This is a genomic window from Colwellia hornerae (genome assembly GCF_007954355.1).
Classification (GTDB): Bacteria; Pseudomonadota; Gammaproteobacteria; order Enterobacterales; family Alteromonadaceae; genus Colwellia_A; species Colwellia_A hornerae.
Genome location: NZ_VOLR01000028.1, coordinates 1 through 49430, shown reverse-complemented (window position 1 = coordinate 49430; position 49430 = coordinate 1). Strand labels below are relative to the sequence as shown.

Below are 49430 nucleotides of genomic sequence, written 5' to 3'. Positions count from 1 at the left end.
TAAAACGTTAAGTTAACTGTTTAGCTCTTATACAGAGTAGTTAACTTATCAAAACGTCCGTTTGGGTTACCCCTTGGAACTGGAGCGCATTCTAGACATTTCTCGCTGGGCGTCAACCCTTTTTTGTCATATTTTTGAAATAAACGTTTGTTCGCTCAATTAACGTACAGGCCGCATTTTTATTGAGGTTTATTCGAACAAATCTCACATTTATTAACCATCTAACTATAATTTACTAACATGGTATTCTTGTAGGTATTTATATTTATACTCTATATAACTGATATTTTTTCATCCTTTAGACGTTATTTGCTAAGATTAACGTACCAGTTCACAACTTAATCGCCATTATGAATAAAACTAAATTCCGTAGCTATAATAAAATCACGCCAAAATTGGGCAAAAAAGTCTATGTTGATGAGTCTTCTATACTTGTTGGAGATATATCTATCGGGGACGATGTCAGTATATGGCCTTTGGTAGCGGCCAGAGGTGATGTTAATACTATTAGCATTGGCAATAGAACCAATGTCCAAGATGGTACGGTATTACATGTAACCCGTAAAAGCGCTGGTAACCCAACCGGTAATCCTCTCATTATAGGTGAAGATGTTACCGTTGGTCACAAGTGCATGCTGCATGGTTGCACGTTAGGAGATCGTATACTTGTTGGTATGGGGGCGATCATTATGGATGGTGCTGTTATTGAGAATGACGTTTTCATTGGCGCAGGTTCTTTGGTGCCTCCCCATAAGACGTTAGAGAGTGGTTACTTATATGTGGGTAACCCGATAAAACAAGTAAGATTGCTAAAAGAAAGTGAGCAAGCATTTCTTAGCCAATCCGCAATTAATTATGTTGAGCTTAAGAATGAGTATCTTGCTCAACAATAATTACTTAACCCACTACTTATAGTCTAGCTCTATTCGACTTTCAGGGAGTGGCTCATTAACGTCGAGCCATTCCTCAACGATTACTTCTAAATCAAATTTCAATGCATCACTTAGTACATTATGCTGTTCACACTTAATAAGAATATCAATACGTTCACCTGAGAGTAAGCCCGAAAAGACCCAGCCCTTTTGGTTTTTGTCATAAGTAATGTCGTCGTTGAAGATTATTTGCTGGTTCATCTTTAATCCTCTTGTCTTAGCCTATTTAATACCTGTGCTGTTACAGGGAAAACATTTCGCCAAATCCTAAAGCTTTCAGCGGCTTGTTCTACCAACATACCTAAGCCATCAATGACCTTAGTTGCTCCATTTATTTTTGCCCAAGCTAAAAAGGGGCTAAGTTCTTTGCCGTAAACCATATCATAACAGTCCGTATTAGCGACAAGCGCTGTTGATATCGGTGGAATTTTACCTGTTAAGCTGGCCGATGTTGCATTAATAATAAGGTCAAATTTTTCTTCTCCCAGATCATCAAATCCGGCCGCCGTTAGTTTATTGTTATTAAACTTTTTAATTAACTGTTCCGCTTTACTGACCGTTCTATTGGCGATAATGATTTTCTGTGGTGCTTGGGCTAATAAAGGTAAAATGACGCCTTTAGCAGCACCACCCGCGCCAAGTAATAAAATACGACTATTTTTTAATAATATTTTATGATTAAGAAGGTCTTGTACAAGCCCTTCCCCATCGGTGTTATCGCCTAATATTTCTCCATCAACAAAGGTTAAGGTATTTACAGCGCCAGCAAGTTGAGCTCGCTCGGTTAGTTGATCACATAACGCCATCGCTTGCTCTTTAAAGGGAGCTGTAATGTTGGCACCTTTAGCGCCACTTTGCATAAAAGTAATTATCGTTTGTTCAAATAAGTCTAGGGCCACATATTCACTTTGGTAGTTAAGTTGCTGCTGAGTTTGCTGAGCAAAAGATTGATGAATAATGGGCGAACGTGATTGTTTGATGGGGTTACCAAAGACGCGATATTGATCCATAGAAGGCACTGAGTAATTAATTATACTTAAGATTATCGTAATAAAGCCATGATGAATATAAAAAAAGCAGTAACCTTTATATAAAAAGTTACTGCCTTATAAGCGTATGATTAAGTGTTAGCGCTATTAATAACGCTAAAACTTATAACCTAACATGATTGAATAAACCATAGGATCAATCTCTACTGACGCAGACCCTTTAATGTTACCAATTTTGAAACTAGCATCGGTATTAATATCAATATAACGAGCGGAAGCATTTACATGCCACTGATCATTTATTAAGTAGTCGGCGCCGACTTGAAATGAGAAACCTAATGAACCATCTAACTCTAAATCATTAAAACCTAAAGATTCAGGTGTACTTTTAAAGCCTTCATCAAAAAATATGGTGTAATTAATACCAATGCCAACGTAAGGTTTTACGTTAGCGGCATTATTAAAATAATAAAGTGCACTAATTGTTGGTGGTAACTGTGTTACTTCGGCTAGTGTTGCACCGTCAACGTTTGCACCAAACAGCCCAGCAGAAATACGCTGTTGATCATCGATGATGACATCATGGGTAAATGGTGTTGCAGCTAAAACTTCTACCGCCCAGTTGTTATCATAGAAATAAACAAAATTTAAGCCTAGTTGAGTATTGTCTTCAACAGAAAGAGATAACGGCGTGTTACCTCCTAATGCTGCAACATAAACACCTGACTTACCGCTATCAGGGCTAACCATAGTGGCACCACCACGGAAAACGAAATCTCCTGCTTTATAATCTTCAGCGAAGGCAGTTAAAGAAAGAGAAGCTAAGACAGCTAAAGTAAGTAAACGTTTTTTCATGTGAAAAGTCCCTATTTATTTTATGGGTATTTGATGGTGCGGATTTTATAGAAACTTAAAAATAAAAACATGACCTAGCGCAATAAAATTGTCTTGTTTTACTTTTATTTGAACCTTATAGAAATAAAGGGTAATTGATATTAAATGACCGTGGGATTTGTAAGCTTTGCAGATGTAATATGAAACACTTAGCGTAATTTATATAAAAAACGAGAAGCTTAACGCTTCTCGTTTAATCGGTAATTAATAAAATCTAGCAGACTTATTATAATTATAGGCGATAAGGGTTATTGAGCTAACCAGTCTTGTGGCACTAAGTACTGTGCCAGTTCTGCTTCTTGACTTGTTGGGTCGGGTTGATAATTATATTCCCAACGAGCGAGTGGTGGCATCGACATTAATATTGATTCTGTGCGGCCACCTGACTGTAAACCAAATAAAGTTCCACGGTCAAAGACCAAATTAAACTCAACATAGCGGCCACGACGGTATAATTGAAATTGACGTTGTTGCTCAGAAAATTCAATATGCTTTCTTTTTTCGATAATGGGAACATAAGCGTCAACAAAGCCTTGCCCAACAGCTTTAATGTAATTTAAACAGGTGTCAAAATCCCATTGATTCAAATCATCAAAGAATAAACCACCAACACCACGCGTTTCATCGCGATGCTTTAAATAAAAATATTCGTCACACCATTGCTTATGTTCGTCATAAACATTTTCACCAAAAGGCTGACAAAGGGATTTAGCGGTTTGGTGCCAATGAACAACATCTTCTTTTATCGGGTAGAAAGGGGTTAAATCAAAACCACCACCAAACCACCAAACAGGCTCTTCACCCTCTTTTTCAGCGATAAAAAATCGTACATTAGCGTGTGACGTTGGAATATAAGGATTTTTAGGGTGAATAACTAATGAAACACCACAAGCTCGCCAAGTTCTTCCCGCTAATTCAGGACGATGGGCACTTGCTGATGGAGGTAGTTTATCACCCGAGACTTCTGAAAAATTAACACCACCTTGTTCGATGACAGTCCCGTCGGTTAATACTCGAGTACGGCCACCACCCCCTTCAGCGCGTATCCAGTTATCTTCAACAAACTGCCCGCTACCATCGGCAGCTTCTAATGCTGAACAAATATTGTCTTGCAGTGATTTTAAAAATTCAATGACTGTTGCTATGCTTACTTTGCTCATGTGCGAATTGTCTCTCCGGTCAGTGCATCAATTATCTTTGACGGTTGAGTATACCCTAAAGTATTGCCTTTTATGATGAAATCGATTTCAGCTGACAATGTTTCTTCAACTTCTTGCCAAGTTCTTGCTGGTTGCTCTCCCGATAGGTTGGCACTGGTAGAAACAATTGCTTTATTTAACTTATTGCATAGCGCTACTACATCAGGTTGGCTGGTCAATCGAACAGCTATTGTGGAAAATTTCCCGGTAAGTAGCCGATGAGTATTACTGTTTTTTGGCAGTAACTGAGTAATACCGTCAGGCCAGCGAGAAAGTATACTAAAGCGTTTATCTTGCGGTATTTTACTGTCATCAATATAAGGCAGTAATTGAGAGTAGTTAGCTGCTAGCAAGATAAGGCCCTTTTCTGGAGAGCGGTTTTTAATGCTGAGTAACTTTTCAATAGCGAGTAAATTATCGGGATCGCAACCTAGGCCAAAAACAGCTTCGGTTGGATAAGCAATAATACCACCTTGGCTGTAAGCCTCTACGGCAGAAGTCATCATAAATAATAATGGAAAATAAAAGGATTATTTTCTGATTATACGGCGTTTATCTAGCAGATAAAATAAGTGTTTAATTTCAGATAAAAATAATTTTATCGCCAAAATTAAACACTTGATAGTTATCAGAGACTTTTGACTTTTTCACGTAAAATAAATTTTTGTACTTTACCTGTCGAAGTTTTTGGTAAATCACTAAACACGATTTTCTTAGGGGCTTTAAATGTAGCCATATGTTCTCGACAAAAACTAATGATATCTTGCTCTGTAGCGCTTCGGCCTCGCTTTAATGAAACAAAGGCACAGGGTGTTTCACCCCATTTTTCATCACTTTTAGCAACAACAGCTGCCTCTAAAATATCAGGGTGTTGATATAAAATACTTTCGATTTCTACTGAAGATATATTTTCTCCACCTGAAATAATAATATCTTTAGAACGATCTCTTATTTCAATATAACCATCGGGATGCTTAACGGCTAAATCACCAGAATGAAACCAACCATGTTTAAATGCTTCATTGGTCGCTTTCTCATTTTTTAAATAACCTTTCATCATGCTATTACCACGAAACATAATTTCACCAACCGTTTCAGCATTACAAGGTACCGGTTGCATCGTGTCGGGGTCTAATACATCGACTTCTTCTTGCGTAGGGTAGCGCACACCTTGACGCGCTTTTAACGCCGCTCGTTCATCGTCACTTTTATCATTCCATTCATCTTTCCACTCACTTACCACACAAGGTCCATAAACCTCGGTTAGACCATAACCTTGAGTGATATCAAATCCCATTGCTTCCATTCCTTTAATGACAGAAGGTGGTGGTGGTGCACCCGCGGTCATAATATTTATGCCACGCGGTACTTTTGCCAATAGCGCTTGATCTGCATTTAAAATCATATTTAAGACAATTGGCGCGCCACAAAAATGGCTGACCTTATGTTCAATTAAACTTTCAATGATTGCGCTAACTTCTACCTGCCTTAAGCAAACTTGTGTTCCACCCACAGCAACAACAGTCCATGGAAAACACCAACCATTACAATGGAACATTGGCAGTGTCCACAGGTACACAGAGTTATTACCTAATGGCCAGATCATGTTGTTACCCAGCGAGTTTAAATAAGCGCCACGATGTGAATAGACCACACCTTTTGGGTTACCCGTTGTCCCTGAGGTATAATTTAACGCCAGTGCTTGCCATTCATCATCAATTAAACTTCCTGTGAAATTTTCATTACCTTCAACAAGTAAGTCTTGATACTCAACACAACCTAAACGCTCACCACCTTCACTCATTACATCATCGATATCAATAATCAGCGGTTGACGTGAACATAAGGTTAGTGCTTTTTTTACCACAGATGAAAAAGCTGTGTCGGTTAAGAGTACGTCACATTCGCCATGGTCGAAAAGAAAAGCAATACTCTCAGCGTCTAAACGAATATTTATAGAATGTAATACTGCCCCCGTTAACGGCACACCATAATGGGCATCTAAAAAGGCAGGGATATTAGCCGCCATTATTGCCACAGTATTACCGGGCTTAACACCGCGTTGCATTAATGCTGAGGCTAGGCGTCTGACATTATTACGGTATTCGCGATAAGTAATTTTTTGTTTACCATGAATTATGGCAACGCGTTCAGGATGAACATCGGCGGTTCGGTTTAAAAAGTTAATCGGTGTTAAAGGCTGGCTATTGGCTGCAACTTTTTCTAAGCCTTGGTCATAAATATTATTCATCGACTTTCCTCATCATATTACGGTGCTGGTAGCTATTTAGTGCTACTTAATTTTTGCACTCACTGGGGATAGTTTACGCCTATTATTGTGTATAAAAATTATCCTTTGGTCTAATGGCGTAATTTGACTATTAACATTCGTCGCAGTACATAACTAGACGAGTCTTGTAAGGATTATGGTATTTATTCGCAGGAAGTCTTTATATTTTAACTAAACAAAACATAAGGGTAAATGTTGGCAATAAAAAAACCAGCAAATAGCTGGTTTTTCAAGTAACGGATAAAGACTCAGTTAAGTTAACTTTGCTTGCATCGCTTCATCTTTCGCAAGTAAAGCAATAACATTAGCTGCACGTTCTGCTTTTACTTTTTCAGCAATAGATTGATCAGCAACACCTAATATCTGTGCAGCTAAATAACCGGCATTTTTAGCGCCAGCTTTACCAATAGCAACAGTTGCAACCGGTATTCCACCTGGCATCATAACGGTAGAAAGTAAGGCATCATGACCTTGTAGTGGTCCGTTATCAATTGGAACACCAATAACTGGACGAGTGGTCATACCTGCAACAGCGCCGGCTAAATGTGCCGCTAAACCCGCAGCACAGATAAATACTTTACAACCACGTTCTTCAGCGTCCTTTACATAAGCTTTAGCAGCATCAGGCGTTCTGTGTGCTGAACGAACACGTACTTCGTGTTCAATACCGAATGTTTTTAAAACGCTGATAGTCGCTTGCATAACAGGTAGGTCAGAATCTGAACCCATTAAAATTGCAACAAAAGTTGATGACATTTGTCTCTCCAGAAGTTTAGTTAAATAATTGCACTTATTATATCTCTTTACGCTTATAGGTGCATTTCTTTTCTGGACATATTATGACATTACCGCTGGCCATTTTGCGCTTCACTAATATCGGCCATTGGCATTGAGGGCATTTTTCAGCAACGGGCGGGTAATTAAGGACATACTTGCATTTAGGATATTGCTCGCAAGAATAAAAAGTTTTTCCATAGCGATTGGTGCGCTCAGTTAATTCTGCTTGCTTACCCTTTTTCTGACACTGCGGGCAAGCTACACCAACGTCTTCTTGGCCACTAGTATCTTCAATGTGATGACATTGAGGATAATTAGAACAACCGATAAACATTCCATATCGGCCTTGTTTAACCGCAAGTTCATGTTGACACTCTGGACATTCAGTGCCGGCTAAGACTTTATCTTCTAAACGTTCGTGTTCGACAACTGGACGGGTAAATTCGCAAGCAGGATATGAAGCACAGCCAAAAAACTTTCCTGACTTACTATTCTTTATAACAATTTCACTGCCACATTCTGGGCACACTTCATACGCTTTTTCTAAAGCATGTTCGTGCTGTGAAAATAAGGGTTTATCAGAATTAGGCATAATGCATTCACTAGAATATTGTTAACGTTATTATGCCACGATTAGCTAAACTTAAGCGAGTTATACGATTGACACTTAATGTAATGGGCCTTCTTGCTCATCAAAAATAAGATCTTCCATTTGTGAGTAAGCATTTTCTTTACCTGGCACATTAAATAGCACCATAAGTACCACCCACTTTAAATCATCAATCGAAAAGAACTTAGTGTCTAATTCCATTACGCGGTCAATAACCATTTCTCGTGTGGTAAAATCAAGGACATTAACTTGCTCTAAGAACAAGAGAAAACCTCGACACTCTACGTCAAGTAATTGCATTTCATCATCAACATAAACACGAACTGAACGACGCCCTACTCGCGTTAAATACGGATAAGCATCAGTGTCTTGCAATGCAGCTAGCTTTTCTAACCAACTTAACGCTTTATATATTTCGTCTTGATGAAAACCTGCTCGGGTAAGTTCATCCGTTAATGACTCATGATCCACCATAATTTCGGCTTCACTATGTATATAGTTTTCAAAAAGATACATCAGTATATCAAACATAATTAGCCCCTATTTTACTCTTAGGTAACCTCCTGGAACCGTAGCAACCAGACCTTTAAGCTCTAACATTGTTAACCGAGTTAGTACTACATCTATCGGTAGTCTACTTCGTGAAACCACCATATCTACGGGGGTGATTTCATAACCCACACTAGCTAACAATGAATCGTTAAACAAGTGTTGTTTTTGACTTTTTTCTAAGCTTTGTTCTTTCTCTTTGTTTATTGTTAAGTTTAGACCACTTTGTGGCAGCCGATCTATTTCATCTACTATATCGGCAATATTATCGACAAGTTTAGCACCTTGTTTAATGAGCCAATGACACCCTTTAGCTTGCGGATTATTAATAGTGCTTGGTATAGCAAACACGTCACGATTTTGTTCTATGGCGCAACGAGCGGTTACCAAGGAACCACTTTTAATGGTGGCTTCAACCACAAGCACACCGATACTTAAACCACTAATAAGTCTATTTCGCTTGGGAAAGTAACCGGGTTTAGGTGGCGTGTTAGGAGGGAATTCACTGATAATAGCACCATCATTGTCTAGAATATTTTTTGCGAGTAATCGATGCCTTGCTGGATACACTTGGTCTAAACCGGTTGCAACAACCGCAATGGTGTTACCTCCTACGGATAAAGTGCCCTGATGAGCAGAGCCATCTATACCTAGCGCTAAACCACTCGTGATCACTAATCCTGCATTTGCTAACTGCTGTGCAAATTTAAAGGCATTCTCTCGACCATTAATACTGGCATCTCGACTCCCCACCATCGCAATTTGCGCTCGGTTTAATAGGCTAATATTTCCTTGGGCAAATAAAATTAACGGCGGATCATAAATTTGCTTTAACTGTGCGGGGTAACGCGAATCAACAAAAGGAATAATACTACTAAGACATTGCTCAGTGGCAGCAATAATATCAGAGATTCTTTGCCAATCAGGAGTTCTGATCGCCGCTCTTTGTTTTTCAGTAAGGTTTAATGAAGACAGTTGTTGTGAGGAATGAAAGAGTTGTTCTACTCCAAAGAGTTCTACCAGTCTTAATTTTTTATGGATTGCTAGCCGTGGTATAAGCTTAAGCGCTAGCCAAAAGTGACTTGCGCTTTTATTTTTATGCTCATCGCCTTGTTGAGGAATATCAGCTGAACTATGCTTTACTGTCACTGTCTTCTCCTTAAGTACAGCGGTTTTTACTTGTTAATTAAGGTCAATTGCCTACCCGTTAATTTTCCATCGGTGAAGTAATAATATCTTGTAATCGAAGTGGTTTACTTGAACGCATAACGAGCGCTAAGCTAACTTGCTGATACACTTTAAAAACCATCATCTCGCCGACAACCTCTTCTGGCATTTTATAATCAGAATTGTCAACATTTGCCATACGATTCCAACGAGATGCGCCTTTGGTATACGTTGGACCATTACTTGTTTCAACAACACCTGGACTGATCCGTTTTACCGAGACAATATCTCCTTGTTCAACAGCATGCTCTGCACCGCGATTAATCATCACGACTTCGAGTTTTCCAAATTCGCTCAAACCACTCATACTGTTTATAATCAGTCCACGTAAAGATTTAGTCGCCGGCTTTAGGGTAAAAAATGATGGATATTGTTGATTTTCATTAACCGGCATAATGAAATCACCTGAACGAATTTCTTGTTTGACGCCATCGACATACAAGGTAGCGGGTACGTTATTGTCACTATCACCGCTACGTAAAACTTTACCCGTACCGACAACACCAATGTTGTAGCCTAGAAGCTCTTGCGTTTCAGGGTCATAAATCGGCTTTTCTTTTTGATATATGCCGTAACCTTTGCCCAACTCTAATTCGCCGTTTACATAGAGATTAAAGCCGTCAATACTTGAATTATAACCTTCATCACTGCCTAATATATAAGGGAGCTTTGCAATGTCATCTTCCGATAAAATTCGGCTGTACTTGATATAAGGCGCAATAACATCCAAGGATAAGCTTGAAATAGCAGATTGATCTTTTAATTGTACCCGAGCTCGAGGCGACCATTTAAGTTCAGGTTTGCCACGCACTAACATCGGTTGTCCTTGTTCGTCAAAAACTAAGCGAAGTTCGTCACCCGGATAAATTAAATGAGGGTTATTAATATCAGGATTCAGTCGCCACAACTTTGGCCATAGCCAAGGCTGCTTGAGGAAGATTGCTGAAATGTCCCACAAAGTGTCCCCCTTTTTAACAAAGTAAGATTTTGGAGCATTTTTATTTAATGTTAACTCATCAGCAGCAATCAATACTGAGAAAGACAAGCTGACGATTAACAATAAACTACGTATTAGCATGATAGTTCGCCTATTAAACAGATATATTAAGCTTTTAGCCTAAACCACTATTATTAATTATATTTAATAGCTAAAATTGAAACATAACACTCAATGCGATATTTCGCGAATTTTTTGAATATTTATGACTATTTTAAACGTACTTAGATTTCCTGACGAACGCTTGCGCACTAAAGCGGCACCTGTTGAAAACATTAACAGTGATGTACAACAAATAATTGATGACATGTTTGAGACCATGCGAGAAGAGAACGGTGTTGGTTTAGCTGCCACCCAGGTCAATGTCCATCAGCGTATTGTTGTGATTAATGTTTCTGAAGACGAAGACCAATCTTATGTCTTGATCAATCCAGAAATAATTAGCCATAGTGATACGACCGAAATTAATGAAGAAGGTTGTTTATCTGTGCCCGGTTGCTATGCAAAAGTTGACCGTTACACGGAAGTGACCGTGAAAGCGCTCGACCGAGACGGACAAGCCTTCACCTTAAACGCAACTGAGTTACTAGCAGTTTGTATTCAACATGAATTAGATCATCTAGATGGTAAGTTATTTGTTGATTATCTATCACCATTAAAACGCCAGCGTATAAAAGCAAAACTAGAAAAAGAAGCACGTTTAGCCAACAATTAATTATTGTTTTTATTAATATAATTCGGAATAAAACCTTGTCAAAAGCTCTTAAAATTATTTTTGCTGGCACGCCAGACTTTGCTGCACAACATCTGGCGGCGCTCATTAACTCTCATCATGAGGTGGTAGCGGTTTACTGCCCTCCCGATAAACGTGCTGGACGTGGTAAGAAGCTAACCGCTTGTGCTACCAAAGAACTCGCTTTAGCGCATGATATTGTTGTTGAACAACCGGTTAATTTTAAAGACGCTGGCGATCAAGAAAAGCTGGCCAACTATAATGCTGATATTATGGTGGTAGTCGCTTACGGTTTATTACTGCCAATGGTTATTTTAGAAGCACCACGTTTAGGCTGCGTAAATGTACATGGCTCAATATTACCGAAATGGCGTGGCGCTGCACCTATTCAACGTTCATTAGAAGCAGGTGATAAAGAAACGGGTGTGACCATTATGCAGATGGACAAAGGTTTAGACACCGGTGACATGATAGCTAAAGCAACCTGTGAAATTACTCAACAAGATACTAGTGCAACACTCTATGACAAATTAGCTCGTATTGGTCCGATTGCTTTACTGAGCACACTTGATTTAATGGCTGAAAATAAACATAACGCCGAACCTCAAGATAATAATTTAGCTAACTATGCCGCCAAACTTGATAAAGATGAAGCAGAATTAGATTGGCAATTATCCGCTGCAGAGCTTCATCGTAAGATTCGTGCTTATATGCCATGGCCAGTCGCACAATTTACCTTTACTGATGAAAAAAATACCGAACATCGTATTCGTGTTTGGCAGGCAAGCTTTACTGATGATGCTCATGGCTATCTTCCTGGGACAATAATATCGGCAAATAAAAATGGCGTTACTGTTGCTACAGCCTCTGGCTCACTATGCTTAGCGTCATTACAATTACCCGGTAAAAAGCCAATGCCAGCGCGTGATATTTTAAACGGAAAAGCACTATGGTTTGCTGAACATAGCAATATTAATAACTTAACTGCAAACAACTTGAGTGAACAATAATGGCGACTAATATTAGAGCTCTAGCGGCAAGGTGTTGTTTTGCTGTTGTCGATAAAGGCAGAAGTCTTAGCGATGAATTACCCAAAGCTCAAGCGAAAGTAGAAGGTAAAGATAAAGGCCTTTTACAGGAACTTTGTTACGGCGTTTTACGCTATCTACCTGCCCTTGAATATGACTTACGCCAGCTAATGGATAAACCATTAAAAGGTAAACAACGGGTTGGTCACTTTCTTATTCTAGTGGGTATATATCAAGTAAAACATACCCGTATTCCCGACCATGCCGCGGTGAGTGAAACGGTAGCGGCGACAAAACCTTTAAAGTGTGATTTTTTAAGAGGTTTAATTAATGGCGTCTTACGTAATATTCAGCGGAATCTAGCCAAAGAAGATGCTGCTGAAATTGCAGCAAAGTTACCTGATCCGATAAAATATTCACACCCTAGTTGGTTTATCAAAAAAGTTCAAAACGCTTATCCAGACCAATGGCAAGAAATTCTTAATGCTAATTTAGAGCGACCGCCGATGTGGTTAAGGGTCAATCAACGCCACCATAATGTCACTGAATATTTAGCCTTACTTGAGCAAGCAGAAATCCCTGTAGCGCTTGTTGACGATAAATCATCAGCGATTAAACTCGTTAATGCTGTTGATGTTAATAAGCTACCTGGTTTTATTGATGGTTGGATCTCAGTTCAAGATGGTGCGGCTCAACAAGCCGCGACATTACTCGATACACAAGCCGGCGATGTAGTACTTGATTGTTGTGCTGCGCCAGGGGGTAAAACTTGCCACATTCTAGAATTAACCCCTAACTTAGCTAAAATGACGGCCATTGATATTGAAGAAAGTCGTTTATTGAGAGTAGCAGAAAACTTATCGCGTCTTAACTTATCAGCCGAAGTGATTACTGCTGATGCTGCTTCAAAAGAATGGTGGGATGGACAACTTTTCGACCGTATTCTGCTGGATGCGCCCTGCTCGGCTACCGGAGTAATTCGTCGCCACCCCGATATAAAATGGTTGAGAAAAGCAGAAGATATTGAAAAGCTGGCAATATTACAGCAACAAATATTAAAAAACATTTGGTCTTTGCTTAAACCCGGCGGTACTTTACTTTACGCAACCTGTAGTATTTTACCTGAAGAAAATATTGAGCAAATCGAACAGTTCTTATCTGAGAATAACAATGCTAAATTAGTACCAATAACAAATGAGCAAACCGACATTGGCTGGCAAATTTTGCCAAATGAACAATCAATGGATGGTTTTTACTACGCTAAATTAGAAAAACAATAGGGTCTGTTGCTCTTTCAACTTAGCCGTTTAAAGACTAAAAATTAAAGTTAACTTATGAAAATAATAATAATTGGCGCAGGGCAAGTGGGCGGAACATTAGCTGAAAATCTTGTTGGTGAGCGTAACGATATTACGCTCATTGATACCAATGCAGAAACCTTGCATGAATTACAAGATAAAATGGACTTGCAAGTTGTTATTGGTAATGGCTGTCACCCCGATGTATTAAAGCAAGCGGGTGCAGAGGATGCCGAATTGGTTATCGCGGTAAGTAGCGATGACGCAACAAATATGCTCGCCTGCCAAATTTGTTATACATTATTTAACACCGCAAATAAAATAGCCCGAATTCGTTCATCACAAATATTACGCTATCAAAAAGAACTCTTTCAATCAAAAAACATCCCCGTAGATCATGTTATTGCCCCAGAACAATTAGTTACCCGTGATATTGCGCGTTTAATTGATTATCCAGGCGCACTACAAGTCTTAGAGTTTGCCCAAGGGAAAGTCAGTCTAGTCGCGGTAAAAGCTTATTATGGTGGTTTATTGGTTGGCCATGCCCTATCAACCTTGCGTGAACATATTCCCAATGTTGATACTCGAGTTGCCGCTATTTATCGTAACGGCAAACCTATTCGTCCGCTCGGTACTACCGTTATTGAAGCCGATGATGAAGTGTTTTTTATTGCCGCAACCATACATATTCGAGCGGTGATGAATGAATTGCAAAAACTCGAAGCGTCATACAAAAGAATTATGATTGCTGGCGGTGGTAATATAGGCGCCGGTTTAGCCAAGATATTAGAAAAAAACCATCAAGTTAAACTTATTGAACGTTCACCAAAGCGTGCGGAATATTTAGCATCAGAACTTAACGATACCTTAGTTTTTGTCGGTGATTCTTCCGACCAAGAACTGTTACTTGAAGAACATATTGACCAATTCGACGTCTTTATTGCGGTCACCAATGACGATGAAGCGAATATTATGTCGTCGTTGTTAGCAAAACGTTTAGGTGTGCGTAAAGCGATGGTACTTATACAGCGAAGTGCTTACATAGATTTAGTACACGGCAGTGAGATTGATATAGCCGTATCACCACAGCATGCTACTATTTCAGCGCTATTAACACATGTCCGCCGTGGTAGTATAGATAACGTATATAGCTTACGTGGCGGTGCTGCAGAAGCTATTGAGATTATTGCTAAAGGCGATGAAAAATCGTCGAAAGTCGTCGGCAAAACTATTCAAGCCATTAAACTCCCACCAGGCACAACCATTGGCGCCATTGTTAGGCAGGATGAAGTGTTAATTGCTCACTCTGACACAAAAATAATGTCAGAAGACCATGTTATTCTGTTCTTGGTCAATAAACGTTATATTTATGATGTAGAGAAACTATTCCATGTTGACGCGCTTAATTTTTATTAAGCTAAGGTTAGGGTCATAAAAACTAAAACCCCAGATTAATCTGGGGTTTTTATTGTCTATTATCGCCATAATACTTTACGACTAAGAGCGCCAAAAACCTGGGGTAAAGAGTACCAATAAAGTAAATATTTCTAAGCGACCAAAGAGCATAGCAACAATTAATACCCATTTACTGAAATCGGTGATCTCAGCAAAGTTTGCCGCTACAGCACCTAAGCCCGGGCCTAAGTTATTCAAACAAGCAGCTACCGCAGTAAAAGCCGTAATGTCGTCCATACCTGTGGCAAGCAGTAACAACATACAAATGATAAACACCGCGGCATAAGCAGAGAAAAAGCCCCAAATAGCCTCAACAACACGATCAGGTAAAGCTTTACGACCTAATTTTATCGTAAAAACAGCCTTGGGATGCACTAAACGGTTTAATTCTCGTAAACCTTGTAGGTATAGCAGTACCACTCTAACAACTTTCATGCCGCCACCAGTACTACCTGCACAACCACCGATAAAGCTGGCAAAGATTAAAAGTATCGGCAGTAACGTTGGCCAATCGGCAAAGCTAGTTGTCGCAAAGCCTGCGGTAGTGCTAATAGAGACTGATTGGAACAAGGCTTGATCGAAGGCTTCGAAACCATCTTCATAGGTGCCCGTTGCTAATAGCACAACTAAACAAATTAGCGTTAAAACAAACTGAATAGCAATAAAGACTTTAAACTCAGGATCAAAGAAATAATTTTTTAACGACCGGCTGTGCAGTACCGCAAAATGCAGCGCAAAATTCACTCCGGCGATGAGTAAGAAAAAGACACAAACAAAATTAATTGCGGGGCTATTAAAGTAACCCATACTGTCGGTATGCGTAGAGTAACCACCAATAGCAATCGTTGAGAATGCATGACAAATAGCATCAAAAGCAGACATACCTGCTCCCCAATAACTAATCGCACAGGCAATGGTTAAAAATAAATAAATATACCACAGATGTTTGGCTGTATCGGCAATACGAGGTGTCATCTTTGAATCTTTAACCGGCCCTGGTGTTTCAGCGCGATAAAGCTGCATACCACCAATACCTAACATAGGCAAAACCGCCACGGCTAATACTATAATTCCCATACCGCCAAGCCACTGTAATTGCTGGCGATACCAAAGCACAGCGTGCGGTAAACCATCAATCTCTTTTAGAATGGTAGCCCCGGTAGTTGTCAATCCAGAAAAGGATTCGAAAAAAGCATCGGCAATGGATAAATTGGGGTTATCTAAGAGCAGAAGCGGCACGGCAGAGAAACTCGCCAGTACCACCCAGAATAAAACGACAATTAAAAAGCCTTCACGTGCACGCAAGTCACTTTTTTCATTTTTAAAAGGATACCAAGCAAGTAAACCGGCAAATAAGCAAAACAGGAATGCCGTAAGAAAGGAAACACCACCACCATCACGATATAATAGTGCAATTAAAGCAGGCGGCAGCATGGTCACACTCAACAGAGCAACCAACAAGCCAAGAATTCGAATGATATTTTTTATTTGCACGAGTTAATTTTTATTATTCAGTAAAGTCATCGACCACATGTTTTTTGATGATAAAGCATAAAGATCAACACTGCGACTTTAAATCGCCTATTTCGTCTTTAATTTATTCAGCTGACACATTTATTATAAGAATCTCGCTCGATATCAACTATTTCAACACTGATTGAAACGGATTGAATGGCAAAACGATTAAGGTGTTCTAGCACTAATTGTGAAAGTTGTTGCCTTTGTTTTCCAGTTCGACCCGATAAAATTTTACAGCAGACATGAATAAATCGTTGCGGGTTATTGTGAACGCCATTTGGCGTTTGTGCGTAAAAATCGTTAAAAGCCATTGCTCTAATTTTAATGTCTGAAGGAGAAAATAGTGTCGACTCTGTTGCAGCAAGAAAAACCGCAGACATAAGCGCTTTAACTGTTAATGTTTCGTTCAATTCTTGTGAGTATTCGATAATACAATGCGGCATAATATTGTCCTTTTCGCTGGTTCTACAGTCTAATCCTTGTCTCTAAGGTTTAATAACCCTGAAGAGAGCGTTTGTAGTTGCTGTTTAACTTTTATTAATTGCGCTTCAGGTAAAGCAATAACTAACGCTATTTGAGCCGCAAAGTCTTGTTGAATAATTTCACCTTTCGCTTGTTCTACAAAATATAAGACATCGTTTATTTGTCCGTAATCACAAGTTAATTGCTGTTCTACCATAGGCACTTTAGTGGTGGTTGCTAATAGGAGTAGCGCTTGACGGACACTACCGCCATAAGCGCGTTGTAATCCACCAGTGCCTAGCTTAGTACCACCAAAATAACGGACAACGATTGCAGATAATTCACCAATGTCACTGCCTTGTAAAACAGATAGCATAGGTCTACCCGCAGTACCCGAGGGTTCGCCATCATCAGAAAAGCCATAACCTTGGCTATCTTCGGGTCGTCCGGTAAGAAAAGCATAACAATGGTGGCTTGCTTGAGGATGTAATTGCTGACATTTTTTTAACTGTTGTTTCGCTTCTTCATGACTAGAGCATGGCGAAATAAAGCAAATAAAACGACTACGGCTAACAATGGTTTCATCGACAACATTGTTAGCCGCTATTTGGTATGGTTTAGCCATAGTTTTAAGGTCTAGGGAATAATATCAGTTTTATTTTAACTCTAATTCACGGGTCATATTTTCGTTATGCAATTGATGAACAATAATATTATCTTCAATACGAATACCACCGAATGGACGCATAGCCTCTATTTTTTCCCAATTTATCATTTTGCCATTTTTTGAAGCTTTAAGATCGGCCAATAATGATTCAATAAAATATAAGCCAGGTTCAATAGTGAACACTTGATTACTTTCAATAATACGTGAGGTACGTAAAAAGGGATGTTGTTCTGGTGTATTAGCATGTGTACCACGTTCATCGGCCATAAAACCGCCCACATCATGCGTTTGTAAGCCTAAATGATGACCTAAACCATGTGGAAAGAAGGTTGAAATAATACCCGTTTCAACTGCGGTATCAACATCAACATTAATAAAGCCGAATTCGTGCAATACATTACCTATGTCACGATAGGTTTCAATATGTAAGTCCACATAACTTTTTCCGGGTTTTAAGCCATCAACAGCATTGAGCATCAATTTGTTCATGCGGGCAATCAATTCAGCAAACTTATCACGTTTAAATGAATAAGTACGTGTTATATCAGAGGCATAGCCATTAAAGCTTGCGCCAGCATCAATTAAAAAAGAACGATGTGCTTGTGGTACACCACGGTCTAAAGCGGTGTAATGTAAAATGGAGGTATTTGTATTCAGTGCAACAATATTGCCATAAGGTGTTTCGTCACCGGTATGATTGGTTGCTTTTAAATAAGCTTGCTGAATGTCAAATTCTGATGAGCCTTGCAGAAAAGCGCTTTTTGCCGCTTTATGACCAGTGACAGCGATCGCGTTAGATTTACGTAAACACTCTTGTTCATATTGCGTTTTATAAGCGCGATGATAATGGATGTAATTGAGTAAAGGTTCAGGGTTTATATTTTTAAATCCCAGTGCTTTTGCCACTTCGAAATGTTCGCCGATATAGGCAAAATCTGTTTTATCATAAGGTAGCAATTTCTCCACATCAGTGGCTTTAGTCAGCACTTTAATATCAAAAAAATCATTCCAATAGTTATCAACTAAAGGAGTAACTTTATGCCAAAAATCAACGGGTTGATAATAAATAAGTGTTGGTTTGTCTTCACCATTAACAATCAACCAGCAATTTGGGATATTCACCAATGGCAACCAAGCTTTAAAATGAGGATTAACTTTAAAGGGGTAACCATAATCATCAAGAAATACTTTAATTTCTTGGCCAGAATGAATCACCAAACCTTGTAGGTTCTCTCGTTTTAAAACAGACTTCGAGCGTTGCTGAAGTTCGCTTATATGAGCTGGGTAAAGTGTTGCTAATTTGATCATTGATGGCGCCTCTAAAAATTTTCCAATATCATATCACACTCTGCTAAATTATTAATTTACTGAGCAATACTCATGCTAAATATCTGATCAAATAGTGATGCTTCTTGCCCTACTTTTATTTGATATATTTCTTGATAGGCCATAACACTTTTCACATATTCACGTGTTTCTTTATAAGGAATAGTCTCAATCCAAATGTCGGCTGGCATAGGCTTTAATCCTTTTAACCAACTCCTAACCCGATACGGACCGGCATTATAAGCGGCTGTTGCTAGTACTTGATTACCATCATGTCGGTCAAGCAAACGTTTTAAATACTTTGTGCCTAGTTTTATATTATCTTTCGCATTCATCAAACGCTTGTTAGTCACTTTACGCTTTTGTAAATGTTTAGCCGTTGCAGGCATAACTTGCATTAACCCCTTTGCACCTGCAGGTGAGTTAGCGTCAGCCATAAATGAGCTCTCTCTGCGCGCTATCGCAAATGCCCAAGCAGGATTTATTTTGTATATTCCGGCTGAATGCGTTATTTCATCAGCAAAGGCTAATGGGAAGCGTAAATCAACATCATCTAAATAACCGACATTAGATAAGGTAAAAATAGCACGGTCAAACCATTGTGCTTCATAAGCAATTCTTGATGCTGCCAATTTTTCTCGATCGTTCAACTGTGACAACCAAAAGTTCCATTCACGTCGAGCTTGATGAAAACGTCCTATATGAAAAAACTCAAAAGCTCTTTTCGCCGCTGGGTTTTTCAACAAAGCGACCTTTTCAGCAAGGCTAATAGCTAATGGATTATTTTGTAAATTAACGCTTTGCTGAATAGCGCTTGCGGCAAGGAACCCATAGTAATGACGTTTATTTGCTAATTCACTTAACACCTCATGCCCTAGCGCTGTCTCTCCTGTTTCAAGTAAACTGCGACCGTACCAGTAGCGCCATTGGTTTTTCTTGTGTAATGTTTCAGGTAGTGCTTTTAAATCAGCTTTTATGGCTGGCCAATCTTGCTCTCTCAGTAAATCAGCCATTCTCCATTGTACAATATTTGTCGACTGTAGTTTTTCATCGACCTTTGCCAACCATAACGCTGAGCCTTTATGATTTTTACTGGCTAACGCGATAGCGAATTTTAAAACAATTTGCTGTTGTTGTGATTCTGAAAAAGGTAATACTTCTATAGCTTTACTATAAGTATTTAACGCTTTTTCAGGGTTACGCCAAATTAAACGTTTTAAACCATAGGCGGCAATAGCGGCTTCTTTAACAGATTTTTGTGGAAAACGTTTCATATTGCTAATGTAAGCAGGATCACGTCGAACTTTATGCCATAAGGTGCCTAGATACTGCTCTTTTTCTGGTAGAAGTTGGGTTAAATAAGGAATTAAGGTATGTTTGCCGCCATCTGCAGCCAATGCTATACGTTGCCATATACGTTCATCTGTTCTGTAACCTGCTTTTTGCCAAAGAGTAAAGAGTGGGTCACATACTTTCGGCTGAGACTTTCCCACCACCCATAGCTTGGTGATCTTAGGTAATATTTTTGATGCTGCCACGCCTGATTTTAATTGATAACGATAATACTGGCAGGTCAATTCAACATCTGAAGTTGGTTTAAAAAAATTTTGAAATAATAATGCGTTATCTCGTTTGGCTAAATAGCTTAGCCATTTTTTTCGCAGTGGCCAATCGAGTGGTGAACCTCGGTATTTCTCAAGAAACTGACTAATTTCTGCGGTATACGACATTTTCATACCATGCATTAATCGTTGTTGATCTAAGTAAGGTTGCAAAGGGTAATAATGTAATTGCTGATACAAGGTTTGATAATGTGAAGAATTAGGTTGCCAAACGTACTTTTCCGCTTCTTGAAATGCTTGACGAATACTGGTTTGATTTGCAGATGTTGTTGTACTGATTAAACTCGATAGGAAAAGTGAGAAAATTATCAACACTGAAAATATTAAACGAAACATGTTGTTACCTTACTTATAAGAGAAATTACTACTTTGGGAGGTTAATTGACCCGATCTAGCTGAGAATATTTTCTGTTTAAACCTGCAACTATAGCGTAATGACTGTAGTTATCAGCATACCCTTAATTTTTCACGCATCGACAAACAAAGCAAGTAAAATTAGCATGCTCTGCTTGTTGATATTAAGCATTGATAAATTGACGATTAACTTTACATTTACGTGATGTTGTCTTGGCTTTTGTAAATAAAATTTAGTCTTGATACCCTGCTTTGTTTTTTTTTGCTAACATTGCCTTATCGATTATCTCCTTTGTATATCACCATGAATAATAACCCTGAAGATGTTTTCAAAAATGCCGATCACTTACTAGATGCTATTGGATTACGTTGCCCAGAGCCGGTAATGATGGTTAGAAAGTCAATTCGAAAAATTTCAGTCCATGAGACTTTATTAATCACAGCAGACGATCCTTCAACAACACGAGATATTCCAAGCTTTTGTCGTTTTATGGATCACGAACTCATCGCCCAACAAACTAGCGAAAAACCTTTTCTCTATTTGATCAAAAAAGGGAAAGCTTAACACTTTCCCTTTTTAAATATTTAGCACTACTCACTAAGCGTCGTTACGACTAACACTTACCTATTGTAAAAGTGCAACATCAGCAATAGCAAAGAAACTATTTCTAATCTCATTTAACAGCGTTAAACGATTGGTTTTAATCGCTTCATCGTCGGCCATCACCATAACATTATCAAAAAAGTCATCTATCGGTGCTTTTAAACAAGCAAGCTCTGTTAATGCAGCTTGGTAATCTTTAGCTAACATCATCGGTGCTATGGTCGTTTTTACTTCGTTAAATGCTTTAGCTAACGCTTTTTCTTGCGTTTCAATGGCTAAGTCAGCTTTAAACGTTGGGTAAAGTTCACCGTTAAATTTTGCTAAAATATTACCAACACGTTTATTCGCGGCAGCTAATGTTGCTGCTTGTTCTAATGATTTAAAATGGCTTACCGCTTTAATACGCTTTTCAAAGTCTAAAGGTTCAGTAGGCGCATTGGCTAATACCGCTAAAATAACGTCAACTGATATACCTTGCTCTTGGTAATAGGCTCTGAATCTACCTAAAACAAAGTCAACAACTTGGCTATTAACGTTTTCATTTGCAAGTTTATCACCGTATAAATCAACACTTTCTTTTATTAAGTTATTGATATCTAATGGCAATTTCTTTTCTATAATAATTCGAATCAAACCAATTGCCGCACGACGCAAAGCAAATGGGTCTTTATCACCTTTAGGTGGTTGGTTAATGCCAAAGATACCCACTAAACTGTCAATTTTATCTGCAATAGCAACAGCACAACCAATATTACCTTCAGGTAAGGCATCACCCGCATAACGAGGACGATATTGATCTTCTAGCGCTTGAGCAACTTCAGGTGCTTCACCATCATTCTCAGCGTAATACTTTCCCATAGTACCTTGTACTTGAGGAAACTCTAAAACCATATCAGACATCAAATCAGTTTTACTGAGTAAACCGGCACGTTTTGCTTGCTCAGTGTTCTCACCTATTTGTCCAGCAATAACAGCGCTTAATGAAGCAATACGTTCAGACTTCTCTTTTAATGTCCCTAACTGTTTCTCAAATAATACCGATGATAAACTTTCTAAGCGTGACGCTAACGTTTTGCTCTTATCTGTTTTAAAGAAAAATTCTGCATCCGCTAAACGCGGACGAATAACTTTTTCATTACCTTTAATCACTTGAATAGGGTCTTTACTTTCAATGTTGGTCACGAAAATAAACTTATTCAATAACTGACCATTTTTATCATTTACCGGGAAGTATTTTTGATGATCTTTCATTGAATAAATAAGTGGTTCAGCAGGAACGTCTAAAAAGGCTTTATCAAAACTCCCGATTAATATCACGGGCCATTCAACTAAACCGGTAACTTCTTCTAATAGCTCGTCATCGATTAACGCAACACCGTCTAATTGCTCAGCGGCTTTATTAATTTCTGCCAAGATTAATGCTTGTCGCTGTTGGTAGTCAACTTGTACAAATGCGGCGGTTAACTTTTCTTCGTATTCATCGGCATGGGCTAAAGTAACGAGGCCCTCATGATGAAAGCGGTGACCCGTAACCACATTACTTGAACTTACATCTAAAGTTTCACCGGCAATCACTTCTGCGCCAAACATTATGGTCAAGGTATGCACAGGACGAATAAACTGGGTACGAGTACTTCCCCAACGCATAGGTTTAGGGATAGGTAATTTACTTACTGCAACGTTTACCATAGCGGGAATTAGGTCTGCAACCGTTTTTCCTGTTTGTGTAGCACGATGTAATAGCCATTCACCTTTGTCAGTCTTTAAACGCTGCGCTTCTTCAACACTGATACCATTTGAACGGGCCCAACCTTGAGCGGCTTTACTTGGCTCACCGTTAGCATCAAATGCTACATCAACGGCAGGACCACGTTTTTCAATTTCTTTGTCGGCTTGTTTATCAACTAACTGGCTTACTGTAACGGCTAAACGTCGTGGCGTAGCAAACCATTTAATATCTTGGTAAGCTAAACCGGCATTGTCTAATTGATCTTTTATTTGCTGATAAAAAGTAACCGCAAGGTTTTTCAATGATTTCGGCGGTAATTCTTCGGTACCCAGCTCTATTAATAGTGTTTCTGTGTTCATTATGATTTCCCACCAGCAGTATTATTATTCTTACAAAGAGGAAAACCTAATTCTTCACGCTTATCGTAATAAGCCTGCGCACAAGCTTTTGATAATGTTCTAACTCTTAGTATATAACGTTGTCGTTCGGTCACTGAAATAGCGTGACGAGCGTCTAGCAGGTTAAAAGCGTGAGAAGCTTTCATTACTTGCTCATAGGCCGGTAAGGCTAAGCCTGCTGCAATTAATTTCTGGCTGTCTTTTTCACATTGATCAAAGGTATTAAATAATGCTTCTACATCAGCATGCTCAAAATTATACGTTGATTGTTCAACCTCATTTTGATGAAAAACATCACCGTATAGTACAGTGCCCATTGGGCCATCAGCCCATACTAGGTCATAGATACTATCCACATTTTGAATATACATAGCTAAACGTTCTAAGCCATAGGTTATTTCACCTGTGACTGGGGTACACTCTAAACCACCAACTTGTTGGAAGTAAGTAAATTGTGATACTTCCATACCGTTTAACCAAATCTCCCATCCTAATCCCCAGGCGCCTAGCGTCGGTGATTCCCAGTTATCTTCAACAAAGCGGATATCATGAACAAGTGGGTCAATGCCCAGCTCTTTTAAAGAATTTAAGTACAATTCTTGAATGTTTTTTGGCGAAGGTTTTAACATCACTTGGAATTGATAGTAATGTTGTAAACGATTCGGGTTTTCACCATAACGACCATCGGTAGGACGGCGACAAGGCTGAACATAAGCACTACTCATCGGCTCAGGGCCGATAGAACGTAAAAATGTCATTGGGTGAAAGGTACCAGCGCCTACTTCAAGATCAAGCGGTTGTACGATGACACAACCTTGGCGAGACCAGTAGTCTTGTAGCTGAAAGATTAATCCTTGAAATGTTTTTATATTGAACGTACTCATAATTTTCCGATTCATTATTCGTGTTAGTTTTACCGATAACGGCTAATGAGATTAAGTATACCGATTGACTTATTATTAACCTAGTAACAAGTTAACAAACTTTGAATTTTACTCAGCAATCAATTTACTTTAGCTATTACCGTATTGCAGAATGTTAAAATGCCCAGATTTGATGTCCGGGCATTTATAATTTTAACTTAGCGAGCTTATCTATATATCTAAGTTAGATACATTTAATGCGTTCGCTTCAATGAAGTTTCTACGTGGTTCAACATGATCACCCATTAATGTGGTGAACAACAGATCCGCAGCAATAGCATCTTCAATGGTAACTTGTAACATACGGCGAGTTTCAGGATCCATAGTGGTTTCCCATAACTGGCTTGGGTTCATTTCACCCAATCCTTTATAACGCTGGATGTACTGGCCACGTTTCGATTCAGCCATTAGCCATATCAGTGCTTCTTCAAAGGTGGTAACCGTTTTAATTTTTTCGCCACGTTTAACATAACCACCTTCTTCAATGAGACCATTGATAGCGGTATTTAAGCCAAAAATAGTTTCGAATTCTTTTGAATGAATGAATTCGTAACCACAATCATAAATATGATCAATACCATGCTGGCGAACGTTAAAACTTGGATAATAGATATTTCTTTCTGGATCATGCTTTATATCAGCAGAATAGATAGAACCGTTACCATCTTGTTCGTCTAACTGTGCCACTAAATCGGCGACCCATGCTTCAACTAACACTTTATCGTTGAAATCAGTTTTCATGATTTCTCTGCTGTAGATCATTTTTTCTAATATATCAGCAGGAATTTGACGTGAGACGCGTTTAATAATGTCATGCGTTTTACGATACTGTTTCACTAACTGTTCTAATGCTACACCTGAAATAGCCGGTGCTGATTCATTAACATGAATCTCTGCAGTATCTAACGCTAACGTTGTTAAGTACTCTGTTAAACCATCATCATCTTTAATGTAACGTTCTTGCTTACCTTTTTTCACTTTATAAAGTGGTGGTTGAGCAATAAAGATATGACCACGTTCCATTATTTCTGGCATTTGACGATAAAAGAATGTCAGTAATAAAGTACGTATATGAGAACCATCGACATCGGCATCGGTCATAATGATGATACTATGATAACGAAGTTTCTCTGGATTATATTCATCACGGCCAATACCACAACCTAAGGCGGTGATTAATGTTCCTACTTCTTGTGATGAAATCATTTTATCAAAACGTGCTTTTTCAACGTTAAGAATTTTACCTTTCAACGGTAGTATTGCTTGGTTTCTACGATTTCGTCCCTGCTTGGCAGAGCCGCCAGCAGAGTCTCCTTCGACAATATAGAGTTCAGAAAGGGCCGGATCTTTTTCCTGACAATCAGCTAATTTACCAGGTAAGCCAGCAATGTCTAAAGCACCTTTACGTCGCGTCATTTCACGGGCTTTACGCGCCGCTTCACGTGCTCTAGCTGCATCAACAATTTTCATGATAATAGTACGAGCAACGGAAGGTTTTTCTAACAGGTATTCACCAAGTTTCTCGCCCATTGCTTGTTCAACAGCCGTTTTAACTTCTGAAGATACCAGTTTATCTTTGGTCTGCGATGAAAATTTAGGATCAGGGACTTTTACCGAAATTACTGCGGTTAAGCCTTCACGAGCATCATCACCCGAAGCACTTGTTTCTGTGCTGCCACCTTTCTTAGTTTTATTAAGGCCTTCTTTTACCATGTAACTATTAAGTGTACGTGTTAAAGCAGTACGGAAACCGCTTAAGTGAGTACCACCATCACGTTGAGGTATGTTATTGGTAAAACAGTGAATACTTTCTTGGAAACCATCATTCCACTGCATAGCAACTTCAACAATGATGCCATCTTCACGTTCTAAATCGAAATAGAATATTTCTTCATTGACCGGTGTTTTGTTCGTGTTTAAATAATCAACGAAAGCTTGAATACCACCGTCAAATTTAAAATGGTCTTCTTTGCCCTTTTCACGTTCATCGATTAAACGAATTGAAATACCAGAGTTTAAGAAAGATAACTCACGGATACGTTTAACTAATAAGTCATAGTGAAATAGCACATCTGTGAAGGTATTTTCACTTGGCCAGAAACGTACTTCAGTACCTGTTTTATCACTAACACCGACTTCAGCTAACGGAGCTTCAGCGACGCCTTCGTGATATATCTGCTCAAATAATTTACCCGCTCGACGGATATTCAGCTTTAGCTTGCTGCTTAAAGCATTTACCACAGAAATACCAACACCATGAAGGCCACCGGAAACTTTATAACCAGAGTCTTCACCACCAAACTTACCACCAGCATGAAGTACTGTCATGATAACTTCAGCAGCCGAAATACCTTCTTCAGGGTGTATGTCAGTTGGAATACCACGACCATCATCTCTAACCGATACAGAGCCGTCTATGTGTATTTTAACGACAATTTCACTACAATGACCTGCTAAGGCTTCATCGATAGAATTATCTAAAACTTCAAATACCATATGATGCAAGCCACTGCCATCATCCGTGTCACCAATGTACATTCCTGGTCTTTTACGTACAGCGTCAAGTCCTTTTAGAACTTTGATACTGTCTGAGCCGTATTCATTTTCTACTGTCATAGCGTATAGCCTATTTACCTATTGCTGAGATTTGTCCATGTTTCACGTGAAACATCTTATAATTATTATCAGTAGGAACCAAGGGTTCTACTGCGATTTTATCAATTGCCGTGATGATAACTTGGCAGTCTAATTTATTTATCGCGTTGTTTAATAAAGTTCTAGAGTTTAAATCTAGTTCCGCACCTACATCGTCAATTAATAAAATTGGTTTTACTCGTTTAACTTTTTCTATTAACTTTGCTTGTGCAAAAGTTAACGCCAGTAAAAACAACTTTTGTTGGCCACGTGATAATTGATTATCTATTACCACATTACCCGTTAAAAATTTCACATCAAACTTTTGTGCACCGTATAAACTAAAGCCTGCTTTTTTCTCTCTCTCTCTATTCTGTAACAACACATCACTGAGTGTTTTTTTACTGTTCCAACCTTGGCTATAAGATATCGATATACCTGCAGCTAAACTAGGTAACATCAATTCTAACCAAGGTTGAAGCTCAACAGAAAGCTCTTTAATATATTCGTCGCGTAATTTAGCAACTCTAACCGATGCTTCACAAAATACTTGGCTCCAATAATTTAAGGTTTCAACATCAGACCTATTACGTAAACAAGCATTTCTTTGTTTTAGTATTCTTGAAAATTCTTTCCAATAATCTGAAAATGAATGTTTCACGTGAAACAACCCTAAATCAATGAAACGTCTTCTTTGTTTAGGGCCACCAAAAAATAATTTAAAACTTTCTGGTGTGATCACCTGTACCGCGATATTTATTGCTAACTGGGAAAGCTGCCTGTGCTTTTCTCCAGCAATTTTAATTTCTGTTAGCCCGGTTGTAAAATCTTTTGCAACACCTAACTGTAATCCCTTATCGTCTTTAGCACTAACAATGAATTTACTTTTATTGTGAGTAACTAAATTTTCAACTTGCGATGTTCTAAAAGACTTACCATGACCCAAATAAAAAATAGCTTCTAATAAACTACTTTTACCACTGCCATTGTCACCGATAATAAAATTAATATTATCGTTTAATTCAATGGTATCTGTTGCTAAATTTCTAAAATCGTAAGCGGTAAGTTTCTCTATACTCATTACAAGCGCATTGGCATAACAACATAAATAGCTTCGTTACTCTCAGCGCCTTCTATAACTACACTACTATTTGCATCGGCTAAAGTAAATTTAACCTCAGGTTCTTTTATCGCGTTCAACACATCGAGCACATAATTTACGTTGAAACCGATCTCGACTTCATCATAAGGAAAGTCAATTTCTAAAACTTCCTCTGCTTGTTCCTGTTCAGGATTATTGGCAGTAATTTTTAGTTCATGCTTAGAAAAATTTAAACGCACACCTTTAAATTTATCATTTGATAATATAGAGGCACGTGATAGAAGTTGTCGTAAATTGTCTTTACTGGTGTTGAGTACTTTATCACCATTACGCGGTAGTACACGACGGTAATCTGGGAATCGACCATCGACTAATTTACTGGTGAATGAGAATTCACTATCAATAATACGAATGTGATTAGAACCAAGAAAAACTTGTACGTTCTCTTCGACTGGGTCAAGTAAACGAATAATCTCTAATATACCTTTGCGAGGCACAATCACTTGTCTTGATGGCAACGTCAGGCCATTAGATGAAATTTTACAAATCGCTAAACGATGCCCATCAGTAGCAACCGAACGAATCTCGTTACCTTCAGTTTCTATAGACATACCATTAAGATAATATCTAACATCTTGATTTGCCATAGAAAAATGAGTACTTTCTATTAAACGAAGCAAGTCAGATTTAAATATTTGAAATTCAACATCGCCCTTCCACTCTTCTATATTAGGAAAGTCAGCGGCAGGTAGCGTTGCTAAAGAATATTTACTTCTACCGGTACTGATAATTATTGCTTCATTATTCGATTCAAAAGATAACATTGAATCTTCAGGTAAACTTTTACAAATATCGAGAAGCTTGCGGGCTGGAATAGTAATTTTACCATCTTCACCTTGGTTATCTATTTGCGTACTAGATACCATTTCAAGCTCTAAATCAGTGGCTGTTAACGTAAGTGACTGCCCACTTATATCCAAAAGAATATTACCAAGAATAGGTAATGTACTTTTACGTTCTACGGCACCAGAAACCAATAAAAGCGGTTTCAGTAATAATTCCCTATTTAATGAAAACTTCATTTATCTACCTATCTTTTTTATGTACTTATTATTATAACGAAAGCTATGACGAAAGTGTTCTAGTTAAATTAGAATAATCTTCCTTAATGTCATGCGACTCTTCGCGTAACGCTTTAACTTTACGACATGCATGGAGGACCGTCGTATGATCACGTCCACCGTAAGCATCACCTATTTCGGGTAAACTATGATTAGTTAACTCTTTAGATAATGCCATTGCAATTTGTCTAGGTCTAGCAACAGATCTATTTCTACGTTTTGAAAGTAAATCGGCTACTTTAATTTTATAATATTCTGCAACGGTTCGCTGGATATTATCGATAGTAACTAACTTGTCTTGTAAGGCAAGTAAATCTCGTAATGCTTCGCGAACAAAATCAATGGTAATTGGTCGGCCGGTAAAATTAGCATTAGCAATAACACGATTCAATGCGCCTTCTAACTCACGAACATTAGAACGTAAACGTTTAGCAATAAAAAAAGCAACTTCATCTGCCAAATTAATATGGCTTTCTTGTGCTTTGCGCTTAAGAATGGCGACGCGCGTTTCTAGTTCTGGTGGTTCTATCGCTATAGTTAAGCCCCAACCGAAACGAGATTTAAGTCTATCTTCTACATCGACTTCTTTTGGATAGCGATCACTCGTTAAAATAATTTGTTGATTACCTTCAAGCAAGGCATTGAAAGTATGAAAAAACTCTTCTTGAGTACGATCTTTACCGGCAAAAAATTGAATATCATCAATCAGTAATGCATCAACACTACGATAGTAATGCTTAAATTTTTCCATGGCATTATTTTGTAATGCCCGAACCATGTCTTGCACGAAGCGTTCAGAATGCATGTAAGCAATTTTTGCATTGGGTTTGTTAAGTAAAATGCCATTACCAACAGCGTGTAACAAATGAGTTTTACCTAAGCCAGTTCCGCCATAAATAAATAGAGGATTGTAAGCAGAACCAGGATTATCAGCAACTTGAGAAGCGGCGGCACGTGCTAACTGGTTAGACTTACCTTCAACGAAATTGTCAAAAGTGTATTTGACTCTAACATTTGTCGTTTTGGGTAGATTACTTTGTGGCTCTTCTCGTTTTTTATTAGAAGTAACAAGCTGAGGAATAGTATTAATAATATTCTGTGAGCTACTTTGGTTTGGAATACTACCAACATCAAATCTGAGTAAAGGAGGATTAGTACTTTCTTGTAAAGTGACCAATTCATTTATGCGACTTACGTATTTATCTCGAACCCAGTCAAGCACAAAACGATTAGGTGCATATAAAGTCATGATATTGTCAGCAACAACACATTGTAATGGACGTATCCACATACTAAATTGCTGTGCAGGCAATTCTTCTTGTAGAACTGAAAGGCATCGCTGCCAAAGTGAATGATCCAACCAAATGCTCCTGAAATTACACGATCTTTTGTTTAATCATCTTTTAACGAGTGTGACAAATAAAACAAAAGTCGGTAAATATGGTATTTTGTAATGTCTCTATTATCACCATAGTTATCCACAACATCAATATTGACTTTTAAATAGTTGCCCTTTTAGAGAAAATAAATAAAAATAATGTGTCATAAGCAATTAAAACGGTATTCTTAGACTAATTTACTGCTAAAATAATGTTTACATATTATTTAGCTATTAGCGGCGATTGCTTATATTTTTATGATAATTATTTGATCAAATGTTATAAAACTGTGGATATAAATAATTAACCTTAAAGATCTATTAGGATCTTTTTAAAATAGATTACTATAAGCATTGACAACACCTGCTACAAACTATAAAATTCGGCCTCTTTTTTTAGAACCAGTGTGCTCAATACGGCTGTTTGCCAGGGCAACAACAACAGACGGATGAGCGTAATGAAAAGAACATTTCAACCTAGTGTATTAAAGCGTAAACGCAACCACGGTTTCCGTGCACGTATGGCTACAAAAAACGGTCGTGCAGTAATTTCACGTCGTCGTGCGAAAGGCCGTAAAAGCCTTAGCGCATAATCTCTTCTTTAATCTTTAATTAAGAGATATTTTAACCATCATGGTTAATTATGAATTTAATCGGGAGTCACGCTTGTTGACTCCCGGTCACTTTCAATCTGTATTTTCTAAACCTCTTCGTTTCGGCTCTAGCCACATAACCATTCTTGTTAGTCCAAATATTGATGAACGTAATCGTTTAGGCTTAGCTATTGCTAAAAAACGCGTTAAATTAGCTGTTCAGCGAAATCGTATTAAACGTCAAATCAGAGAAAGCTTTCGACTCAATCAGCATGACTTACCTAACATAGATATGGTTGTAATGGTGAAATCAGGCACTGATCAGTTAGAAAATGCCGAAATAAGAAAACAATTAGAAAAAATATGGCGAAAGATAATTCAGCGGCACAACAGCTAGCCATAGCTATTGTAAAAGCTTACCAGCGCTGGCTTAGTCCACTACTGGGTAATAACTGCAGATTCCATCCAACTTGCTCTTTTTATGCTGTTGAAGCAATAAATCGCTTCGGTGTGATAAAAGGTTGTTGGTTAGCAGCCAAACGTATACTAAAATGCCACCCATTAAACGCGGGTGGATTAGATCCCGTGCCACCATCAAAAGAAGAGAAATAATAAATTATGGAATCTCAACGCAGTTTTCTTTTTATTGCCCTTATGGTTGTTACTTATTTGCTATTCACTGAATACCAAAAAGATAATGCACCCGTAGCAGCACAAACAACAATAACTCAAACATCAGATCAAATTGCTACAGGCAATGACGACTTTGTTCCTGAGTCATCAAGCTCGGCAATGCCAATGTCAGCTCCGGCAAAAGCAAAAGAACAAGTGATTACTATTAATACTGACGTGCTAGTAGTAAAAATCGCCACTAGTGGTGGTGATATCATTGATGCCAAATTAGTCAAATTTAATACCGAACAAGGAAACGATATTCCTTATACCGTGATGCAAAACGGTAGCCGCAAATACATCGCGCAAAGTGGTTTGATAGGCGCACAAGGGATAGATAAAGTATCTGGACGTCCTATTTACCAAACTAGCAGCAAAAACTACCAATTAGAGGGCGAAAATCCATTAGTAGTAGATTTAAAATATACCACCAATGGCTTAGATGTCATTAAACGTTTTACTTTTACTAAATCTAGCTATAGCGTTAATGTTGAATACATAATTAATAATACGTCAACAACAACGGCTAGTGTGCAAATGTATGCACAATTAAAACAATCAACGGTAGTAGAAAGTGGCAGTTCATTGATGCCTACATATCGTGGTGCTGCGTATTCGACCACCGAAGAGCGTTATGAAAAATATGATTTTGATGATATTAAAGAAACTAAATTAAAAGTAACAACGGCTGGCGGCTGGATTGCAATGTTAGAACATTATTTTGTTTCTGCCTGGGTACCAAGCAAGACAGCAGACAACCAAATATATACTAGCTACTCATCAAATAGTGAAGCCGTTATTGGTTTTAAATCACCAGCAATAATGATCGAGCCAAACAGCCAATCAATTACATCAGCAATATTTTATGTTGGACCAAAAGATCAATACGTACTTGACGATATAGCACCTCACTTAGGCTTAACGATAGACTACGGTTTTTTATGGATGATCAGTAAACCATTATTTTGGTTATTGTTACAAATACAGTCATTAGTCAGTAACTGGGGTATTGCAATTATTGTTATTACCTTAGTGGTTAAAGGGGCAATGTATCCGCTAACGAAAGCACAATACACCTCAATGGCTAAAATGCGTGAACTGGCTCCTAAGATGGCACAGTTAAAAGAGCGCTTTGGTGATGACCGTCAAAAGATGTCACAAGCTACCATGGAAATGTACAAGAAAGAAAAAGTTAACCCAGCAGGTGGTTGTTTACCTATGATCATTCAAATGCCAATATTCTTGGCATTGTATTGGGTATTTTTAGAAAGTGTTGAATTACGTCACGCACCATTCTTTTTCTGGATAGAAGATCTATCTACAATGGATCCTTACTTTATTTTACCGGTATTTATGGGCGTAAGTATGTTCGTCATGCAAAAAATGCAACCGATGACAATACAAGATCCGATGCAACAGAAAATTATGCAGTATATGCCAGTAGCATTCTCTGTATTCATGGCTTGGTTCCCATCAGGTTTAGTACTTTACTGGTTTGTCAGTAATATGATTTCAATAGCACAAATGAAGATTATTTTCAGTGGTATTGAAAAAGCAAAATTAGCTAAAGCTAAAGATTAATTTCTAAAGCGTAAAATTGTTAAAGGCGACCTATATGGTCGCCTTTTTTATTTCCAGTAAAAAATGTTTATAATGGCCAAGCTACTATCTAGGATAATTATTATGACCGAAGTTTTATATCAAAAAGAAACCATTGCCGCACAAGCCACAGCACCTGGTCGTGGTGGCGTTGGTATTATCAGAATATCTGGGCCAGAAGTTAAAAGTGTTGCGCAAGCTATTTTAGGCAAGATACCTGAAATTAGAAAAGCCGAATATTTACCCTTTAACGATGCAAACCAGCAAGCATTAGATCAAGGTATTGCCTTATATTTTAAAGCGCCACACTCCTTTACTGGAGAAGATGTACTCGAACTACAAGGACATGGCGGACCGGTAATTTTAGATATGCTATTAAAAGAAATCTTAGCACTTCCTAAAGTACGGATGGCAAAACCCGGTGAATTTAGTGAGCAAGCATTTATCAATGACAAACTAGATTTAACACAAGCTGAAGCCATTGCTGATTTAATAAACTCGAGCTCCGAACAAGCAGCTCGATGTGCGTTACATTCGTTACAAGGTGATTTTTCTAAATTGGTTAATCAACTAGTCGACAGCACTATTCATCTAAGAATGTATGTCGAAGCGGCTATTGATTTTCCAGAAGAAGAAATCGATTTTCTTGCCGATGCAAAAGTTGTTGGCGATTTGAAAAAAATTATTACTCAAGTAGAGAAGGTCCAAAGCCAAGCACATCAGGGCAGCATTATTCGAGAAGGAATGCGTGTTGTTATCGCAGGACGCCCTAATGCCGGTAAATCAAGCTTATTAAATGCTTTAAGCGGACGAGAAGCGGCAATTGTCACAGATATTGCTGGAACAACGCGTGACGTGCTTACAGAGCAGATACACATCGATGGTATGCCACTACATATTATTGATACGGCAGGTTTACGTGAAAGTAACGACCAAGTAGAGCAAATAGGTATTGAACGCGCTTGGCAAGAAATAAAACAAGCAGACAGAGTGCTGCTTATGGTCGATGCTTGTGATGATAATAACGAAGATCCTGAGAAGTTATGGCCAGAATTCTTTGCTAAACTGCCAAAAAATATTGGCTTAAGTATTATTAAAAATAAGGCAGATATTAACGGTATTAGTACCGGTTTTTCAGTCGCTAACAATATTCCTACGGTAACATTATCAGCAAAAAGTGGCGATGGCATAGCAGAGCTCAAAGACCATTTGAAGACTATTATGGGTTATCAAGGGAGTACTGAAGGCGGATTTATGGCAAGAAGACGTCATTTGGCGGCATTAGAGCAAGCTCATCATCATTTAATTATCGGTTTAGACCAGCTTGAATCTTATGTTGCAGGAGAAATTCTGGCTGAAGAATTACGTTTATGTCAGATAGAACTCAATAAAATAACCGGTGAATTTACCAATGACGACTTGTTAACTGAAATATTTTCGTCTTTTTGTATCGGTAAATAACGCTAAATATTGCTTAAAATTTAAAGATAAAGGAACAAAATGAGCTCATTTCAAATCATTGTTGGCAGCATGTTAGGAGGATCTGAGTATGTTGCTGAGGCCTGTGAAGAGACTTTATTGGCACTAAATCACCAAACAACTCTACATTTACAGCCTAAATTTGAACAAATAATAACCGATAATCAAACTTGGCTAATTTGTACATCAACTCATGGTGCTGGAGACTTTCCTGACAACATTCAAAAATTTGTCAAAGATCTTACGAATAGCACAATAGATCTATCCCCAGTTAAATTTATGATCATAGGCTTGGGTGATTCAAATTACGATACCTTTTGTAAAGCAGCTAAAGAATTACAAAAACTATTGTTATCAAGAGGTTGTCATGAAATAGTTGTGATCAAAACCTTAGATATGAGTGAAGAAATAGATCCAGAGGATCTCGCTCAGCGTTGGCTAACAGATAATAAAGATCTTTTATAAAGATCTTACTCATAAGTTATCAACAAAACTGTCCCCTACAACAACCGTCTGTGGATAAGTCTGGGTAAAAGCTATTAATTTCTTATTATTATTCAGTGTATAGAATTATAATTTATTTGGCTTGTGGATAACTAGCCATTTTGATCATAGGTTTAAAGCCCTTTGATCAAAGTATGATCACAGTGTTATGATCATACTAATAAACTGTTATATATAAAGAAAAAGGACTTATCAACAGAAAATGGCTTTACTAATAAGTAATAGTAATAAGATCTCTTTAAAGATCTTATATATTATAAGAAGGATCACACTCAGATCTTTTTAGTCATTTGATCATTCCCCTCATCGAAAAAAAGCGCTAAAATACGTTCCCTAATTTTTGAATAGCAAATTATTCATTAAAATATTTTTAACGTTCAACCAAGGTCAAAATTTATGTGGTATCAAGAATCTTATGACGTAATCGTAGTGGGTGGTGGTCATGCCGGAACTGAAGCATGTCTTGCAGCGGCACGTATGGGTTGTAAAACTTTATTGTTAACGCATAACATCGACACCTTAGGTCAAATGTCATGTAATCCAGCCATTGGCGGAATCGGCAAAGGGCATCTGGTCAAAGAAATTGATGCCTTGGGCGGATTAATGGCAACAGCCACAGACCATGCAGCAATCCAATTTAGAACATTAAATGCCAGTAAAGGCCCTGCTGTGCGAGCAACACGAGCACAGGCTGATCGTATTTTATATCGATCGTATGTTAGAAATTTTTTAGAAAATCAAGAAAACCTGACAATTTTTCAACAACCTTGTGATGATCTTATTCTAGAAAATAATAAAATTGTTGGTGTTTCTACCCAAATGGGGTTGAAATTTAAAGCGAAATCAGTGGTTTTAACCGTTGGAACTTTTTTAGCAGGGCAAATACATATCGGTTTAAATAATTACCAAGGTGGCCGAGCAGGTGATCCATCGAGTGAAAATTTAGCCAAGAACCTACGTGATATGCCATTTCGTATGGATCGTTTAAAAACAGGTACGCCACCGCGTTTAGATGCGAGAAGCTTAGATTTTTCTAAGATGGAACAACAACCAGGTGATGATCCTCGGCCAGTGTTTTCATTTATGGGATCGAGAGACGATCATCCAGCACAAGTGCCTTGTTACATTACCCATACCAACAGTAACACCCATGATATTATTAGAAATGGTCTCGATAGATCACCTATGTACACTGGCGTTATTGAAGGAGTTGGACCAAGATATTGTCCTTCAATAGAAGATAAAATAACCCGTTTTGCTGATAAAGATTCCCATCAAATATTTGTTGAACCTGAAGGCTTAACAACCCATGAAATATATCCTAACGGCATATCAACAAGTTTACCTTTTGATGTTCAAATGGCTTTAGTACGTTCGATCAAAGGTTTTGAAGATGCTCATATCACTCGACCGGGTTACGCTATTGAATATGATTACTTTGATCCTCGCGATTTAAAACAAACCCTTGAAAGCAAATTCGTTGAAAACTTATATTTTGCTGGACAAATAAACGGCACGACCGGTTATGAAGAAGCTGGAGCTCAGGGGCTATTAGCGGCCACCAATGCTGCAGCTCGAGTACAAGGCAAAGAAGAACTTATCTTAGGCCGCGATGAAGCTTACATGGGCGTATTGGTTGACGACTTAGCGACGTTAGGGACTAAAGAACCTTACCGGATGTTTACCTCTCGTGCAGAATACCGTTTACTATTACGCGAAGATAATGCCGATATTCGTTTAACAGAAAAAGGACATAAACTGGGCTTAGTTGATGAAGCTCGTTGGAAAGCCTTTAATCAAAAAATAGAAATGGTTGAACTAGAACGTCAACGCTTAAAAACAACCTGGATCCAAAAAGATCACCAAGGCGTAGAACAAATCAATGAGCTACTTAAAGCTGATATCAGTCGAGAAAATAGTTTAGAAGATCTGATCAGACGTCCAGAGGTTCGTTACGATGATTTAATGAAGATAGAGGGCTTGGGACCTGCAATCACCAATAAACAGGCAGCAGAACAAGTTGAAATTCAAATTAAATATGCGGGTTATATTGACAGACAACTTGATGAAATATCAAAAAAGAAACGTCACGAAAATACCTTGATCCCACTGGATTTTGATTTTACCCAAATATCAGGTTTATCAAATGAAGTTGTGGCAAAACTAAGTGATTCTCGACCTGAAACAATCGGCAAAGCATCACGGATATCAGGTATTACACCAGCAGCGATATCGTTATTATTGGTTTATCTTAAAAAGCATGGTTTATTACGTAAAACTGCCTAATTAAAATTATTAAAACGCGAAAAATTAAATGACACTTAAAACTGAACTGACCTTACTCATTGAGAAAAGTGAATTAACACTCAATGAAACGCAAATAGATTTATTAATTCAATATGTTGAATTGTTAAATAAATGGAATAAAGCTTATAACCTAACCTCTGTCCGCAATACTAGTGATATGCTGGTTAAACATATTATGGATAGCTTGATGGTAGGCAAAGAGTTAAAAGGTCAATCATTTATTGATGTTGGAACGGGGCCTGGTTTACCCGGGATACCGTTAGCTATTTTATACCCTGAAAGAAATTTTGTTTTATTGGATAGTTTAGGAAAGAGAATAACGTTCTTACGGCAAGTGGTTTTTCAATTAAAACTTAAAAATGTTACACCAGTTTTATCAAGAGTTGAAAAATATCAACCTGAGGCACTCTTTGACGGAGTGTTAAGTCGAGCATTTGCATCACTTGAAGATATGGTCAATTGGTGTCAACATCTCATTGCTGATGAAACGGGGCGATTTTATGCACTAAAAGGTCAATTTCCCCGCGAAGAAATAGAACAATTGCCAGAACATATAAAGTTTGTAGACAGTAGCGAAATAATCGTGCCTAATTTGCAAGGTGAACGCCATGTTATTGAACTAAAAAAAATAATAATATAATAAAATACTTTCGAGGTTATTGTGGGAAAAATCATTGCGGTTGCTAACCAAAAAGGTGGCGTTGGTAAAACAACAACATCCGTTAATTTAGCTGCCTCACTAGCAGCAACGAAACGAAAAATATTATTAATTGATTTAGATCCTCAAGGTAATGCCACTATGGGCAGTGGTATTGATAAATATGAAGTAGCTGCTACATGCTACGAATTACTTGTCGATCAGAAACCATTTGAAGAAGTTGTTTGTCGAGAAACATCAGGTTTATATGATTTAATTGCGGCCAACACAGATGTTACTGCTGCTGAAATCAAATTAATGCAAGTATACTCTCGCGAGCAGCGTTTAAAGAATGCCTTAGCTCCAATTCGTGACCAATATGATTATATTATTATTGACTGCCCTCCTTCATTAAATATGCTAACAGTCAATGCAATGACTGCCGCTGATTCGGTATTAGTGCCAATGCAATGTGAATACTATGCATTAGAAGGCTTAACGGCACTAATGGACACAGTTTCCCAGTTAATATCGGTCGTGAATGCTGACTTGCACATAGAAGGCATTTTGCGCACTATGTACGATCCTCGTAACCGATTGGCGAATGACGTATCTGAACAATTGAAACGTCATTTTGGTGACAAGGTTTACCGTACTGTTATTCCACGTAATGTCCGTTTGGCTGAAGCACCCAGTTTTGGCTCGCCAGTGATGTATTATGACAAGTCATCAACGGGGGCAAAAGCGTATTTAGCACTTGCCGGTGAAATATTACGTAAAGCAGAACAAAAAAAAACAACACCTGAAAAAACAAATGATTAACTATTTAGATAAACCCGAAGGAAAATTATGAGTCCAGCAAAACGTAGAGGCCTAGGTCGTGGCCTTGATGCATTATTAACATCAAATAAAGAAACTGATGATGCGACTCAACGTAATTTATCTTCTAGTCGCGACAGTGAATTACAATATTTACCCATAGAGCAATTGCAACAAGGTAAATACCAGCCCCGCAAAGATATGTCGGCTGAAGCTTTAGAAGATTTATCAAATTCTATTCTTTCTCAAGGAATTATACAGCCGATTGTTGTTCGAAATATCAGTGAAAATAACTACGAAATAATCGCTGGTGAACGTCGATGGCGAGCAGCGCAATTAGCCAAAATGGACAAAGTACCTTGTCTGATTAAAAATGTCGCCGACGAAGCTGCCATTGCTATTGCCTTGATTGAAAATATTCAACGTGAAGACCTTAATGCCATGGAAGAAGCCATTGCATTAGAGCGTCTATTGACAGAATTTGAGTTAACTCATCAAGAAGTGGCTAATGCGGTGGGTAAATCGAGAACCACTGTTTCTAATTTACTGCGTTTAAATAATCTTAATGAAGATGTTAAAACATTGCTTGAACACGGTGATATAGAAATGGGCCATGCGCGAGCACTATTAGCCTTAGAGCATGATATACAAAGCAATGCAGCTCGAACAGTTGTCGCGAAAGACTTAACCGTTCGCGAAACAGAAGCTTTGATTAAAAAAATACAAGCACCAGAAAAGGTGATTGAAGAAAAAGAAAAAGACCCAGATACTAAAAGTTTAGAGCAAAACTTATCAGAAAAATTTGGTTCGCAAGTGACCATTGCTCATAACAAAAAAGGTAAAGGAAAGTTGGTTATATCGTATACCAATTTAGAAGAGCTAGACGGAATAGTCGCTCGCTTCAGGTCTTTTTAGTATGTACCATTAATATAACCATTATTATATCCAATATTTAGCACAAAAATGGGGCGTAACTGCCCTATTCTGTTGCATTAACATCATAAGTCAGTATACTTGCGCTGACTTTTTAAAGTTAAAGTTTTTACTTTAGTTTTCAAAATGTTTATTTGATTAACAAAGAAAAATAAAATCTGATAATTACGAATTATTTCGTTGAAATAGTAGCTTGGAGTACTAAATGAGCTTAGATAGACAAAACTCATTAGTTAAACCAGGAAGAAAGTTCGCTTATCAGCAAGTTGGCATAACAACAGCCATCGTTTTTATTATTACTTTAGTAACCTATTTTAGTTGGGGGTTATCTTCTGCAGTTTCAGCATTAGCTGGTGGTGCTATAGGTATAATCCCTAATATTATATTTGCCTATAAAGCATTTAGATTTGCTGGGGCTAAGTCGTCTAAATTAGTGGTTGAATCCTTTTTTAGCGGCGTAAAATTAAAAATGGTAGTAACAGCGTTGTTATTTTCCCTGGCCTTTAAGTTTTTAGTGATTGTGCCTTTACCATTTTTTAGCATGTTTTGTTTAGTAATGGCGTTACCGTTATTAACACCGTTTATTTTGAAACATCAACATTAATGTTGTTGTTAATAAGAAAACTTATTTTTAAACTTTACTCATAGGAACATTAATATGTCTTCAGCTGCTGAATTAACCAGCCAAGAATATATTAAACATCATTTAACCAATTTAACTGCGGATGCTCAGGGCTTATGTTCTATGGATTCTGGTTCTGTTAATCCATGTGATGGATTTTGGACTTTGCATTTAGATACTCTTGGTTGGTCGGTGTTTTTAGGATTCGTTTTTCTTTACATTTTTCGCTCTGTTGCTAAAAAAGCAACAACTGGCGTACCAGGGAAATTGCAATGTGCTGTTGAAATGATTGTCGAATTTGTCGCCGACAGCGTTAAAAGTACTTTCCATGGTACCAACCCCTTAATAGCCCCACTGGCCTTAACGGTTTTTGTTTGGGTGTTGTTAATGAATGCAATGGATTGGGTGCCGGTAGATTTCCTCCCTTGGATAATCAGTATTGTTGGCGGCGTTGAAATGTCTCAAGTCTACATGAAGCCAGTGCCGACAACAGATCCTAATATGACTTTTGCTTTGGCATTAGGTGTATTTATACTTACAATTTACTATTCAATTAAAGTGAAAGGTGTTGGCGGATTCATTAAAGAATTAACCACTCAGCCTTTTGGACATTGGACCTTATATCCAGTGAACTTTATTCTTGAAATGGTTACCTTATTAGCTCGTCCTTTATCATTAGCGTTACGTTTATTTGGTAACTTATATGCGGGTGAGTTAATATTTTTACTTATTGCGACAATCGGTTTATTCCAATTGCCAGTACACTTTTTATGGGCAGTGTTCCACTTGCTGATTATCCCATTACAAGCGTTTATCTTTATGATGCTAACTATCGTTTACCTTAGTTTAGCTCACGAAGATCACTAAATTTTTGGGGCGAAAGCCCCTGAATAAAGTTTTACTTTTACATTAATTTTTTAACTTTTAACATTAACTTTAAATATCGGAGATATATATGTTATTCATTGCTGTTGCGTTATTAATCGGTCTAGGTGCTCTTGGTACTGCGATTGGTTTTGGTTTATTAGGTGGTAAGTTCTTAGAATCTGCTGCTCGTCAACCTGAATTAGCACCACAACTTCAAGTAAAAATGTTCATCGTAGCGGGTCTTATTGATGCTATCGCGATGATCGGTGTTGCTATTGGTCTTTACATGTTATTCGTACTTGCTTAATTCTTACTAGCTAAGTTTAAGTCTTTTTTAAAACGAATAACTAATGAGGAGGTACACAAATGAATATTAATGCCACACTAATTGGTCAATTAATTGCATTTGTCGTATTTGTAATTTTCTGCATGAAGTTTGTATGGCCGCCTATTATGGCTGCTATCGAAGCTCGTCAAGCAACTATTGCTGACGGACTTGCTGCTTCTGACCGTGCTGCTAAAGATCTTGAGCTTGCTCAAGCTAAAGCGACGGAACAACTTAAAGATGCTAAATCACAAGCTGCTACTATTATTGAAGCTGCTAAAAAACGTGAAATGCAAATTGTTGAAGAAGCTGCAGGAAAAGCTGAAGCCGAAAAAGCTAAAATATTAGCTTCCGGTCATGCTGAAATAGAAACAGAACGCAATCAAGCTCGCGAAGAACTACGTCAACAAGTAGCTGTCTTAGCTGTAGCTGGTGCCGAGAAAATTCTTGAGCGTTCAATCGATGCCGCTGCACATAGCGACATTTTAGATAAACTTGTAGCTGAACTTTAAGAGGGGAATGAGCTATGTCTGAATTGACAACCGTCGCTCGTCCCTACGCTAAAGCAGCGTTCGATTTTGCTGTTGAAGCTAATGCGATAGACCACTGGTTAGAAATGCTAGTGTTTGCTGCAGAAGTTTCAAAAGACGACACTATTAAAGGTTTCCTTTCTGGTGGCGCATCAGCTGAACAAGCACAGGACTTATTTTTAAAAGTTTGTGATGTTCAACTTGATAGCAATGGCCAAAACTTTGTTAAAGTTTTAGCTGAAAATGGACGCCTATTGGTGCTACCACAGATTGTTATTCAATTTAGCGAATTAAAAGCTGAATATGAAAAAACAGCCATTGTGGATGTAACGTCTGCTGTTGAATTAACAGCTGATAAATTAACTACATTAAGCGCCGCGCTTGAAAAGCGTTTGGCTCGTAAAGTAAAGCTTAATTGCAATGTTGACGCTAGTATCGTGTCTGGTTTGGTAATAAAAACCGGCGACATGGTTATCGATGGTTCAGTTCGTAACAAACTGAATCGTTTAGCAACAGCAATGCAGTCATAGCATTTAAGAGATAAGGGAACAGAGCATGCAACTGAATTCCACTGAAATCGCTGAATTGATCAAAAATCGTATTGAAAAATTCAACGTTGTCAGCGAAGCTCGTAATGAAGGTACTATCGTTTCTGTAACAGATGGTATTATTCGCATCCATGGTCTTGCTGATGTAATGCAAGGCGAGATGATCGAACTTCCTGGTAGCCGATTCGCTATCGCGTTAAACCTTGACCGTGATTCGGTCGGTGCGGTAGTTATGGGTCCATATGCTGATTTAGCAGAAGGACAAAAAGTTAAGGGTACTGGCCGTATATTGGAAGTACCTGTAGGACGTGGTTTATTAGGCCGCGTTGTCAACACTCTAGGTGAGCCTATTGATGGTAAAGGAACAATCGAAAACGATGGTTTCTCTCCTGTTGAAGTTCAAGCACCGGGTGTAATCGAACGTAAATCTGTTGATCAACCAGTTCAAACGGGTATTAAGTCTATTGACTCAATGATCCCAATTGGCCGTGGTCAACGTGAATTGATCATTGGTGACCGTCAAATCGGTAAGTCTGCAATTGCGCTAGATGCCATCATCAATCAAAAAGATACCGGTATTAAGTGTGTATACGTAGCTATTGGCCAAAAAGCGTCAACAGTTGCTAACGTAGTACGTAAATTAGAAGAGCATGGCGCATTAGATAATACTATTGTTGTTGTTGCCTCTGCTTCTGAAGCGGCTGCTTTACAATACTTAGCACCATACGCTGGTTGTTCAATGGGTGAATACTTCCGTGACCGCGGTGAAGATGCACTAATCGTATATGATGATTTGTCAAAGCAAGCAGTTGCTTACCGTCAAATTTCATTACTTTTACGTCGTCCGCCAGGCCGTGAAGCCTACCCAGGTGACGTTTTCTATCTTCATAGTCGTTTATTAGAACGTGCTTCACGTGTAAACGAAGCCTATGTTGAAAAATTCACTAACGGTGAAGTAAAAGGCCGCACTGGTTCTTTAACTGCATTACCTATTATCGAAACACAAGCGGGCGATGTATCTGCATTCGTACCGACTAACGTAATTTCGATAACTGATGGTCAAATTTTCTTAGAAGCTGATTTATTCAACTCAGGTATCCGTCCGGCTGTTAACGCTGGTTTATCGGTATCTCGTGTTGGTGGTGCAGCGCAAACTAAGATCATCAAGAAATTAGGTGGTGGTATTCGTTTAGCACTTGCTCAATACCGTGAATTAGCGGCATTTGCACAGTTTGCCTCTGATTTAGATGACGCGACGCGTGCTCAATTAGAGCATGGTCAACGTGTTACTGAATTGATGAAGCAAAACCAATACAGCCCATTATCTGTTGCTGATACTGCAGTCTCTTTATTTGCTGCTGAAAAAGGTTTTTTGAACGATGTTGAATTAAACAAAATCAATGATTTTGAAGCAGCATTACATACCTTTATCAACAACGATAGCGCTGAGTTGATGGCTAAAATCAACGAAACTGGTGGATACGATAAAGAAATCGAAGCAGGTTTGAAAGCAGCACTTGAGAAATTCAAGTCTACTCAAACTTGGTAAGAACTTTTTATTCATAACAAAGTTTCGGAGATAAGTCATGGCCGGTGGTAAAGAGATAAAATCTAAGATCGCGAGTGTTAAAAACACTCAGAAGATCACTAGTGCTATGGAAATGGTTGCAGCTAGCAAAATGCGCAAAGCGCAGGAAGGCATGGCTGCTTCTCGTCCATACGCTGAGAATATACGAAACGTGATCGGTCATATCGCGCTTGGTAACTTGGAATATCGCCATCCTTATTTGGAAGAGCGTGAAGTCAAGCGTGTTGGTTATATCGTTGTGTCTACAGACCGTGGTTTGTGTGGTGGTTTAAACATTAACTTGTTTAAAAAAGTATTAGCTGATGCAGCCAAATGGCAAGCAGAAGAAGCAGATGTTGAATTTGCAGTTGTTGGTTCTAAAGCAACTTCATTTTTCAATAATCTCAATGCTAATGTTTCCGCACAAGTTTCTGGTTTAGGCGACAGGCCTTCACTTACCGATTTAATCGGTAGTGTGAAAGTGATGTTAGATGCTTATGACGATGGAAAAATTGACAAATTATTTATTGTTTACAATAAATTTGTTAATACCATGACGCAAAAACCAACAATCGATCAACTTTTACCGTTACCTAAGTCAGACGATGAAAAGATACAACATCGTTGGGATTACATCTACGAACCTGACGCACAAGCTATGCTTGAGCAGTTATTAGTTCGCTATGTAGAATCTCAAGTATATCAGGGCGTTGTTGAAAACATCGCCTGTGAACAAGCCGCTCGTATGGTTGCAATGAAATCTGCAACTGATAACGCAGGCGACTTGATCGATGATTTACAGTTGGTATACAACAAGGCGCGTCAAGCAAGTATTACTCAAGAATTGGGTGAAATTGTTGCTGGTGCATCAGCCGTATAACGGTAAAAGATTAGTTTTCGTTAAATTTAAATTTGAGGAATTAACATGAGTACAGGTAAAGTCGTCCAAATCATTGGCGCAGTTGTGGATATCGAATTTCCACAAGATGCTGTACCTAAAGTATATGACGCATTAAAAGTAACCGAAGGTAAGCTTTCAGGTTTAGTACTTGAAGTTCAGCAGCAACTTGGTGGCGGTGTAGTACGTACAATCGCTATGGGTACTTCTGATGGTTTACAACGTGGTCTTAATGTAGAAAATACAGGTGAAAACATCCAAGTTCCAGTAGGTACTGCTACTTTGGGTCGTATCATGAATGTATTGGGCGAGCCTATCGATGAAGCTGGTCCTATTGGTGAAGAAGAAAGATGGTCAATTCACCGTTCTGCTCCAGCTTACGCTGACCAAGCAATGTCAAACGAATTATTAGAAACAGGTATCAAAGTAATCGACTTAGTATGTCCATTCGCCAAGGGTGGTAAAGTTGGTTTATTTGGTGGTGCTGGTGTTGGTAAGACCGTTAACATGATGGAACTTATCCGTAACATCGCTATCGAGCATAGCGGTTACTCAGTATTTGCTGGTGTTGGTGAGCGTACTCGTGAAGGTAACGATTTCTATCACGAAATGAACGATTCTAACGTACTTGATAAAGTATCGTTAGTTTACGGTCAAATGAACGAGCCTCCAGGAAACCGTTTACGTGTTGCTATGACAGGTTTAACCATGGCGGAAAAATTCCGTGATGAAGGTCGTGACGTATTATTCTTCGTAGATAATATTTACCGTTACACCTTAGCAGGTACTGAAGTATCTGCATTGTTAGGCCGTATGCCATCTGCCGTTGGTTATCAACCAACACTTGCAGAAGAAATGGGTATCTTACAAGAACGTATTACGTCTACTAAGAAAGGTTCTATCACTTCAATCCAAGCGGTATACGTACCAGCAGATGATTTGACCGATCCAAGCCCTGCAACGACCTTTGCTCACTTAGATGCAACTGTTGTACTTTCGCGTTCAATTGCCGAGTTAGGTATATACCCAGCAATTGACCCGTTAGATTCAACTTCACGTCAACTTGATCCATTAGTGGTTGGTGAAGCGCATTATCAAGTAGCACGTGGTGTACAAAACGTATTACAACGTTATAAAGAACTTAAAGATATCATCGCTATCTTAGGCATGGATGAGCTTTCTGAAGAAGATAAGCAAACCGTTTCTCGTGCTCGTAAGATCCAGCGTTTCTTATCTCAGCCGTTCTTTGTTGCTGAAGTATTTACAGGTTCTCCAGGTAAGTATGTTTCTTTGAAAGATACTATCGCAGGTTTTACTGGCATTTTAGCCGGTGACTACGATGATTTACCTGAGCAAGCATTCTACATGGTTGGTTCTATTGAAGAAGCAGCTGAGAAAGCTAAAAACATGTAATTTGCTTGGGTGTGTTAGTTCTAGACAAGTATTAACCTGTCAATGAACTAACCACCTACTTTAGGAGGTCAAAATGTCAGCAATGACGGTAAATCTAAATGTAGTAAGTGCCGAAGAGAAATTATTCTCTGGTCGTATTGAATCATTACAGATCACAGGTTCAGAAGGTGAACTAGGTATTATGCCTGGCCACGCACCTTTATTGACCTCGCTAAAACCTGGTATGGCTCGTATTGTTAAACATGGCGGCTCAGTAGAAGTTATTTATCTTTCTGGTGGCATGTTAGAAGTTCAACCAAATAACGTGACAGTATTAGCTGATATAGCGGTACGTGCAGACGATTTGGATGAACAGGCAGTATTAGAAGCTAAGCAACGCGCAGAAGAACACATGAACGCTCATGGCGGAGATGTCGACTATGCTGAAGTTGCTGCTGAATTAGCGCGAGTAACAGCGCAATTACGCGTAATACAAGCGTCTAACAAAAAAGTCTAACTTTACAGACAAAGCACTGAGTTTTAGTGACAAAAAAGCGATATTTACTTAAGGTAAAGATCGCTTTTTTTTTGTCTTTAAAATATCGGGTAATTAAGTGTTAGGGTAAACCTGTTAAGTTGAATTTATTGCAGCTTTTTAAACAATTAACTTTGATGATATAAAAATATTTCAAACACCTATAGCACAGCAACACTATAGTTTATCTGTTAAAACAAGGTTACAATATTTGTTATTACCATCAAAAACATAAATAACGGATATACTATGTCTCTTTCAGTTGTCATTCTTGCCGCGGGTAAAGGTACTCGCATGCGTTCATCACTCCCTAAAGTACTTCATGCAATTGCTGATAAACCTATGGTTAGCCATGTCATTAATGCAGCGCGTCAACTAAACGCCGATAATATCTATATTGTCTATGGTTTTGGTGGTGAAGTATTAAAAGCGACCATCGCGAATAACAGTGCAAGCGACGATTTAACCTTTATTGAACAAAAAGAACAATTAGGTACCGGACATGCGGTAGATATGGCATCACCTTTCATTAATGATAATGAAAATGTTTTAGTGCTTTATGGCGATGTACCACTAACCAAAGTTAGCACCTTAGAAAAATTATTAGCAGTTAAACCAGAGCATGGTATGGGGTTATTAACGGTGAACTTAGCCAACCCTACTGGCTATGGACGTATAGTGCGTAAAGATAACGCCGTGGTTGGTATCATAGAACAAAAAGATGCTTCAGCTGAGCAGTTATTAATTACTGAAGCTAATACGGGCATTTTATTAGCGAATGGTGGTGATTTAAAACGCTGGCTAGCAAACTTGTCAAGTGACAATGCCCAAGGTGAATATTATTTAACCGATATCATTGCCGCATGTCATCATGAAGGGAAAATTATAGCTACTGCTCATCCCGATACCGAGATTGAAGTTGAAGGTGCCAATAATCGTGTGCAACTTGCTTCATTAGAGCGAGCCTTCCAACTACGTGAAGCCGAAGCTTTAATGATAGCGGGCGCAAGTTTACGTGATCCTAACCGCATCGATATTCGCGGTAATATAGTCATTGGAGAAGAAGTGCATATCGACATCAATTGTATTTTCGAAGGAGACGTCTCCTTAGCGAGTGGTGTAAAAATTGGCGCTAATTGTATTTTAAAAAATTGTACCATAGGTGAAAATAGCATAATAAAAGCGAATAGCATTATCGAAGACGCGGTTGTAGGCAAAGACTGTTCTGTTGGCCCATTTGCTCGACTGCGCCCCGGCTCTGTAATGAATAAAGACTCGCATGTTGGTAATTTTGTTGAAATGAAAAAAACAATCCTAGGGGCTGGTAGTAAAGCGGGTCACCTAACTTACCTAGGTGATACTGTTATCGGTCAAAATGTTAATATTGGCGCTGGAACGATCACTTGTAATTATGACGGCGTTAATAAGTTTCAAACCACTATCGATGATGGTGCCTTCGTTGGTTCAAATAGCTCATTAGTGGCTCCGGTTACTATTGGTGTTAATGCCACCATAGGTGCTGGCTCTGTTATTGCTAAAGATGTAGCCGCTGACGAACTAGCGGTCGCTAGAGGTAAGCAAAGAAATATATCAAACTGGCAAAGACCGACCAAAAAAAGTTAAGTGAATAGATTATCGAAAAAAAGAGGCGCTATATGTGTAATGCCGTTCACTTAAGGTGAACGGCATTTTTACTTTTAACAGGATATCTATTCTTTGAGCACTTCAGCATTCTCGGATATTGCCGCTCTCGCCTACTGGGTAAAACGAATTGCTTGGCTGACTTT

48 protein-coding genes are annotated in these 49430 nt (G+C 38.4%); 26 read left to right on the top strand and 22 right to left on the bottom strand.

Annotated elements, in window-relative coordinates; all coding sequences use genetic code 11:
- The first annotated feature begins 350 nt into the window (after positions 1-350).
- On the top strand, positions 351-893 hold the full coding sequence (locus ESZ26_RS16435; protein WP_146800537.1) for a gamma carbonic anhydrase family protein: 543 nt from the start codon (positions 351-353) through the stop codon (positions 891-893).
- Positions 894-905: 12 nt separating this feature from the next.
- Here the strand turns inward: ESZ26_RS16435 and ESZ26_RS16430 are convergent, their stop codons facing one another.
- The 11 genes from ESZ26_RS16430 to ESZ26_RS16380 form a co-directional block, all read right to left on the bottom strand.
- Positions 906-1133, bottom strand: a complete 228-nt coding sequence (locus ESZ26_RS16430) for a hypothetical protein (RefSeq protein WP_146800536.1) — start codon at positions 1131-1133, stop codon at positions 906-908.
- A gap of 2 nt (positions 1134-1135) precedes the next feature.
- Positions 1136-1942, bottom strand: a complete 807-nt coding sequence (gene aroE, locus ESZ26_RS16425) for a shikimate dehydrogenase (protein ID WP_146800535.1) — start codon at positions 1940-1942, stop codon at positions 1136-1138.
- 135 nt (positions 1943-2077) lie between these two features.
- Positions 2078-2776 carry an OmpW/AlkL family protein gene (locus ESZ26_RS16420; protein ID WP_146800534.1) on the bottom strand — a complete coding sequence of 233 codons (699 nt, stop codon included), beginning with the start codon at positions 2774-2776 and terminating at the stop codon, positions 2078-2080.
- Between the two features lie 287 nt (positions 2777-3063).
- A complete protein-coding gene (gene hemF, locus ESZ26_RS16415; RefSeq protein ID WP_146800533.1) occupies positions 3064-3975 on the bottom strand; it encodes an oxygen-dependent coproporphyrinogen oxidase in 912 nt (303 codons plus the stop codon).
- A complete protein-coding gene (tsaC, locus tag ESZ26_RS16410) occupies positions 3972-4520 on the bottom strand; it encodes an L-threonylcarbamoyladenylate synthase type 1 TsaC (RefSeq protein ID WP_146800532.1) in 549 nt (182 codons plus the stop codon). The genes hemF and tsaC overlap by 4 nt, the downstream gene beginning before the upstream one ends.
- Positions 4521-4642: 122 nt before the next feature.
- Positions 4643-6265: an acyl-CoA synthetase gene (locus ESZ26_RS16405; RefSeq protein WP_146800531.1), complete on the bottom strand. Its 1623-nt coding sequence runs from the start codon at positions 6263-6265 to the stop codon at positions 4643-4645.
- A 291-nt stretch (positions 6266-6556) separates the two neighbouring features.
- Positions 6557-7060, bottom strand: coding sequence for a 5-(carboxyamino)imidazole ribonucleotide mutase (purE, locus tag ESZ26_RS16400; RefSeq protein WP_146800530.1), 504 nt, complete (start codon positions 7058-7060; stop codon positions 6557-6559).
- 37 nt (positions 7061-7097) lie between these two features.
- Positions 7098-7673, bottom strand: a complete 576-nt coding sequence (locus ESZ26_RS16395) for a DNA topoisomerase family protein (RefSeq protein ID WP_146800529.1) — start codon at positions 7671-7673, stop codon at positions 7098-7100.
- Positions 7674-7748: 75 nt separating this feature from the next.
- Positions 7749-8222 carry a DUF494 family protein gene (locus ESZ26_RS16390; RefSeq protein ID WP_070375270.1) on the bottom strand — a complete coding sequence of 158 codons (474 nt, stop codon included), beginning with the start codon at positions 8220-8222 and terminating at the stop codon, positions 7749-7751.
- A 9-nt stretch (positions 8223-8231) separates the two neighbouring features.
- Positions 8232-9389: a DNA-processing protein DprA gene (gene dprA / locus ESZ26_RS16385; protein WP_223271685.1), complete on the bottom strand. Its 1158-nt coding sequence runs from the start codon at positions 9387-9389 to the stop codon at positions 8232-8234.
- 58 nt (positions 9390-9447) lie between these two features.
- Entirely contained in the window at positions 9448-10545 is a 1098-nt protein-coding gene (locus ESZ26_RS16380; RefSeq protein ID WP_146800528.1) for a LysM peptidoglycan-binding domain-containing protein, read from the bottom strand.
- Between the two features lie 124 nt (positions 10546-10669).
- Here ESZ26_RS16380 and def point away from each other — a divergent pair, with 124 nt between their 5' ends.
- The 4 genes from def to trkA are packed head-to-tail and all read left to right on the top strand — an operon-like array spanning position 10670 to position 14939.
- Entirely contained in the window at positions 10670-11179 is a 510-nt protein-coding gene (gene def, locus ESZ26_RS16375) for a peptide deformylase (RefSeq protein ID WP_146800527.1), read from the top strand.
- Between the two features lie 35 nt (positions 11180-11214).
- Complete coding sequence (fmt, locus tag ESZ26_RS16370; protein ID WP_146800526.1) at positions 11215-12207, top strand: methionyl-tRNA formyltransferase; 993 nt, start codon at positions 11215-11217, stop codon at positions 12205-12207.
- Positions 12207-13505, top strand: coding sequence for a 16S rRNA (cytosine(967)-C(5))-methyltransferase RsmB (rsmB, locus tag ESZ26_RS16365; RefSeq protein ID WP_146800525.1), 1299 nt, complete (start codon positions 12207-12209; stop codon positions 13503-13505). The genes fmt and rsmB overlap by 1 nt, the downstream gene beginning before the upstream one ends.
- A 54-nt stretch (positions 13506-13559) precedes the next feature.
- Complete coding sequence (trkA, locus tag ESZ26_RS16360) at positions 13560-14939, top strand: Trk system potassium transporter TrkA (RefSeq protein WP_146800524.1); 1380 nt, start codon at positions 13560-13562, stop codon at positions 14937-14939.
- A gap of 81 nt (positions 14940-15020) precedes the next feature.
- Here trkA and ESZ26_RS16355 read toward each other — a convergent pair whose 3' ends face one another.
- The 5 genes from ESZ26_RS16355 to ESZ26_RS16335 form a co-directional block, all read right to left on the bottom strand.
- Positions 15021-16472 carry a TrkH family potassium uptake protein gene (locus ESZ26_RS16355; RefSeq protein WP_146800523.1) on the bottom strand — a complete coding sequence of 484 codons (1452 nt, stop codon included), beginning with the start codon at positions 16470-16472 and terminating at the stop codon, positions 15021-15023.
- A gap of 107 nt (positions 16473-16579) precedes the next feature.
- The gene (locus ESZ26_RS16350) at positions 16580-16939 is read right to left on the bottom strand and encodes a 5-carboxymethyl-2-hydroxymuconate Delta-isomerase (RefSeq protein WP_146800522.1); all 360 of its coding nucleotides are present in this window, start codon (positions 16937-16939) and stop codon (positions 16580-16582) included.
- 29 nt (positions 16940-16968) lie between these two features.
- Positions 16969-17583, bottom strand: a complete 615-nt coding sequence (locus ESZ26_RS16345; protein ID WP_146800521.1) for a YigZ family protein — start codon at positions 17581-17583, stop codon at positions 16969-16971.
- Between the two features lie 30 nt (positions 17584-17613).
- Positions 17614-18933, bottom strand: coding sequence for a Xaa-Pro dipeptidase (pepQ, locus tag ESZ26_RS16340; protein WP_146800520.1), 1320 nt, complete (start codon positions 18931-18933; stop codon positions 17614-17616).
- Between the two features lie 56 nt (positions 18934-18989).
- Entirely contained in the window at positions 18990-20909 is a 1920-nt protein-coding gene (locus ESZ26_RS16335; RefSeq protein WP_146800519.1) for a transglycosylase SLT domain-containing protein, read from the bottom strand.
- A gap of 322 nt (positions 20910-21231) precedes the next feature.
- Here ESZ26_RS16335 and tusA point away from each other — a divergent pair, with 322 nt between their 5' ends.
- Positions 21232-21492, top strand: a complete 261-nt coding sequence (gene tusA / locus ESZ26_RS16330; protein WP_146800518.1) for a sulfurtransferase TusA — start codon at positions 21232-21234, stop codon at positions 21490-21492.
- A gap of 60 nt (positions 21493-21552) precedes the next feature.
- On the opposite strand, the gene glyS is transcribed toward tusA, so the two are convergent.
- From glyS to dnaA, 6 genes are all read right to left on the bottom strand, one after another.
- Positions 21553-23619 carry a glycine--tRNA ligase subunit beta gene (gene glyS / locus ESZ26_RS16325; RefSeq protein ID WP_146800517.1) on the bottom strand — a complete coding sequence of 689 codons (2067 nt, stop codon included), beginning with the start codon at positions 23617-23619 and terminating at the stop codon, positions 21553-21555.
- The gene (gene glyQ, locus ESZ26_RS16320; protein WP_146800516.1) at positions 23619-24542 is read right to left on the bottom strand and encodes a glycine--tRNA ligase subunit alpha; all 924 of its coding nucleotides are present in this window, start codon (positions 24540-24542) and stop codon (positions 23619-23621) included. Before glyQ ends, glyS begins: the two co-directional genes overlap by 1 nt.
- 210 nt (positions 24543-24752) lie before the next feature.
- On the bottom strand, positions 24753-27197 hold the full coding sequence (gene gyrB, locus ESZ26_RS16315) for a DNA topoisomerase (ATP-hydrolyzing) subunit B (protein ID WP_146800515.1): 2445 nt from the start codon (positions 27195-27197) through the stop codon (positions 24753-24755).
- A gap of 10 nt (positions 27198-27207) precedes the next feature.
- Positions 27208-28296, bottom strand: a complete 1089-nt coding sequence (gene recF / locus ESZ26_RS16310) for a DNA replication/repair protein RecF (RefSeq protein WP_146800514.1) — start codon at positions 28294-28296, stop codon at positions 27208-27210.
- Positions 28296-29399, bottom strand: coding sequence for a DNA polymerase III subunit beta (dnaN, locus tag ESZ26_RS16305; protein ID WP_146800513.1), 1104 nt, complete (start codon positions 29397-29399; stop codon positions 28296-28298). The genes recF and dnaN overlap by 1 nt, the downstream gene beginning before the upstream one ends.
- 43 nt (positions 29400-29442) lie before the next feature.
- Positions 29443-30798 carry a chromosomal replication initiator protein DnaA gene (gene dnaA / locus ESZ26_RS16300; RefSeq protein WP_070375295.1) on the bottom strand — a complete coding sequence of 452 codons (1356 nt, stop codon included), beginning with the start codon at positions 30796-30798 and terminating at the stop codon, positions 29443-29445.
- A gap of 476 nt (positions 30799-31274) precedes the next feature.
- Here dnaA and rpmH point away from each other — a divergent pair, with 476 nt between their 5' ends.
- From rpmH to glmU, 20 genes are all read left to right on the top strand, one after another.
- Complete coding sequence (rpmH, locus tag ESZ26_RS16295; RefSeq protein ID WP_070375296.1) at positions 31275-31409, top strand: 50S ribosomal protein L34; 135 nt, start codon at positions 31275-31277, stop codon at positions 31407-31409.
- Positions 31410-31449: 40 nt separating this feature from the next.
- The gene (rnpA, locus tag ESZ26_RS16290; RefSeq protein WP_070375297.1) at positions 31450-31806 is read left to right on the top strand and encodes a ribonuclease P protein component; all 357 of its coding nucleotides are present in this window, start codon (positions 31450-31452) and stop codon (positions 31804-31806) included.
- Positions 31773-32021 (top strand): membrane protein insertion efficiency factor YidD, encoded by a 249-nt coding sequence (gene yidD / locus ESZ26_RS16285; protein ID WP_146800512.1) that lies wholly within the window; start codon positions 31773-31775, stop codon positions 32019-32021. The genes rnpA and yidD overlap by 34 nt, the downstream gene beginning before the upstream one ends.
- Positions 32022-32027: 6 nt before the next feature.
- Entirely contained in the window at positions 32028-33662 is a 1635-nt protein-coding gene (gene yidC, locus ESZ26_RS16280; RefSeq protein ID WP_146800511.1) for a membrane protein insertase YidC, read from the top strand.
- A 102-nt stretch (positions 33663-33764) separates the two neighbouring features.
- Positions 33765-35141: a tRNA uridine-5-carboxymethylaminomethyl(34) synthesis GTPase MnmE gene (gene mnmE / locus ESZ26_RS16275; RefSeq protein WP_146800510.1), complete on the top strand. Its 1377-nt coding sequence runs from the start codon at positions 33765-33767 to the stop codon at positions 35139-35141.
- A gap of 39 nt (positions 35142-35180) precedes the next feature.
- On the top strand, positions 35181-35624 hold the full coding sequence (mioC, locus tag ESZ26_RS16270) for an FMN-binding protein MioC (RefSeq protein ID WP_146800509.1): 444 nt from the start codon (positions 35181-35183) through the stop codon (positions 35622-35624).
- Between the two features lie 435 nt (positions 35625-36059).
- Complete coding sequence (gene mnmG / locus ESZ26_RS16265; protein WP_146800508.1) at positions 36060-37949, top strand: tRNA uridine-5-carboxymethylaminomethyl(34) synthesis enzyme MnmG; 1890 nt, start codon at positions 36060-36062, stop codon at positions 37947-37949.
- Between the two features lie 28 nt (positions 37950-37977).
- Positions 37978-38610 carry a 16S rRNA (guanine(527)-N(7))-methyltransferase RsmG gene (gene rsmG, locus ESZ26_RS16260; protein ID WP_146800507.1) on the top strand — a complete coding sequence of 211 codons (633 nt, stop codon included), beginning with the start codon at positions 37978-37980 and terminating at the stop codon, positions 38608-38610.
- Between the two features lie 21 nt (positions 38611-38631).
- The gene (locus tag ESZ26_RS16255) at positions 38632-39429 is read left to right on the top strand and encodes a ParA family protein (RefSeq protein WP_146800506.1); all 798 of its coding nucleotides are present in this window, start codon (positions 38632-38634) and stop codon (positions 39427-39429) included.
- A 27-nt stretch (positions 39430-39456) separates the two neighbouring features.
- On the top strand, positions 39457-40341 hold the full coding sequence (locus ESZ26_RS16250; protein WP_146800505.1) for a ParB/RepB/Spo0J family partition protein: 885 nt from the start codon (positions 39457-39459) through the stop codon (positions 40339-40341).
- A gap of 223 nt (positions 40342-40564) precedes the next feature.
- Positions 40565-40963: an ATP synthase subunit I gene (locus ESZ26_RS16245; protein ID WP_146800504.1), complete on the top strand. Its 399-nt coding sequence runs from the start codon at positions 40565-40567 to the stop codon at positions 40961-40963.
- A 54-nt stretch (positions 40964-41017) separates the two neighbouring features.
- Positions 41018-41848 (top strand): F0F1 ATP synthase subunit A, encoded by an 831-nt coding sequence (gene atpB, locus ESZ26_RS16240; protein ID WP_146800503.1) that lies wholly within the window; start codon positions 41018-41020, stop codon positions 41846-41848.
- An 88-nt stretch (positions 41849-41936) separates the two neighbouring features.
- Positions 41937-42155 carry a F0F1 ATP synthase subunit C gene (gene atpE / locus ESZ26_RS16235; protein ID WP_146800502.1) on the top strand — a complete coding sequence of 73 codons (219 nt, stop codon included), beginning with the start codon at positions 41937-41939 and terminating at the stop codon, positions 42153-42155.
- A 59-nt stretch (positions 42156-42214) separates the two neighbouring features.
- Positions 42215-42685, top strand: coding sequence for a F0F1 ATP synthase subunit B (gene atpF / locus ESZ26_RS16230; RefSeq protein ID WP_146800501.1), 471 nt, complete (start codon positions 42215-42217; stop codon positions 42683-42685).
- Positions 42686-42699: 14 nt separating this feature from the next.
- Positions 42700-43233, top strand: a complete 534-nt coding sequence (gene atpH, locus ESZ26_RS16225; protein ID WP_146800500.1) for a F0F1 ATP synthase subunit delta — start codon at positions 42700-42702, stop codon at positions 43231-43233.
- Between the two features lie 25 nt (positions 43234-43258).
- Positions 43259-44800, top strand: coding sequence for a F0F1 ATP synthase subunit alpha (gene atpA, locus ESZ26_RS16220; protein WP_146800499.1), 1542 nt, complete (start codon positions 43259-43261; stop codon positions 44798-44800).
- Positions 44801-44837: 37 nt separating this feature from the next.
- A complete protein-coding gene (gene atpG / locus ESZ26_RS16215; protein WP_146800498.1) occupies positions 44838-45698 on the top strand; it encodes a F0F1 ATP synthase subunit gamma in 861 nt (286 codons plus the stop codon).
- A gap of 45 nt (positions 45699-45743) precedes the next feature.
- Positions 45744-47129 (top strand): F0F1 ATP synthase subunit beta, encoded by a 1386-nt coding sequence (gene atpD, locus ESZ26_RS16210; protein WP_146800497.1) that lies wholly within the window; start codon positions 45744-45746, stop codon positions 47127-47129.
- 73 nt (positions 47130-47202) lie between these two features.
- Entirely contained in the window at positions 47203-47625 is a 423-nt protein-coding gene (locus ESZ26_RS16205; RefSeq protein WP_146800496.1) for a F0F1 ATP synthase subunit epsilon, read from the top strand.
- A 267-nt stretch (positions 47626-47892) separates the two neighbouring features.
- Positions 47893-49266: a bifunctional UDP-N-acetylglucosamine diphosphorylase/glucosamine-1-phosphate N-acetyltransferase GlmU gene (gene glmU / locus ESZ26_RS16200; protein WP_146800495.1), complete on the top strand. Its 1374-nt coding sequence runs from the start codon at positions 47893-47895 to the stop codon at positions 49264-49266.
- Positions 49267-49430: the final 164 nt, after the last annotated feature.

Coding starts and splice junctions, on each gene's coding strand:
- ESZ26_RS16435 (WP_146800537.1), top strand. CDS start 351: ATGAATAAAACTAAATTCCGTAGCTATAATAAAATCACGCCAAAATTG.
- ESZ26_RS16430 (WP_146800536.1), bottom strand. CDS start 1,133: ATGAACCAGCAAATAATCTTCAACGACGACATTACTTATGACAAAAAC.
- aroE (WP_146800535.1), bottom strand. CDS start 1,942: ATGGATCAATATCGCGTCTTTGGTAACCCCATCAAACAATCACGTTCG.
- ESZ26_RS16420 (WP_146800534.1), bottom strand. CDS start 2,776: ATGAAAAAACGTTTACTTACTTTAGCTGTCTTAGCTTCTCTTTCTTTA.
- hemF (WP_146800533.1), bottom strand. CDS start 3,975: ATGAGCAAAGTAAGCATAGCAACAGTCATTGAATTTTTAAAATCACTG.
- tsaC (WP_146800532.1), bottom strand. CDS start 4,520: ATGATGACTTCTGCCGTAGAGGCTTACAGCCAAGGTGGTATTATTGCT.
- ESZ26_RS16405 (WP_146800531.1), bottom strand. CDS start 6,265: ATGAATAATATTTATGACCAAGGCTTAGAAAAAGTTGCAGCCAATAGC.
- purE (WP_146800530.1), bottom strand. CDS start 7,060: ATGTCATCAACTTTTGTTGCAATTTTAATGGGTTCAGATTCTGACCTA.
- ESZ26_RS16395 (WP_146800529.1), bottom strand. CDS start 7,673: ATGCCTAATTCTGATAAACCCTTATTTTCACAGCACGAACATGCTTTA.
- ESZ26_RS16390 (WP_070375270.1), bottom strand. CDS start 8,222: ATGTTTGATATACTGATGTATCTTTTTGAAAACTATATACATAGTGAA.
- ESZ26_RS16380 (WP_146800528.1), bottom strand. CDS start 10,545: ATGCTAATACGTAGTTTATTGTTAATCGTCAGCTTGTCTTTCTCAGTA.
- def (WP_146800527.1), top strand. CDS start 10,670: ATGACTATTTTAAACGTACTTAGATTTCCTGACGAACGCTTGCGCACT.
- rsmB (WP_146800525.1), top strand. CDS start 12,207: ATGGCGACTAATATTAGAGCTCTAGCGGCAAGGTGTTGTTTTGCTGTT.
- trkA (WP_146800524.1), top strand. CDS start 13,560: ATGAAAATAATAATAATTGGCGCAGGGCAAGTGGGCGGAACATTAGCT.
- ESZ26_RS16350 (WP_146800522.1), bottom strand. CDS start 16,939: ATGCCGCATTGTATTATCGAATACTCACAAGAATTGAACGAAACATTA.
- ESZ26_RS16345 (WP_146800521.1), bottom strand. CDS start 17,583: ATGGCTAAACCATACCAAATAGCGGCTAACAATGTTGTCGATGAAACC.
- pepQ (WP_146800520.1), bottom strand. CDS start 18,933: ATGATCAAATTAGCAACACTTTACCCAGCTCATATAAGCGAACTTCAG.
- ESZ26_RS16335 (WP_146800519.1), bottom strand. CDS start 20,909: ATGTTTCGTTTAATATTTTCAGTGTTGATAATTTTCTCACTTTTCCTA.
- tusA (WP_146800518.1), top strand. CDS start 21,232: ATGAATAATAACCCTGAAGATGTTTTCAAAAATGCCGATCACTTACTA.
- glyS (WP_146800517.1), bottom strand. CDS start 23,619: ATGAACACAGAAACACTATTAATAGAGCTGGGTACCGAAGAATTACCG.
- glyQ (WP_146800516.1), bottom strand. CDS start 24,542: ATGAGTACGTTCAATATAAAAACATTTCAAGGATTAATCTTTCAGCTA.
- gyrB (WP_146800515.1), bottom strand. CDS start 27,197: ATGACAGTAGAAAATGAATACGGCTCAGACAGTATCAAAGTTCTAAAA.
- recF (WP_146800514.1), bottom strand. CDS start 28,296: ATGAGTATAGAGAAACTTACCGCTTACGATTTTAGAAATTTAGCAACA.
- dnaN (WP_146800513.1), bottom strand. CDS start 29,399: ATGAAGTTTTCATTAAATAGGGAATTATTACTGAAACCGCTTTTATTG.
- rpmH (WP_070375296.1), top strand. CDS start 31,275: ATGAAAAGAACATTTCAACCTAGTGTATTAAAGCGTAAACGCAACCAC.
- rnpA (WP_070375297.1), top strand. CDS start 31,450: ATGGTTAATTATGAATTTAATCGGGAGTCACGCTTGTTGACTCCCGGT.
- yidD (WP_146800512.1), top strand. CDS start 31,773: ATGGCGAAAGATAATTCAGCGGCACAACAGCTAGCCATAGCTATTGTA.
- yidC (WP_146800511.1), top strand. CDS start 32,028: ATGGAATCTCAACGCAGTTTTCTTTTTATTGCCCTTATGGTTGTTACT.
- mnmE (WP_146800510.1), top strand. CDS start 33,765: ATGACCGAAGTTTTATATCAAAAAGAAACCATTGCCGCACAAGCCACA.
- mioC (WP_146800509.1), top strand. CDS start 35,181: ATGAGCTCATTTCAAATCATTGTTGGCAGCATGTTAGGAGGATCTGAG.
- mnmG (WP_146800508.1), top strand. CDS start 36,060: ATGTGGTATCAAGAATCTTATGACGTAATCGTAGTGGGTGGTGGTCAT.
- rsmG (WP_146800507.1), top strand. CDS start 37,978: ATGACACTTAAAACTGAACTGACCTTACTCATTGAGAAAAGTGAATTA.
- ESZ26_RS16250 (WP_146800505.1), top strand. CDS start 39,457: ATGAGTCCAGCAAAACGTAGAGGCCTAGGTCGTGGCCTTGATGCATTA.
- ESZ26_RS16245 (WP_146800504.1), top strand. CDS start 40,565: ATGAGCTTAGATAGACAAAACTCATTAGTTAAACCAGGAAGAAAGTTC.
- atpB (WP_146800503.1), top strand. CDS start 41,018: ATGTCTTCAGCTGCTGAATTAACCAGCCAAGAATATATTAAACATCAT.
- atpE (WP_146800502.1), top strand. CDS start 41,937: ATGTTATTCATTGCTGTTGCGTTATTAATCGGTCTAGGTGCTCTTGGT.
- atpF (WP_146800501.1), top strand. CDS start 42,215: ATGAATATTAATGCCACACTAATTGGTCAATTAATTGCATTTGTCGTA.
- atpH (WP_146800500.1), top strand. CDS start 42,700: ATGTCTGAATTGACAACCGTCGCTCGTCCCTACGCTAAAGCAGCGTTC.
- atpA (WP_146800499.1), top strand. CDS start 43,259: ATGCAACTGAATTCCACTGAAATCGCTGAATTGATCAAAAATCGTATT.
- atpG (WP_146800498.1), top strand. CDS start 44,838: ATGGCCGGTGGTAAAGAGATAAAATCTAAGATCGCGAGTGTTAAAAAC.
- atpD (WP_146800497.1), top strand. CDS start 45,744: ATGAGTACAGGTAAAGTCGTCCAAATCATTGGCGCAGTTGTGGATATC.
- ESZ26_RS16205 (WP_146800496.1), top strand. CDS start 47,203: ATGTCAGCAATGACGGTAAATCTAAATGTAGTAAGTGCCGAAGAGAAA.
- glmU (WP_146800495.1), top strand. CDS start 47,893: ATGTCTCTTTCAGTTGTCATTCTTGCCGCGGGTAAAGGTACTCGCATG.